At 71.5% G+C, this 57,671-nt stretch carries 36 protein-coding genes and 1 tRNA gene (1 of these 37 only partly in view); 20 read left to right on the plus strand and 17 right to left on the minus strand.

Going from position 1 to position 57,671, the window contains the following annotated elements; genetic code table 11:
• Window positions 1–34: 34 nt before the first annotated feature.
• Entirely contained in the window at window positions 35–2,374 is a 2,340-nt protein-coding gene (locus WME98_RS39800) for a biosynthetic peptidoglycan transglycosylase (protein ID WP_437946898.1), read from the plus strand.
• Window positions 2,375–2,533: 159 nt separating this feature from the next.
• Here WME98_RS39800 and WME98_RS39805 read toward each other — a convergent pair whose 3' ends face one another.
• From WME98_RS39805 to WME98_RS39815, 3 genes are all read right to left on the minus strand, one after another.
• On the minus strand, window positions 2,534–3,073 hold the full coding sequence (locus tag WME98_RS39805; RefSeq protein ID WP_437946899.1) for a nucleoside deaminase: 540 nt from the start codon (window positions 3,071–3,073) through the stop codon (window positions 2,534–2,536).
• A gap of 34 nt (window positions 3,074–3,107) precedes the next feature.
• Window positions 3,108–3,181 (minus strand) — tRNA-Arg (locus tag WME98_RS39810).
• A gap of 821 nt (window positions 3,182–4,002) precedes the next feature.
• On the minus strand, window positions 4,003–4,623 hold the full coding sequence (locus WME98_RS39815) for a hypothetical protein (protein WP_437946900.1): 621 nt from the start codon (window positions 4,621–4,623) through the stop codon (window positions 4,003–4,005).
• Window positions 4,624–4,731: 108 nt separating this feature from the next.
• Between WME98_RS39815 and WME98_RS39820 the strand changes: the two genes are divergently transcribed.
• The 5 genes from WME98_RS39820 (at window position 4,732) to WME98_RS39840 (ending at window position 12,426) form a co-directional block, all read left to right on the plus strand.
• Window positions 4,732–5,502, plus strand: coding sequence for a redoxin domain-containing protein (locus WME98_RS39820; RefSeq protein ID WP_437946901.1), 771 nt, complete (start codon window positions 4,732–4,734; stop codon window positions 5,500–5,502).
• A 33-nt stretch (window positions 5,503–5,535) separates the two neighbouring features.
• On the plus strand, window positions 5,536–6,939 hold the full coding sequence (locus WME98_RS39825) for a VWA domain-containing protein (protein WP_437946902.1): 1,404 nt from the start codon (window positions 5,536–5,538) through the stop codon (window positions 6,937–6,939).
• Between the two features lie 16 nt (window positions 6,940–6,955).
• The gene (locus WME98_RS39830) at window positions 6,956–8,488 is read left to right on the plus strand and encodes an acyl-CoA carboxylase subunit beta (protein ID WP_437946903.1); all 1,533 of its coding nucleotides are present in this window, start codon (window positions 6,956–6,958) and stop codon (window positions 8,486–8,488) included.
• A gap of 107 nt (window positions 8,489–8,595) precedes the next feature.
• Window positions 8,596–11,028 (plus strand): S8 family serine peptidase, encoded by a 2,433-nt coding sequence (locus WME98_RS39835; RefSeq protein ID WP_437946904.1) that lies wholly within the window; start codon window positions 8,596–8,598, stop codon window positions 11,026–11,028.
• 141 nt (window positions 11,029–11,169) lie between these two features.
• Window positions 11,170–12,426, plus strand: coding sequence for a pyridoxal phosphate-dependent aminotransferase (locus WME98_RS39840; RefSeq protein ID WP_437946905.1), 1,257 nt, complete (start codon window positions 11,170–11,172; stop codon window positions 12,424–12,426).
• On the opposite strand, the gene WME98_RS39845 is transcribed toward WME98_RS39840, so the two are convergent.
• The 4 genes from WME98_RS39845 to WME98_RS39860 all read right to left on the minus strand — a co-directional run bounded on the left by WME98_RS39845 (window position 12,413) and on the right by WME98_RS39860 (window position 16,147).
• Entirely contained in the window at window positions 12,413–14,077 is a 1,665-nt protein-coding gene (locus WME98_RS39845) for a L,D-transpeptidase family protein (protein WP_437946906.1), read from the minus strand. The genes WME98_RS39840 and WME98_RS39845 overlap by 14 nt on opposite strands.
• A 75-nt stretch (window positions 14,078–14,152) precedes the next feature.
• Window positions 14,153–14,311, minus strand: coding sequence for a hypothetical protein (locus WME98_RS39850; RefSeq protein ID WP_437946907.1), 159 nt, complete (start codon window positions 14,309–14,311; stop codon window positions 14,153–14,155).
• 177 nt (window positions 14,312–14,488) lie between these two features.
• On the minus strand, window positions 14,489–15,223 hold the full coding sequence (locus WME98_RS39855) for an AgmX/PglI C-terminal domain-containing protein (RefSeq protein ID WP_437946908.1): 735 nt from the start codon (window positions 15,221–15,223) through the stop codon (window positions 14,489–14,491).
• 87 nt (window positions 15,224–15,310) lie between these two features.
• The gene (locus WME98_RS39860; protein WP_437946909.1) at window positions 15,311–16,147 is read right to left on the minus strand and encodes a metallophosphoesterase family protein; all 837 of its coding nucleotides are present in this window, start codon (window positions 16,145–16,147) and stop codon (window positions 15,311–15,313) included.
• 229 nt (window positions 16,148–16,376) lie between these two features.
• Between WME98_RS39860 and WME98_RS39865 the strand changes: the two genes are divergently transcribed.
• Window positions 16,377–17,900: a cyclic nucleotide-binding domain-containing protein gene (locus tag WME98_RS39865; protein WP_437946910.1), complete on the plus strand. Its 1,524-nt coding sequence runs from the start codon at window positions 16,377–16,379 to the stop codon at window positions 17,898–17,900.
• Window positions 17,901–17,942: 42 nt separating this feature from the next.
• Here WME98_RS39865 and WME98_RS39870 read toward each other — a convergent pair whose 3' ends face one another.
• Complete coding sequence (locus tag WME98_RS39870) at window positions 17,943–19,943, minus strand: DUF1565 domain-containing protein (protein WP_437946911.1); 2,001 nt, start codon at window positions 19,941–19,943, stop codon at window positions 17,943–17,945.
• Window positions 19,944–20,199: 256 nt separating this feature from the next.
• Entirely contained in the window at window positions 20,200–21,906 is a 1,707-nt protein-coding gene (locus WME98_RS39875) for a hypothetical protein (RefSeq protein ID WP_437946912.1), read from the minus strand.
• 253 nt (window positions 21,907–22,159) lie between these two features.
• Between WME98_RS39875 and WME98_RS39880 the strand changes: the two genes are divergently transcribed.
• The gene (locus tag WME98_RS39880) at window positions 22,160–22,531 is read left to right on the plus strand and encodes a hypothetical protein (protein WP_437337779.1); all 372 of its coding nucleotides are present in this window, start codon (window positions 22,160–22,162) and stop codon (window positions 22,529–22,531) included.
• A 168-nt stretch (window positions 22,532–22,699) separates the two neighbouring features.
• Here the strand turns inward: WME98_RS39880 and WME98_RS39885 are convergent, their stop codons facing one another.
• Both WME98_RS39885 and WME98_RS39890 read right to left on the minus strand, forming a co-directional pair.
• Window positions 22,700–23,143, minus strand: a complete 444-nt coding sequence (locus tag WME98_RS39885) for a hypothetical protein (protein WP_437946913.1) — start codon at window positions 23,141–23,143, stop codon at window positions 22,700–22,702.
• Between the two features lie 227 nt (window positions 23,144–23,370).
• Window positions 23,371–24,102: a hypothetical protein gene (locus WME98_RS39890; RefSeq protein ID WP_437946914.1), complete on the minus strand. Its 732-nt coding sequence runs from the start codon at window positions 24,100–24,102 to the stop codon at window positions 23,371–23,373.
• 111 nt (window positions 24,103–24,213) lie between these two features.
• Between WME98_RS39890 and WME98_RS39895 the strand changes: the two genes are divergently transcribed.
• The 8 genes from WME98_RS39895 (at window position 24,214) to WME98_RS39930 (ending at window position 33,513) form a co-directional block, all read left to right on the plus strand.
• Window positions 24,214–25,218, plus strand: a complete 1,005-nt coding sequence (locus tag WME98_RS39895) for a beta-ketoacyl-ACP synthase 3 (RefSeq protein WP_437946915.1) — start codon at window positions 24,214–24,216, stop codon at window positions 25,216–25,218.
• Between the two features lie 131 nt (window positions 25,219–25,349).
• Entirely contained in the window at window positions 25,350–27,560 is a 2,211-nt protein-coding gene (locus tag WME98_RS39900; RefSeq protein ID WP_437946916.1) for a glycoside hydrolase family 3 N-terminal domain-containing protein, read from the plus strand.
• A 94-nt stretch (window positions 27,561–27,654) separates the two neighbouring features.
• The gene (locus WME98_RS39905) at window positions 27,655–28,506 is read left to right on the plus strand and encodes an SDR family NAD(P)-dependent oxidoreductase (RefSeq protein WP_437337783.1); all 852 of its coding nucleotides are present in this window, start codon (window positions 27,655–27,657) and stop codon (window positions 28,504–28,506) included.
• Window positions 28,507–28,531: 25 nt separating this feature from the next.
• A complete protein-coding gene (locus WME98_RS39910) occupies window positions 28,532–29,296 on the plus strand; it encodes a hypothetical protein (protein ID WP_437337784.1) in 765 nt (254 codons plus the stop codon).
• Between the two features lie 259 nt (window positions 29,297–29,555).
• Entirely contained in the window at window positions 29,556–30,314 is a 759-nt protein-coding gene (locus WME98_RS39915; RefSeq protein ID WP_437946917.1) for an SDR family NAD(P)-dependent oxidoreductase, read from the plus strand.
• A 251-nt stretch (window positions 30,315–30,565) separates the two neighbouring features.
• Complete coding sequence (locus tag WME98_RS39920; protein ID WP_437946918.1) at window positions 30,566–31,561, plus strand: aldo/keto reductase; 996 nt, start codon at window positions 30,566–30,568, stop codon at window positions 31,559–31,561.
• A gap of 267 nt (window positions 31,562–31,828) precedes the next feature.
• Window positions 31,829–33,148 carry a substrate-binding domain-containing protein gene (locus tag WME98_RS39925; protein ID WP_437946919.1) on the plus strand — a complete coding sequence of 440 codons (1,320 nt, stop codon included), beginning with the start codon at window positions 31,829–31,831 and terminating at the stop codon, window positions 33,146–33,148.
• Window positions 33,121–33,513 (plus strand): STAS domain-containing protein, encoded by a 393-nt coding sequence (locus tag WME98_RS39930; protein ID WP_437946920.1) that lies wholly within the window; start codon window positions 33,121–33,123, stop codon window positions 33,511–33,513. Before WME98_RS39925 ends, WME98_RS39930 begins: the two co-directional genes overlap by 28 nt.
• Before the next feature lie 48 nt (window positions 33,514–33,561).
• Here WME98_RS39930 and WME98_RS39935 read toward each other — a convergent pair whose 3' ends face one another.
• The 5 genes from WME98_RS39935 to WME98_RS39955 form a co-directional block, all read right to left on the minus strand.
• Window positions 33,562–34,578, minus strand: a complete 1,017-nt coding sequence (locus tag WME98_RS39935; RefSeq protein WP_437946921.1) for a sugar-binding protein — start codon at window positions 34,576–34,578, stop codon at window positions 33,562–33,564.
• 470 nt (window positions 34,579–35,048) lie between these two features.
• Window positions 35,049–37,112 (minus strand): ATP-binding protein, encoded by a 2,064-nt coding sequence (locus WME98_RS39940; RefSeq protein WP_437946922.1) that lies wholly within the window; start codon window positions 37,110–37,112, stop codon window positions 35,049–35,051.
• On the minus strand, window positions 37,109–43,261 hold the full coding sequence (locus tag WME98_RS39945) for an AAA family ATPase (protein WP_437946923.1): 6,153 nt from the start codon (window positions 43,259–43,261) through the stop codon (window positions 37,109–37,111). The genes WME98_RS39940 and WME98_RS39945 overlap by 4 nt, the downstream gene beginning before the upstream one ends.
• Before the next feature lie 518 nt (window positions 43,262–43,779).
• A complete protein-coding gene (locus tag WME98_RS39950) occupies window positions 43,780–45,138 on the minus strand; it encodes an RNA polymerase sigma factor RpoD/SigA (RefSeq protein ID WP_437946924.1) in 1,359 nt (452 codons plus the stop codon).
• A gap of 319 nt (window positions 45,139–45,457) precedes the next feature.
• A complete protein-coding gene (locus tag WME98_RS39955) occupies window positions 45,458–47,101 on the minus strand; it encodes a ribonuclease J (RefSeq protein ID WP_437946925.1) in 1,644 nt (547 codons plus the stop codon).
• Window positions 47,102–47,282: 181 nt separating this feature from the next.
• On the opposite strand from WME98_RS39955, the gene WME98_RS39960 reads away from it, so the two are divergent.
• Both WME98_RS39960 and WME98_RS39965 read left to right on the plus strand, forming a co-directional pair.
• Window positions 47,283–47,825, plus strand: coding sequence for an SPW repeat domain-containing protein (locus WME98_RS39960; protein ID WP_437946926.1), 543 nt, complete (start codon window positions 47,283–47,285; stop codon window positions 47,823–47,825).
• Between the two features lie 278 nt (window positions 47,826–48,103).
• Window positions 48,104–53,098, plus strand: coding sequence for an AAA family ATPase (locus WME98_RS39965; RefSeq protein ID WP_437946927.1), 4,995 nt, complete (start codon window positions 48,104–48,106; stop codon window positions 53,096–53,098).
• Window positions 53,099–53,184: 86 nt separating this feature from the next.
• Here the strand turns inward: WME98_RS39965 and WME98_RS39970 are convergent, their stop codons facing one another.
• Entirely contained in the window at window positions 53,185–55,980 is a 2,796-nt protein-coding gene (locus WME98_RS39970) for a beta-propeller fold lactonase family protein (protein ID WP_437946928.1), read from the minus strand.
• 623 nt (window positions 55,981–56,603) lie between these two features.
• On the opposite strand from WME98_RS39970, the gene WME98_RS39975 reads away from it, so the two are divergent.
• Window positions 56,604–56,981, plus strand: a complete 378-nt coding sequence (locus tag WME98_RS39975) for an STAS domain-containing protein (protein WP_061626502.1) — start codon at window positions 56,604–56,606, stop codon at window positions 56,979–56,981.
• Window positions 56,978–57,671, plus strand: the 5' portion of a protein-coding gene (locus WME98_RS39980) for a SpoIIE family protein phosphatase (RefSeq protein WP_437946929.1). Its footprint extends 1,790 nt past the window's final position; only the first 694 of its 2,484 coding nucleotides appear in the window; it begins with the start codon at window positions 56,978–56,980; its stop codon lies beyond the right edge, outside the window. The genes WME98_RS39975 and WME98_RS39980 overlap by 4 nt, the downstream gene beginning before the upstream one ends.

The following is a 57,671-nucleotide window of genomic DNA, read 5'->3' on the forward strand; positions in this document are numbered from 1 at the left end:
GGGAACCTTGGGACCCAGGCGCAAGAGAATCGCGTTGATCGCCGGTGGCGCCCTCGGCTGCGGGCTCCTCGCCGGGTTTGCGCCGTTCGTGCGCTACCAGGCGGAGAAGGCTGCCGCAGGATTCGGGGCGTCGCTGGCGATCGAGCAGGTTCGACCTACGTGGCACGGCGTCTCGCTGAGGGGCGTGGACATCCGGCTGCGAGGCGCGCCAAGCATCGCCATCCGACTGGATGAGGTCGCCGTCGCGCTCGGCTTCTCGGGACGCCGCGTGGCGATGCGCGGGGGCACGGTCTCCGCCGTCGGCCCGCGGGAAGTGATCCTCCACGAGCTGGAGACATGGCGGGCTGGGCAGACGCCAGGGCGCTCCGGCGCCGTCCCGAGCGAGGGGGGCGGGAGCACCGACCTGGAGGGTCTGAAGGTCGTCTGGTCCGATCGAACCGACGCGCCCAGAGAGAGCCTGTCCGCGGCCGGGGTACACCTGGCGCGCGCCGAGGGGCGGACCTCCATCTCCGCGCAGGAAGCGATGCTGTCCCTGGGACACGCCGCCTTCTCGGTCCGAGAGGGCCGGCTGGTGCTCGCCCGGGAGCAGGCTCGTTACCAGGTGAGCGAGCTCTCGGCCGCGGCCATCGACGCCGAGGTGACGCTCCCGGAGGTCGAACCCGAACCCCAGGTGGCGCCCGAGCGGGGTGGGAACACCCGGCCGGCGCAGATCAAGAGAGCGGCGGAACCGGGCGAGGGCGACGACTCGGGCCAGAACCGCGGGGTTGCGATCCGAGAAGCGCTCCTGCGGACGGCCCGGATGATCGATCTGGCGCTCGGGGAGGGGGCAAAAGTCGACGTCGCAGGGGTCACGGCGCGCCTCAAGCGCAGGGCCGATATGCTCAACCTGGGACCGGGCAGCCTCGCCGTACGGCGCGAGGTCGGCTCCCTCGTGGTAGAGCTCTCGCCCGGCGAGGCGGCGATCTCGACCGCCGGCTCCGACGCCCAGCAGGCGCTCACCTTCCGGCTTCGCGTGCCCATCAACGACGCGAAGGAGACCCCGCAAGAGATCGTCGCCGACGTGCAGGGGGGGCCCATCTGGCTCTCGACCCTCGGTGTCCATGAGGGCGACATGGGGCTGTTCGATGTGGCGCGGACCTCGATCGTGAGCCGCGCGCGGGTGGTCCTGTCGGCCGATGGTCAGACGCTGGGTGTCGACGGCGACGGGAGGCTGAAGAACCTCTCCCTGCGGAGCGCGGCCCTGGCAGACGAGTCCATCGCCGGGCTCGACCTGGCATGGCGGGCAAAGGCCAACGGCAAGCTCGACGGGTCCAGGATCGTCGCAGAGGACGCCGAGATCGACCTCGGCGCCCTGCGGCTGATCGCGCGCGGCGAGTACGAGCAAGTCGGGGCTTCGCACCGGGTCCGCGGCAGCTTCGAGGTGCCCCTGTCGGCGTGCCAGTCGATGCTGGACTCGGCGCCCAAGGGGGTGGTGGCGAAGCTCCACGGCATGAGGCTCGCCGGCTCGTTCGGGATCGAGGGGAAGCTTCGCTTCGATACCGCCAACCTGGATCGGACCTTCTCGCTGGACTGGGGCATCTCCAACACCTGCCGCGTGACCGAGATGCCGCCGGAGCTGAGCGTCGATCGTTTCAAGCGCGCGTTCCGGCGCCTGGTCTACGGACCAGGCGGCCAGCGCGTCGAGATCGAGTCCGGTCCGGGGACCGCCGAGTGGGTGCCCTATGAGGACATCTCCCGCTTCATGGAGGTCGCCGTGCTGACCACGGAGGACGGCGGCTTCCATCGGCACCACGGGTTCGACGAGGAAGCCATCAAGAACTCGATCCGCGAGAACCTCCGGAAAAGGCGGTTCGTGCGGGGGGCGAGCACCGTCAGCATGCAGCTCGCCAAGAACCTGTATCTGGAGCGGACCAAGAGCGTGGCGCGCAAGCTCCAGGAGACCCTGCTCACGATGTACCTCGAGCAGGAGCTCACCAAGGAGCAGATCATGGAGCTCTACCTGAACGTGGTGGAGTTCGGGCCGCTGGTCTACGGCATCGGCGCCGCCGCGCGGCACTACTTCAACGCGTCCGCGGCGCAGCTCTCGCTCGGGCAGGCGCTCTACATCGCGTCGATCCTGCCCAACCCGAGCGTGCAGCACTTCGATGCGAGCGGGGAGGTGACGCCCGCATGGAGCGAGTACCTGCGCAAGCTCATGCAGATCGCGCACAGGCGCAACCGGATCTCCGACGAGGAGCTCGAGAAGGGGCTGCAGGAGACGGTCGTGCGAGGCTCCCCCGCGCCCCATCTCGCGCCCCGGCAACCCGCCGGAGACGGCGACGAAGCCATCGAGGATCGACCCGAAGAGCAGGGGGGCGCCTGGACGGCGCCCTGACCCGCGCCCGCGCGGCCCTCACCCCGCGCCCTCGTGGTCTTCACCGTCAACCCCGCGCCACGACCGGCGCGCGCGGCGCTCTTGCGGGCCCCACCGCTGAGCCGCTGCATGCCGACCCGCGCCTGCGCGACGCGACCCGCGCCCCCGCGGGCCTCGCCGTCAGCGTCGCTGCGCGGCGGTCCGGAGCTTGGCGAAGAACGCGCGAAGCAGGGCAGCGCACTCGTCCGCGAGCACGCCCGACGTGACCGCGAAGCGATGGTTGAGCCGGGTGTCGCGCCCGATCGCGAAGAGCGTGTCGACCGCCCCTGCCTTCGGATCCGGACAACCGTAGACGAGCCGCGCGATCCGGGCGTTGACGAGCGCGCCCGCGCACATGGGACACGGCTCCAGCGTCGCGTAGACGGTCGCCCCTTCGAGCCGCCACCGGCCCAGCTGCCTCGCCGCCGCCCGCAGCGCGTCGACCTCGGCGTGTCCGGTCGGATCTTGATCGATCTCGCGCCGATTTCGACCGCGCGCCAGCACGACCCCCGCCGCATCGACGATAAGCGCCCCGACCGGCACATCACCAGCGGCTGCTGCGACCTCGGCCTCGATGAGCGCCTCGCGCATCCGCATCACGTCGATGCCAGCAGCATCCCCGACGTCGGGATCCTCCGCCCGCGGCACGGCGGAGAGGAGCACCTCGGCTCCGTCATCCATGTGGGTCTCTGGATCTGTCACACAACCGATCAGGCGCGCCCAGGAAGATTCGAACTTCCGACCCCCGGCTTCGTAGGCCGATGCTCTATCCAGCTGAGCTATGGGCGCTCTGTAAAGACAAGCAGCAAGACGTGGCTACGCCACCGCGTTCCTCGTGTCGCGCTCGTTTGCGCGAAGTGAGTGCCGGCGTTTATACGCCCCAGAGCGGCCTGTCAAAGGAAAAGTGATCGAGACCTGGGGACGCTCGCTCGAGGGCGTGGCTTTCACGGGCGAACGCTGCTCGATTCTCGTGGCCCCCTCCGGTCGATTGGCTCCCGCCAAGGGCTGAGCCCGCCTCATCGCTAGGCCGTCGCACCGCCGTACGAACGAGACGACCGAGCGAGCGAGCCTTGCAGCGGCACGGGCATCCATGCGCACGGAGCCGACCGCCGGGGCAGCCGGTCGCAGGACAAAAACATGGCGCGCGGCGATTCCGTCACGGAATGGCCGCGCGCTCTCACACGCTCTCGAAGGCAAGTGAAGCTCTGAAGCGCACCACGAGGCGAGCAGGCCAAGCAGACAGAACAGCAGAAGGCGTAAGCCAAGCAGCAGCTGAGCGACGGACGAGGCGAAGTCGCGCCAGCTGGACGACCAAGCGCAAGCTAATGAGGCCCGTCAGGAGGGAGGAGGACCGCGACACGCTGCAGCCCACAGCGAAGAACACGGTCAATTCCGCCTGGAGCAGCCTCCGTGCCATTGCGCGGCTTCGACGCCGGCACACCCTCGCCGCGGAACGCCCCGGCGGAATATTCACGTTTCGCGGCCGTTTCCTGCGTGGTCACGGAGCTCCGCACCACGACGGCTCGGGCAGCGGTGTCGCGTCGGGCGTCGTGGCCCGCAATCTTTGCGGAGTTGAGCCACGCGTCGATGGAGCGGGATGATGCGCCGCGCTATCGCGGGCCTCCGAAGAGGTGGTCGTGCGGGGCGTCCGCATGGCAACGTTTGCAGAGAGGCAAGGCGCCGCGGTGGGTGGACGTGCCCTGCGGCGTGAGGACGAGGTACTCCCAATCGCCGCCGTCAGGGTCGTAGCCGGCCGAGCGCTTCACCATGGCGAGCAACGTCACCGGTTCCGACGAGCCCGCCGGGTAGTGGAGCTCGACCAAGGCCGCGCCCGGCGGGAGCGCTCGCGCCGGTCCGAGCGCCGGGTAGGGAGCGGCGGCCGCGTTGATGCGCACCTCCGCCTCCATCTCGCCGGTGAAATGCTGGGAGCGAGCACGGTCCGTGGCCGGCGTGAAGCTCGCGAGCTGCCCGGCGAGCTCCCACGCCGACGGCTCCGCGGGCGCAGACGCAGCGGGCGCGACGGCCGTCGCGCGCGGCTCGGCGACTGGGATGGAGCCGCGCTCGATCCACGCGGTCGCCTCCTCGTGGGGCGTCCGGGAGCGCGACGGCGCGCAGCCGAGGGGCAAGGGCGCCCACCCGGGACGGGACTGCGCCTCCATCGAGAGGATCGGCGAGGCCAGGGTCGCCACAGCGACCGCGCACCACGCAGGGAGGCGGGTTCGGGACCGCACCGGTCGAGATGCTACACTGCCAGGATGCACCTGGCCTCTTCCAGGCGAGGCCGCGCGTGGCGCGCCCTCTTCGCTGCGACGCTGGTGGCGCTGTCAGGCGCTGCGCTGATGGGAGGGGCCTCACGGGCGGTCGCGCAGGAAGCGTCCCGCCGCGCCTGGCTGGGCGTGGAGCTGGCGCCCGGACCGGCCGGGGGGGTGGTCGCGAAGCACGTCGTCACCAGCTCGCCGGCCGCCAAGGCGGGCATCGTGGACGGGGACCACGTCGTCGCAGCGGACGGCGTGCCGCTCGAAGATCCGAAGCAGCTGGTCGCCCGCGTCGCGCTCGCGGGGCCTGGCAACGTGGTGAACCTCCGGATCCGACGCGGCGGGCAGGAGCGAGACGTCGCGCCGACGCTGGTGCCGTTCCCAGGGCACGATCAGATCCTTCGCCTCGACAAGATCGGCACCTTCGCGCCCGGCTGGAAGCCGCTCGCCACCGTGGCGGGGACGGTTCCGGCGAACGTCGGGGCGCTGCGCGGAAACGTGGTGCTGCTCGATTTCTGGGCCACCTGGTGCGGGCCGTGCCGCTTGATGGCCCCGCAGCTGTCGAAGTGGCACACGACGTACGCCGCGCAGGGGCTGCGGGTCATCGGCCTGACGACCGACAGCGTGGGCGTCGCGACGAAGACGGCGCAGGCCCTGTCCATGCGCTACGCGGTCGCCTCGGACGCCTCGGAGTCGACCTCCGCGGCCTACGGCGTCAAGGCGCTCCCCACGATGTTCGTGATCGACAAGAAAGGCGTCATCCGCGACGTGGTGGTCGGGTACGACCCGTCCCGGCACGCGCAGGTCGAGAAGCTCCTCCAGGCGCTGCTCGCGGAGCCTGCGCCGGCGCCGTAGCCGCCGCGGGTCGCGCGACCGGCGAGGCCCCCGATGCTTCTCTCCATCGACGAATTTCTGTGGGCGCTGCGGCGCGACGGCTTCGCGGTGTCGACGGCGCAGGCCATCGACGCCGCGCGCGCGTGCGCCCTCGTCGGGTTCGGCGACCGCGCGAGGCTGCGGGACGCGATCGGCGCGGTGGTCGTCGAGCGCGCCGCCGATCTCCGCCGGTACCGCGCCTGCTTCGACCGCTTCTTCTCCCCGGAGGGCGCGCACGTCGGCGACCTGTGGGCGCGCCTCCGGGAGCGAGGGTTCTCGGAGGGGGAGCTCTCCGCCCTCCGCGATCTGCTGACCGCGGCGGCCGAGCGGAGCGGGGCGTCGGGCGACGCGCTCGGGTTCCAGGCGCTCGCAGGGACCGCAGGGGAGCTCGACCAGGCGCTCCGGTCGGCGGGGATCGCGCGCGTGCTCGCGCCGATGACGAGCTCGCTCCAGGTCGGGTTCTTCGCGCAGCGGGTGATGGATCAGCTCGGGGTGCCCGCCGTCGCCAGCGCGCTGCGGAGGATCCGGAGCGCGCTCGAGGAAGCGCTCGGCGAGGACCGGGGGAAGGCCCTCGCCGACGCGCTCGCCGCCGAGATGGAGCGGATGCGGCACCGCGTGCGCGAGCACGTGACGCTGGCGCTCCGGCGCGTCGAGGGCGAGGAGCCCGCGGCGCCCGGCCGCATGGACGTGCCGTTCGCCTCGCTCGGCGAAGGCGAGATGGACGAGGTGCGTCGCGCCGTACGGGCGCTGTCCGAGCGGCTCCGCGGCGCGGAGAGGCTCCGGAGGCGCCGCGCGCGGCGCGGCAGGATCGATCCGCACCGGACGCTGCGGCGCAGCCTCCAGACCGGCGGCGTGCCCTTCCAGCCCGCCCGGCGGGCGCGCCGGCGCGACAAGCCGCGCCTCATGGTCCTGTGCGACGTGTCGGATTCGGTCCGCGTCGCCGCGCGGTTCATGCTCGAGTTCGTCTGCGCGGCGCAGGAGCTCTTCGACCGGACGCGCTCGTTCGTCTTCGTGAGCGAGCTCGCCGAGACGACCGAGCTCTTCGGGGCGATGCCGGTGGGCGCGGCGCTCGAGCGCATCCAGCGCGGCGAGGTGGTGAGCCGGGCGCACAACTCGAACTACGGGCGCGTCCTGAGCGCCTTCGAGGAGCGGTACGGGCGGGACGTGGACCGGCGGGTGACCCTCGTGATCCTCGGCGACGGGCGCACGAACTACTTCGCGGACGAGGCGGAGGTCGTGAGGAGGCTCCGCGACCGGGCGCGGGCGCTGCTCTGGCTCTGCCCCGAGGGGCCGGGCGCCTGGGGGACGGGGGACAGCGCGATGCTGCGCTACGCCGCGGCGTCGACCAAGGTGCTGGTCGCCCGGACCGCGCGGGAGCTCGAAACGGCGGCGCGGGAGGTGGTCGCCCGGCGCGCTTAGGGCTATGGGTCGCGCCATGTCGCTCGATCAGAAGCTGAGGGAGCTCACGGCGCGCATCGAGAAGGGGGGCGCGCAGAAGTACCACGACAAGAACGCGGAGCAGGGCAAGCTGTTCGCGCGGCAGCGCGTCGCGCTGCTCCTCGATGAAGGGAGCTTCATCGAGGACGCGGCGCTCGCCAACGCGCTGGATCCCGAGCTGCCGGCCGACGGCGTCATCACTGGCAGCGGGACCGTGGGCGGGCGCCCGGTGTGCGTGATGGCGAACGACTCGACGGTGAAGGCCGGCTCGTGGGGGCGCCGCACCGTCGAGAAGATCCTGCGCGTGCAGGAGACCGCGCGGCGCCTCCGGTGCCCGCTGCTCTACCTCGTCGACTCGGCGGGGGCGCGGATCACCGACCAGATCGAGATGTTCCCCGGGAGGCGCGGCGCGGGCCGGATCTTTTACAACCAGGTCGAGCTGAGCGGCCTGGTGCCGCAGATCTGCCTGCTGTTCGGCCCGTCGGCGGCGGGGGGCGCGTACATCCCGGCGTTCTGCGACGTCGTGTGCATGGTCGAGAGCAACGCGAGCATGTACCTGGGCTCGCCGCGGATGGCGGAGATGGTGATCGGCGAGAAGGTCACCCTCGAAGAGCTCGGCGGCGCGCGCATGCACTGCTCGGTCTCGGGGTGCGGGGACGTGCTCGTGAAGACCGAGGAGGAGGCGATCGCGTTCGCGAAGCGCTACCTCGCGCTGATGCCCCAGAGCTCCGCGGAGGCCCCGCCCCGCGTCGAGCCGAGGCCGGAGAAGCCAGGGCAGCGGCCGCTCGATGGCGTGATCCCCGCGGACGAGAACAAGCCGTTCGACATCATGGCCGTGATCGACGCGGTCATCGACGAGGGCAGCTTCGTCGAGATCAAGAAGCTCTACGCGAGGGAGATCGTCACGGGGCTCGCGCGCATCGAGGGGCGAGCGGTCGGGATCGTCGCGAACCAGCCGAAGTACAAGGGCGGCGTGCTGTTCGTGGACTCGGCCGACAAGGCGGCGCGGTTCATCTGGCTGTGCGACGCCTTCAACATCCCGCTCCTGTACCTCGCCGACGTGCCCGGCTTCATGATCGGGACCGTCGTCGAGCGGCAGGGGATCATCCGGGCCGGCGCGAAGATGATCGCCGCGGTGAGCGAGGCGACCGTGCCGAAGCTGTCCGTCGTCGTGCGCAAGGCGTACGGCGCCGGGCTCTACGCGATGTGCGGGCCGGCGTTCGCGCCGGACGAGTGCATCGCGCTGCCCTCGGCGTCCATCGCGGTGATGGGGCCGAGCGCCGCGGTGAACGCCGTTTACTTCAATAAGATCCAGGCGATACCGGCGGGGCCGGAGCGCGATGCGCTCGTCCAGAAGCTGCGCGACGAGTACCGCGCGGACGTCGATCTGGAGAAGCTCGCGAGCGAGCTCGTGATCGACGCGGTCGTGCCGGCGGCGAACCTCCGCCGCGAGGTGGCGCGCCGCTTCGAGCGGTACGCCGGCAAGGTCGAAGAGCGGCCGCGCAAGAAGCACCTCGTCCCGCCGGTGTGAGCGGCGCGCCGGCAGGCGCGCGGCTCGGCGCGGCGCCCTCGAGCGCGCGCCGCGAGGGCCGCGCTCCGCTGGGCCGGCCGCGCGCGAAGGTGGTGTAGACTCGCCGCGTGCTTGCCCGCAGGCTTCCGCTCTCCCTCGCGCTGCTCGGCCTCGCTCTCGCGCCAGGCGAAGCGCGCGCCGACGTCCCGGCCGCGGCGGTGGCGCGCCTGCTCAGCCCGCGCCTCGGGCGGCACCCGCTCGCCGATCCGGGCGGGCGCATCCCGGTGCTGGTGCCGCTGCCCGCCGGCGCCGACGCGCGGTCGCTCGGGCTGCTCCCGGTCGCGCCGGGCTTCGGGACCGTCCGGCTCGCGCCGGGCGAGATCGGCGCCTTCGCCGACGCGCACCCGGAGCTCTCGCTGTTCACAGGACCGCCGCGGCAGCCCCAGCTCGATCGATCCAAGGTGTGGATCCGCGTCGACCCGTACCGGAAGGCCACCGGGGCCGACGGCACCGGGGTGATCGTCGGCGTCGTCGATACCGGCATCGACGTGGCCCACCCGGATTTCCGGCGCAAGGACGGCAAGACGCGGATCCGATGGTTGCTTCAGGCGGGGAAGCCCAAAGGGGTGCACGCGCAGCTCGAGGAGGCCTACGGGTGCGATGACCCGAACCAGTCGCGGTGCGCGATCCTCTCCGACGCCGATATCGACGCCATGATCGAGAGCGGGGATCTGCGCGCTGTCCGCGACGTCGCGGGGCACGGCACGCACGTGGCTTCCATCGCGGCGGGCAACGGCGGGCCGATGGTCAACGCGCGGCCGCGGTACGTCGGGGTGGCGCCGGCGGCGACCCTGGTCGTCGCCGCGCCCTCGCTGCCGGGTGAGGGCTTCGAGGATCCGGACATCCTCAAGGCGGTGCGGTTCATCTTCGACCGCGCGGAGGAGCTCGGCATGCCGGCGGTCGTCAACCTGAGCGTCGGGAGCGATTTCGGGCCGCACGACGGGACGAGCCCGCTCGAGGCAGGACTCGCCGCGATGGTCGGCGACAATCACCCGGGACGCGCGATCGTCGTCGCCGCCGGCAACAGCGGCGCGCTGTACGAGATCGACGGCGAGGGGCCGATGGGGATCCACACCGAGGCGCACGTCTCGCCGTACGCCGACACGCGCGTGCCCATTCGAACGCCCAGGGCGTCGGACGGGGAGGCATACGTCTGGATCACCTTCCGACCCGGGGATGAGGTGTCGGTCGGCCTCGAGGGGCCGGGCGGCGAGACGTGGATCGGCCTCATCGAGCCCGGAGAGAGCGCCGGCTACACCGCCGACGACGGCGAGACGACGGGCGCCGTGATCAACCGCATCGCGAACGGAAAGCCCATCGACGCGAACACGAACAGCGCCGTCGTGGCCTTCAGCGGGGCGTGGGAGGCGGGCGAGTTCGCGATCCACCTGAAAGGCCGCGGGGACGCGCAGCTCTGGGTGACGGGGCTCGGCGACGTCTCGGCGTCGCACGACCTCGGGCTCCAGTTCACGCGCGGCATCAAGCAGGGGACGATCAACGTGCCCGCCAGCCACCCCGGCCTGCTCGCCGTGGGATGCACCATCAACCGCGTCCGCTGGCAGCCGCAGGGGAGCTCGACGAGCATTCGCCTCACGAGCCTCGACGGCGAGGCGATCCAGGAGGACAGCGCCTGCTACTTCAGCGCGGCCGGCCCCACGCCGTTCGGGGTGGCCAAGCCCGAGATCAGCGCGCCCGGCGGCCTGGTCGCGGCCGCGATGGGGAGCGGGGTCGACCCGCGCAATGGCCCCGGAGGGCTGTTCGACACGCCCGGGTGCCCCGACGACGAGCCCTGCTTCGTCGTCGACGACTACCACGCGATCGCGTCGGGCTCGTCGATGTCGGCCCCGCAGGTCGCAGGCGCCATCGCGCTGCTCTTCCAGGTCAACCCGAACCTGACCCAGGCAGAGGTCACCGACGCGCTCCAGGCGGGCGCGCGGTACCCGAGGGGCGCCGTGCCGCTCGAGGCGCAGCTCGGGCCCGGCGTGCTCGATCTCGAGGGCACGCGGCTCGCGCTGGAGGCCGCCGAGAGCGGGGACAACACGCCGGCGCTCGACAGGAGCTGGTACGTGCTGTCGAGCACCTACGCGAGGCCCGACCCGTCCTGGCCCGTCTGGGGGACGATCGAGCTGCGACGCGCGGACGGGGCCCCGGTGAGGGTCCCCGCCGACAAGCTCACGGTCGCGGTCCAAGGCGGGGCGATGCACGCGCCGCTCACGGAGGTGCGCCGCGGGCTGTGGCGGTTCGCGGTCGCGGCGCCGCACGGCTCCGGCGGCGCCACGCTGGCCGTGGACGTGCTCTACGACGGCGTCTCGCTCGGCGCGCGCGAGCTCCCGGTCGGGAGCGACGTGTGGATGGCGAACGGTGAGCTCGAGGTGACGAGCGGCGCGTGCACCTGCGCGGCCGCCGGCGCGGACCGGGACGGGCCGTCGCGCCGCGTCGCCGTCGGGCTCGCGGGCGCCCTTGCCGCGGCGCTCGCGGCGCGCCGCCGGCGCCGCGGCTGAGCGCTCGCCACCCGCGGCGCTCGGCGTCGCGCCCTGAGGCCCGCGCCCCGGCTGCCGTCCGGCGCGGCCCATGTCAGCGTGGCCGGGCGGCACGGCAGGGCAGACCACGACGAGGATGGAGCAGGGACCATGGAGAGACGGGTGAGCGCAGATCGACCTCCCACGGAAGAGGCAGACGCGGGGCGCGCGCCCGCGCCGAGACCGCTCCGGTTCGCGGCGCGCACGGGGTGGGATCTCTCGGAGAACCGGCTCGCGTCCGTCCTCGTCGAGGCCCGCCGCGCAGGGCGCGCGCTCGTCGACTTCACCGAGTCGAACCCGACGCGCTGCGGGATCGTCGAGACGGCGCCGCTGATCGCGCGCCTGGGCGAGCCGCGCGGCTCCACGTACGCGCCGCTGCCGCTCGGCGACCCTGCCGCGCGCGCCGCGGTGTCGCGGTACTACAGGGAGCGCGGGATCGACGTGGATCCGGCGGGCGTCGTGCTGACCGCGAGCACCAGCGAGGCGTACGGCTGGCTGCTCAAGCTGCTCGCCGAGCGCGGCGACGACGTGCTCGTCCCGGTGCCGTCGTACCCGCTCCTCGAGTACCTCGCCTGCCTCGAGGACGTCGCGCTCACGCCGTACCCGCTCGTCAAGGAGGAGGGGTGGCGCATCGACCTCGGCGCGCTGGAGCGCGCCGCCGGCGAGCGGACGCGCGCGGTGGTGCTCGTCCACCCGAACAACCCGACCGGCTCGTTCGTGCGCCGGGACGACGCCGCGGCGCTCGAGGCGTGCGCCCGGGAGCGCGGCCTCGCGCTGATCGTCGACGAGGTCTTCGGCGACTACGCGTACGGAGACCTCGCCCCGGACCGCCTGCCGAGCTTCGCCGGCCGGCGGCAGGCGCTGACCTTCGTGCTGAGCGGGCTGTCCAAGGTGATGGCGCTGCCGCAGCTCAAGCTCGGCTGGATCGCGGTCTCGGGGCCGCCGGAGCTCGTCGCCGCGGCGGTGGAGCGGCTCGAGATCATCGCGGATACCTACCTCTCGGTCGGCACCCCGGTGCAGCTCGCGCTGCCGGAGATCCTCGCCGCGCGGGCGCCCGTCCAGCGCGCGATCCTGTCGCGCGTGCAGGCCAACCTGGCGGCGCTCGACGCGGCGATCGCGGCGCGCGCCGGGGGCGCGGTCCGGCGGCTGCCGATCGACGGCGGGTGGTACGCGACGCTGGAGGTCCCGCGCGTGCACGACGAGGACGGCTGGGTCGAGCTGCTCGTGCGCGACGAGGGGATCATCGTCCACCCCGGCTACTTCTTCGACATGCCGCGCGACGGCTTCCTCGTGGTCGGGCTGCTGCTCGATCCGGAGGTGTTCGCGGAGGCCGCGCTGCGGCTCGTGGACCGGATGGCGCGCGCGATCAGCGGTGAATGAGGACGACGGTGGAGCGGCCGGCGTCGCGAGAGGCCCGCAGGCCGTGCCACCCCTCCGGGACCGGCGGGTCGGTCCAGGCGAACATCTGCTTCGCGTCGATGGGGGAGAGGTTCACGCAGCCGCCGCTCTTCAGCTCGCCCCAGGCGTCGTGCCAGTACGCGCCGTGCAGCGCGTGCGGGCCGTGGAAGTTCTGCACGAACTGCACCTCGGAGTGGACGATGTTGTCGTTCGAGCTCGACACCATCGTCGCCGTCACGAACTTCCCGTCGATGCGGAAGCGCCCCGTCGGCGTCGCCGCGGTCTCGATGGCGGGGATGCCCTTCTGCGGGACGCCGCCGCGCCCCGGCGAGATGAGCGTGGCGAAGACCGGGGTGAGCTCTTCGTAGGCGACGAACCAGCCGCCGAGGACGCTGATCTCGATCCACTTGCGCGGCGGCGACGAGGGATCGTTCTCGCCCTCGAGCGGCGCGCGCTTCGCCGCCTCGACCACCACGGCGTCGTCGGCGCGCACGTAGACCCCCGGCTCCTGCGTCTCGAGGAACCGCTCGCCGTCCTCGACCTCGGCGCGGCCCGTGAGCCCGACCGAGGCGAGCCGCGCGAACGACGCGCCCGTGGGCTCGAAGCGGCCGCCGGCGCCCCGCTGGTACTTCGGCCGATCGGTCTTGCGGAAGAACGCAAGCGGGAGCGAACGCCCGTCCTTCAGCCACACCCCCTGGAAGCTCGAGCGCGGGTAGGGCTTCAGCCGATCCTTCGGCATGTACGCCTGGTCCGAGGTCACCACCCAGGTCCGATCCTGCGCGTCGAACGCCCGGGTGAACGCCACCGTCGAGCCGTTCACGATCCGGTCGCGCGCCTCGCGCACGAGGTCGCCGAAGGGAAACAGCGCCGGGGCGGCGACGCCCGCGGGCTTCAGATCGACGCCCACGAGGGCCTCGTCGATCTCCCGGATCGCTTCGTCGCTCAACCCCTCGGCGGCGCGCACCTTGGAGACGCTCGCGAGGTGCGCCTCGAGGTCCCATTCGGAGCGCCGCTGCTCCTTCGCGCTCGGGAGCCGCGGGTAGCGCGGCGCGCCCGTCGACTCCGCGTAGTCGTACGGCCACGGCGAGTCGATCTTGGGCGCATGCGGCCGCAGCGCGGCCACCACCGGATCGTTCGGGTCGACCGTGGCGCTGGCGCCGGCGCAGATGTAACCCCGCGGCTCGACGGCGTACCACGCGTCGCAGCCCTCCCCCGGCGTCCGCGCGGCCTCGACGCTGCCGCCGCGGAGCGCGACCGACCCGCCAAGGCCCAGGTAGCCGCTCCAGCCCCGCGTCGGGTACGGACCAGGGTTGATCCAGGCAAACCGCGCCTTCGAATAGATGCGCGCGCCCTCCTTCGCCGCGCTCGCCGGGGGCGCCGCTCCGTCCTCCGCCTGGACCGGGGCCGGCGCGTTCGCGACGTGCGCCGCCTCGACGATCGCGGCGCGCGGCGCGTCGGCCTCGACGGTCGCGGCGCGGCGCGCATCGGCTTCGGCAGGGGCGCGCGGCACATCGGCCTCGAGCGAAGCCGGCGCCGCCGCGGCGGGGCTCTCTTCCGAGCAAGCGGCGGCGCCCCCCGACGCGATCGCGCACGTCAGGGCCGCGAGGAGCAAGGAGGACGGTGAGCTAGGCATGCAAGCCGGAGAGACTACTTGCCGGAAGCCGCCGCGGACAAGCCAGCGGCGCTCGCCCGTCCCGCGAGAACCGCCCTACAGCCTGCCGAGCACGGCCACCACGAGCAGGATCACCCCGACGGCCGCCGCGGCGATCATCATCAGCCTCATCAGCCGCGGCTTCAGCCACTTCCACAGGACGAGGCGAGCCACCTTCCACAAGAGCGCCAGGATCTGCCAGAGGACCTTGCCCACGATCAGAGCCTAGCGCAGTCCCGCGGGGCGCGCCCCCAGCAAGGGCGGGAGATTTCGCGCGCGGTGGACAGCGTCAACGGCCGTCCTCCACGCCCGACCGGGCCGGGACGCGGCGGCTTTCGGTGCGCCCGGCCGCCGGCGCCGGCACGGAGTGCGAGCAGCCGGCAGCGAGCGGCGTCAGTCGATGTCGACGCTCACCTTCGACGCGTAGCTGCCGGGGGAGGGGAAGGTGATGTCGCGGAGCGCGCCGGCGACACACTCGGCCGCCTCCTCGCCCCGTTCGTCGGCGCTGGAGACGCCCACGCTGAGCGGCTTGCCGTCGGTGTCGATGTAGAGCGTCGCCTTGAGCTGGGTGCCGCCGGCCTGGCTCCGGCACGACGCGAGCGCCGGCCGCGCCTTCTTGTACGGCGTCCCGAGCTGGTCGGGCGTCCACGGCACCGGCGGGCGCTCGTCGCTGCTCGGCTCGAAGGTGAAGCTGTTCTCCGCCAGGCCCTCTCCGCCGACGGGCTTCGGCCACTTCGTCGCCTTCAGGACGTTGAGCATGCACGCCTCGGTCTCGCGGTCGCCGAGGGTCGAGTCCTTCACGAACGCCCAGCGCGCCGTGCCCTCCTCGGTCACCCGGACCTTGAAGCGGATCTCGCCGCCGAGGTAGGGGATCCGCGCGACGCCCTTCTGGTAGCAGCGCGAGAGCCGCGGAGAGGCGCGCTCGAACGCCGCCTGCACCTTCTCCTCGTTCATGCCGCCGATCTCGGACCGCGAGCTCATCGTCGGGCGCGACGTCTCGACAGGCTCGGCGTCGCGCATCACCGGCGCCGCAGGCGTGGGCTCGGCGCCGCCACAGCCCGGGAGGGCCGCGAGCGCCGAGACAGCAACGAGGGTGACCGTGCCCCTGAGCAAGACATTGAATTTCATGATCCGGCGAGGACTCTATACGAGCCACGTCTCCGGCGAAAAGAGGGCGGTGAGGGGCGCCCGCGCCTCCAGTGCATGTGAGAGATTCTACGCCAACGCGAACGTCGACGCGCCGCTCCGGACCCGCGTGCGCTCCGAGAGAAGGCGCCCGTAACGCACACGGTAGAACCGCAGCGGAGAAGGTCCGTCCACGAGCGCCTGCGCGCAGAAGATGCGAGGGGGAGCGCCGGAGCGCACGGGCGCGTCGTATTCCCGGTGCGCGTGGCCGTGGATCACGTGGAGGTGATCGTGCTCGTGGAGCAGCGCCATGAGCTCGGAGCTGTTGATGAGGCCGTCCAGCCACTGCATCGCGCCGATCGGGTGCGGGAGCGGCGGGTGGTGCTGGGCGAGCACGAGCGCGTCGCCCGAGCGGCGCGTCTCGGCGGCGAGCGCGGCGACGCGCGCGAGCTCGCGGTCCGCGATCGAGCCCGCCGAGCGGGTCACCGGCTGCATCATGGCCGTCGATACCGCCGTCACGAAGGCCCCAGGGAGGGCGACCACCGCCCCCCGCCCGCTGGTGGCCGCGAAGGGGCGGAGGCAGCCTTCCAGGGCGCGCTCCCACGCGTCGCCCCCGCCATACGCGTCGTGGTTGCCAGGCACCAGCGTGACGCGGGCCGGGTCCCAGCCGCTCTCCGAAAGCACCGCGGCGAGCACCTCGAACTGGGCAGGCGTCCCGTCTTCGGTGAGGTCGCCGGTGAGCACCAGGTGATCCGCCCCGCTCCGCCACGCCTCGACGAGCGCGGCGAGCGCGCGGCGGCGGCGCTGCGCGGCGTCGATGGGGCGGCCGAAGCTCAGATAACGAAGCCGCCACCGCTCGGCGCCGCGGCGGCGGTCGTGATCCGCCTCGAGGAGATGAAAGTCCGTGAGGTGAGCGATCGTCGTCATCGACGCGATCGTGAGACCGGACCGACGTCGTTCCGGCGACATCGACGCAAGCTCTCGGCGACTCCATCCGCCGCTGCGCGAGGCGCCCCGGCGATCGCGGCGCGCCCGCGGCGGCCCCTGCAGGCGACGCGCGCCGCAGGCGCAGCCGATGACGGGCGCTGTGACGGTCACGAAGCCCGATCGCGACGCGGTTGTGACAGGGGCAGGCGGAGCTCTACCATCGGCCGCCATGCGCGGCGCCGCAACCATCTCGGACGTGCTCGTGCGGATAGCGTCGTCGGGCGCAATCGGCATCGGGATCGCCGCCGCGCTGCTCCTCGCGCTGCGGCTGCTGATGCCGAAAGCCCAGCGCGGGAAGCTGCGGCTGCCGGCCGCGCTGCTCGGCCTCCACGTGGCGGCGCTGCTCGCCCGGCTCCCGCTCGATCCGGCATCGTCGCTTCACGTGGCGCTCTCGGTCGTCGCGCTCTTCCTGCTGCTGACCGCGCTCGGTCGCGCCGCCTTCCTCCTCGTCGTCGACCTGATCCTCGGCGTGCGCCTCGGGCGGCCGCTCTCCAGGATCATCCACGACATCATCCAGGGGCTCGTCTACGCGAGCGTCGCGCTCATCACGCTCCGCGCGGCCGGGGTCGAGCCGGGATCGCTGCTCACCACCTCGGCGCTGCTCACCGCGGTGATCGGCCTCTCGCTCCAGGAGACGCTCGGGAACCTGTTCGCCGGGCTCGCGATCCAGGCGCAGCGGCCGTTCGAGGTGGGGGACTGGATCCAGATCGACCCGGATCCGAGGCTCATCGGGCAGGTCATCGAGATCAACTGGCGCGCGACCACGGTCCTCACGAACGATCAGATCGAGCTCACGGTGCCGAACGGCACGCTCGCGAAGAGCACGATCCGGAACTTCACGAAGCCCACCGCCCTCGCGCGGCGGATGATCGAGGTGCGGGGCCCCTACGAGGTGTCGCCGCGGATCGTCGAGCAGGCGCTGCTCGGCGCCGTGGCCTCGGCGCCCGGGGTGCTGCTCGCGCCGCCGCCGTTCGTGCTCGCCGCGAGGTTCGACGAGAGCAGCATCGGCTATCAGGTCAACTTCTTCATCGAGGACTTCGCCCGCCGCGATCGCATCGACTCGGAGGTCCGTCAGCGGATCTGGTACGCGTTCCACCGCGAGGGCATTGCGGTCCCGTTCCCCACCCGCATCGTCCGGATGGCCGAGGCGCCGTCCGAGTCGCAGGCGCGCAGCGAGGCCGACGAGCGGCAGCGCCGCCTGCAGTCGCTCCGCGTCGTCGACTTCATCGCCGCGCTCCCCCCGCCGCTCCTCGACCGGCTCGCGACGCTGTCGAAGACGTGCAGCTACATGACCGGAGAGGTCGTGATCCGGCAGGGGGCCGCGGGGCACGAGCTCTTCATCGTGCAGTCGGGCGAGGTCTCGGTCGTCGTGGGGCGCGAGGGCGGCAGCACGGCCGAGGTGGCGCGCCTCGGCCCGGGCAAGTTCTTCGGCGAGATGTCGCTGATGACCGGGGAGCCGCGCAGCGCGACGATCCAGGCGGTGAGCGATTGCGAGCTCGTGAGGGTCGACAAGGAGGCCTTCCACGAGATCCTCGCGGCGGCGCCCGGCATCGCCGAGAAGATCACGGAGGTGCTGGTCGCTCGGCAGTCGGCGCTCGACGAGAACGTGTCGGTGCGCCGCGCCCGCGCCGGCGCCGAGGAGGCCAAGACGACCGCGCTCCTCGAGAAAATCAGGCAGTTCTTCTCGGTCTAGCTCCACGGCGGGGACACGGGCGCGCCGCGTCCAGCGGGCGCGTCACGGGGCGGGCGCGGCGCTGCTCGGGACGGGGAGAGCGCCCTCGGTGACGTGATCGCTCTCCTGGTTGTCCTCGATGGTGTTGTCCTGCGATAGCTCCGGCGCCCGCGTGCCCTGCACGACAAGGCCGAATCGGTTGCCCGTGGAGCGAGCGTGCGCGAGCGCGCCGTCGCTGTCGCCGAAGAGCAGCCCCGCGCGCGCGCAGCCCTCCGCCTGCACCGAGCTCACCTGCGCCGTCGAGCGGAGGACGAGGAGCCCGTCGCCCAGGTCCGAAACCGACTCCATCTGCCCGCCGGCGCTCAGCGTGGAGAACGTCCCGCTCTCCACCCCCTGGATGAGCGTCTCTTCGACCGTGCTCGGCGAGGCGAGCAGCAGCAGCCCCGCCACGCGGCTCTCCAGCACCGCCGACCTCTGGACGACGATCCGCGCCGACCCGGCGCTCAGCAGGCCGACGCCGCCGGTGCTGTCGCGCTCCTCCGGCCGCGTCCCCTCGATGAGGCTCTCCGTGAGATCGAGCTCCGCGCCCTGGGACGCGGCGACGCCCGCGACATGCGCGCCCAGGACAACCGTCGACGCCAGCGTGGCGCGCGCGCCGCGCACCAGCACGCCAGCAGCGCGATCCCGATGGATCGGGCGCGCGCGCGTGCCAGCGACGACCACACCGCTGGCGGAGAACGTCCCGCCCGACACGACAAGGCCCGCGTCGCCGGCCTGGCGCACGGCGCTCGACGACAGCGAGAGCGCGCCGCCCCGCTGCTCGACGGCGTACCCGAGGCGGCCCGCCTCCGCGGCGGCCGCGCCCTGGAAGAGGGTCCCGGACACATCGACCGCCGTGCCGGCGCCCGCGACGGCGAGCTGCGCGTCGCACGCGCCGGACAGCACGCTGCCCTCGAGCGTCGCGCGAGCGCCCTGCTCCACGACCACGTCGCCGGCCTCCTGCACCCCCTCGGGCGGAGCGGCGAAGAGGGAGCGCGTCGCGGTGAGCGCCGCGGAGGCGCCCGTCACCAGCGCGCCCAGGCGGTGGTGGACGAGGGCGCTCGCGTCGAGCTGCAGCGCGCCCGCTTCCAGGATCACGCCGACCGGGGCGGTCGTATCCGCCTGCTGGGGCGTGATCTCCAGGAGGTTGCCCTCGGCGACCACCCCCTCCGCCCCGGAGGTGATGCGCAGGTGGACCGTGCCGTCGACAAGCGCGCTCTCGGTGAGCCGCGCCCGCGCCCCGGACAGGACCAGCACGCTCGTCCACTGATCGCCCGTGCCTTCGCCCGCCCACGACGCCTGGACCAGGCTGCGCGACAGCTCGAGGCTCGCGCCGGGGAGCGCGACCACGACGCCGCTGCCGCTCCCGCCCGTCACGCGGACGTCGCGCGCCGAGACCTCCGCCGCCTGGACGAGCAGCCCGATGGACGGGCTGATCACGCTCACGCCGCGCACGCCGGCGCCCTCGACGTCATGAATCCAGACCGCGCTGACGTTGCCGCTCGGGTCGCTCTGCTCGCCCCGGAGCACGACCCGGGAGGCGCACCGCCCGACCAGCTCGATGGGCTTCGAGATCTCGACCGGCTCGTCGTACTCGCCCTCGGCCAGGACGACGCGGCCGTCCGCCTGCACCGCCGAGAGCGCCTCCGCCAGCGTCGCGAACGGCCTGTCCCGCGACCCGTCGCCGCCCCCACCCGCGTAGCTCGGATCGACGTGGATGTCGCCGGGCGCCTCGGCGACTTGGCCCCACGGCCCCGAGCCGCAGCCGTCTGGGCCGTCGATGGAGATACACCCCTTCTGCGGGACCGCGAACGTCCCTTCCGGGCACTTGGCCATCGTGGGATGACAGCCGCCGCCCTCCACGAACTCCGCTGCACACCCGGGGATCCCGGCTTCGAGGCAGCCCCCGTCGAACGTCGGGACGGTCCCGGGCGAGCACCGCTCGAGCGCGGGACGGCAGAGCCCGTCCTCACCGACGGAATCGTCGGTACAGCCCTGGACGCCCACGGAGACACACCCGCTCATGCCGCGGAGTTGCCCCGGCGCACACGGGGGCTCGCCCGCGTCGTTCCGCGGGACGTACGTATTCGGCGGGAACTCGGAGCCCTCGCAACCGAGGAGCGACGCGGCGCACAGGCTGACAGTGAAAGAGAAGAGACACAGGAGCGCTGAGAGTCCAAGCTTCGCGCACAACACCCCATCAACGTAGCAGATCGAATCGACGCGCATGCCGGCGAAGCGCGCTTTTCCTCGTCGTCCGCGGCCGCTCGAGGCCGGACATTCACGGGCGCGACCCGGACAGCCGCACGTCGGCTCGCGCGAAGGCGCGCTCGAAGCGCTCGTGTGCGGCGGCCGACTCCTCTTCCCTGCCCTGTGCGCGCAGGCTCTGCTCGAGGCCCGAGAGGGACCAGCCGTTGTCGGGATTACGGGCCAGATCCTCCCGATAAGCCGCCTCGGCGTCGCGCGGTCGACCCGCTTTGAGGAGCGCCGCCCCGAGCGTGTGGCGGACCGGCTCGGGCCAGTCCGGCGGCTCGAAATAACGCAGTGTGTCCTCGACGCGTACGGCCGCCTGGAGCAGGCGGACGGCTTCGCCGGCCTGGCCGCGCTCCGAGGCGATCTGGCTCTCCAGCACGAGCGAGGCGATCTCGAGCAGGTCCTCCGCGCGGTTCATGCCGATCGTGACCCCGGCGATCTCGGACGACACCGCCCGGAGCGCCGCCGCCTCGCGCGCGGCGTCGCCGGGGCGCTCCGTCGACGCGAGCGACGCGAGCGCGCGGCCGCGCGCATAGTGCCATATCCCCGTCGCGTAACGCTGCTCGGACGGCGGCGCCGGCTGCGCGAGGACGTCCTGCCACCGGCCGAACCGGACCAGGGCGAACAGCAGCGCTGGCCGGAACATCTCGAGCATCGGCATGTGCCGGACGTGGCGGTCGGGCACCGCGGCGCCGAGCTCGCGGGCCGCGCGCACGGCGACGGCGCTGCGCCCCTCCATGCTCGCGGAGACCGAGAGGAAATAGAGGTTGTGAGGGAAGTACATCATCGGATAGATGCCCCCCGGCCGCTGCTCGCGGATGTACCGGCGATCGACCAGGACCGCGCGCTCGTTGGCGTCGGACGCGTCCGCGTACCGGCCGACCCGCATGAAGATGTGCGACGGCATGTGCACGAGGTGCCCAGCCCCTGGGGCCAGACCGCCGAGCCGCTCGGCGCTCGGCAGCGCGCGCTCCGGCGCGCGCGACGCCTCCACGGCGTGGATGTAATAGTGATTCGCGCCGAGGTGCTCGGGATCGCGCCGGAGGACGCCCTCCAAGGTGGAGACGATCTCCTCGGTCCCCGGCTGCGGCCGGCCGTACAGCGTCCAGAGATCCCACGGGCGCAGGTCCATGAGCGCCTCGGCGAAGAGGACGCTGGCGTCGAGATCGTCGGGGAAGCGACGGGCGAGCTCGCGCATCGCGCTCGCGTAGGCGCGGCCCCGCGCCGCCCGGTCGCGGTCGCGGCCCGGCGCCGCGGCGTGGCGCTCGGCCAACGCCTCGATGTACGCGCGCTCGCGCGCGGTCGCGGACGCGGCGAGCGCGCGCGCCTGCTCGACGGCCGCGAAGGCGGCCCGCTCCCGCGCTGGCTCGGCCGGCAGGTTGATGTTGGGGCCGAGCGTGAGCGCGACGCCCCAGCGGGCCATGGCGAGGCCGGGATCGAGGCGGGCGGCCTCCTCGAACGCCCGCCGCGCCTCATCGTGGTTGAACGCATAGACGAGCCGCAGGCCCTGATCGAAATAGCGCTGCGCGAGCTCCGATGACGTCGTCACGGGGTGATGGAGTGAGCCGATGTCCTCGAACAGCGGGACGCGCCCGGCGAAGGGCGCCCCCGCGGCATCGTGGCCGGGCCGCGGATCCGCTCGGGGCGAGGCGGGACGTGGCGCCGCGCCGCACGCCGCGAGGGCGGCGCAGGCGCAGAGGAAGGGCAGGCGGAAGGGCGCGCGTCGCGCTGTCATGGTCACCTCGCTGGAGCCCGGGTGGCCGGGGCTCCGACGGATCGACATCCCCTCGCGGGGTCGCGTGGCCTCGGCGCCGACCTCCGGCGCGAGCACGGAGGTCGAGCCGAGCGACGGTCATGCATGCGCGATTCCCGCCGGCCGGGAAGGCAGCGCACACACGACATGCCGTGCGCCCCGGCCGATCGTCGCGCCCGCGGCGTCAGCGCGGTGCGCGATGGACGGACGGCGCGACTTGCGGCAACCTCGAGGCATGACGACGTGCAGGGATGAAGCTCTTCGCTGGGTTCACCGCTACGCGATCGGCGGCGCCGCCTTCGCCGCGCTCCCGCTCCCGATCTCGACGTCCGCCGGGCTCGTCGCGATCGAGACCCACATGATGTCGATGATCGGCGCGATCTACGGCGAGAGCGTCGGATCCGTGGCGACGACCGCCGCCGGCGGGAGCTTCGCCATCCTCGGGCGAGGCTTGAAATTCCTCGCCACCCGGGCGGTCGGCTTCGTCCCCTTGGTCGGACCCGCCATCAAGATGGGGATCGCCGGGCTCACGATCGAGGCGATCGGCCATGGCGTCGTGGGGCACTTCGAGCGGAAGTACCCGGGCAAGGCCTTCGAGAAGGCGTGAGCCGTCCGCGCGCGCGGACGATGCGCGCGCTCGGCAGGGCGGCGCGGGCCGCACGCGCGGCGCGCAGCAGGCCGGCGCGTCGCGCGTCGCTCACGGGAGCCGCGCGATGCGCCGACGCGCGGCGCTCCCGGATCGCCCGGCCGCACCGCGCGCCGCTGTCGATGTCCGTCAGCTCCCGCAGCCGGTGCAGGCGAGCGGGCAGGTCCCGTTCTCCGGCTGCTGGCAGTGCAGGTCGGGCGCCTCGGCGCTGGTCCCGTAGTCGCAGCAGATCGTGCCGCCAAGGCAGCACTCCACCCCGCAGCAGATGCCCTCTTCGCACCCGAAGTTCGGATCGCAGGGATCCTTGCACTCGCCCTGGATGCATGCCTGCTCGTCGGGGCAGCGCGTGCCGCACGTTCCGCAGTTGTGCGGATCGTTGGCCAGGTTGACGCAGGCCGGTCCACAGCACGAGAGCCCGGCGTCGCACGTGCACGCGACGCCCCCGGCGCCGCCCTCGCCGCCAGCGCTCGTCGTCGAGACGGTGGTGGTGGTGGTCGTCGTCGTCCCGGCCTCTCCGCCCGCGCCGCCGCCAGAGGAGCTCGATACGGTGACGTAGATCGGCAGGACGTTCACGGTGCCCGGGTCAGCTTCACATCCAGCAACGGCGAACAATGCGGCCAACGACACCAATGCGGTCACCCGATGACTGGGCATGAGCACCTCCAAGCCGATCATGACACTACCACGGGGGGTCGCGGTCACACGAGAGCGATGGCGCAGCACGCTCGGCGCGCCGCCTGCGCTGCGTCGCGCGGCGCGGGCCACGCGCGACGCAGGCGAACGCGGCAGCGCCTGCGACATCAGGGGTTGATGAGCTTGCAATCCGACAAGAGCCCCGTGTACCAGTCATCGGTCCTGTCGAGCCATGCGCCCTCGCTGGACCAGCGGATGCCGGGCTTCTTCATCTTGCCTTCGACGGTGTAGGTGCACTTCACCGCGAACCGTGCGGACGGCAGCTTGCTCGTGAGGGCGGGCTCACTCCAGAGGCCGGCGGCGAGGAACTGCACGCGGTCGGTCGTCGTGTAAGGACGGAGCAGCTTCTTGTCGTCCGCGTCCCCCTTGGACCAGCCCTTGGTGGGCGACTCGAACGCGCAGTGCCGGCCGCTGATCTCCTCGGCCGACCAGCAGGCGAGGTCCTTGATGTCGCTGGCCACGAGGGTGACCTCGACCTGCGCCTTGTCGCCCGGCTTCCACTTCGGACCGGCCGCGCCGGGCGCGGGCTCGCGCCCGAAATAGGCGAACGCCGCGGCCAGGCCGCCGATGATGATCAGGAACAGGATCATGCTCTTGCCGAGCGAGCCGCCCTGCGGCTGGGCGGCCGCGCGAGGCCGCGCCCCGGGCTTCTTGCCGGCCGGGCGGCGCGCGGCGCCCGCCGGCTTCGCAGGGCGAGAGGCCCTCGCGGGGGCCGCTGCGTCGGCGCGGGCAGCGGCGCGGTCCTCGCCGTCCTCCCTGCTGGTGTCCTGCGCGTCGGCCTCGCCGGAAGGAGCGTCGTCCGTGTCGGGGCGGTCTTTGTCTTCGGAGCTCGTAGCCATCGCGGCGCTTTATGTACCGGAGCGCGTCCGCGACTCAAGCATTCCGTGTACCGGGCCTGGCGCGCGATCGCCCGTCCCAACCCGCAGCCCATGATGTAGGCTGCGCTTCCAATGACGTCCGATGCCAGAAATCCCCGCGCGCGCATCCTCGGCACAGGCCGCTCCCTGCCGCTCGCCGCCCCGGAGGGCGAGGCGCACGCAGGCGCGCCGCCAGCGGACGGCGCCGCGGGCGACGCGAGCGCGGCCGACGAGCGGCGCCGCGGCGCGGCCGGCGAGACGACGAGCGACCTGGCGACGAGGGCGGCGAAGGCGGCCCTCGACGCGGCCGGCCTCGGGCCGCGCGACCTCGAGATGATCATCCTCGCGACGTCGAGCGGCGACGCGCCGATGCCGGCGACCGCGGTGTACGTGCAGCAGAAGCTCGGCGCCGAGCTCATCCCGTCGTTCGACCTCTCCGCCTCGCTGACGGGCTTCCTCTACGGGCTGTCCGTGGCGAGCCAGTTCGTCGCGGCGGGGACCATGAAGCACGTGCTCGTGATCGGCGCGGACCTGCTCTCGCGCCGCGTCGATCCGCGCGACCGGGCCGCGGCCCAGCTCTTCGGCGACGGGGCCGGCGCAGTCGTCGTCGGGCCGGCGGCCGGCGACGGGCGCGGGATCCTCAGCGTCAGCCTCCGGGCCGACGGGAAGAGGGCCGACGTGCTCCAGGTCCCCGGCGGCGGATCCGCGGAGCCGCTCACGGTCGAGCGGCTCGCCGACCGGCGGCAGTACCTGCGCGTGAAGCAGCCCGAGCTGCGGCAGGCCGTGGAGGAGCACCTCGGCGCGCAGGCGCTCGCGGCGCTCGCCTCGGCCGGGCTCGCGCCCGCGGACGTCGACTGGGTGATCCCGCACCACGCCGACGCCCAGCTCGCGGCGCACCTCGCCGATCGCCTCGGGTGCCCGCGGCAGCGCGTCCTCGGCGCGCGCGACGGCGAGAGCGCGGCCGGCGCGAGCGCCGGCTCGGTCGCGAGCGCGCTCGACGAGGCGCTCCGCGACGGGCGGATCTTGCCCGGGCATCACGTGCTGCTGTGCGCGCTCGGCGGCGGGCTCACGTGGGGCAGCGCGGTGGTCCGCATGTGATTTGACCGCGGCGAGGCCGACATGGGATTGGACCGCGGCGCGGCCGACGGTGGCCCGGAAGGCGCGCCCGTCGAACGAGCGCGCGCCGCGCTTCGCTGGACGGCGGCTCGAGGAGTCGCTCAGGAGGACTCATGAACGACGCTCCCCTTTACAAAGACGCCAAGCAGCCCGTGGGCAAGCGGGTGGAAGATCTCCTGAGCCGGATGACCCTGGATGAGAAGGTCGGCCAGCTCATGCAGCTGGACGCGCAGGGGGACCTCGAGGACGCGATCGGGCGGATGCAGGTCGGCAGCCTCCTGCACTGCAACGGGAAGGACGCGGACGCGGCGATCAAGCGCGCGCTGGGCACCCGGCTCGGCATTCCGGTGCTGATGGCCGACGACGGGATTCATGGTCATTCCTTCTGGGCGGGCGCCACGATCTTCCCGACGCAGCTCGGCATGGCGTGCAGCTGGGACACGGGGCTCCTGGAGAAGGTCGCCCGGGTCACCGCCGCCGAGATGCGGGCCACGGGGCTCAAGTGGACGTTCTCTCCGGTCCTGTGCCTCACGCGCGATCTCCGCTGGGGCAGGGTGGGGGAGACGTTCGGCGAGGATCCCTACCTCATCGGGGAGCTCGCGTGCGCGATGGTCAAGGGCTATCAGGGCAAGGGCCTCGACGATCCGGACGCGGTGCTGGCCACGGCCAAGCACTACGCGGGCTACTCGGAGACGCTGGGCGGCCGTGACGCCTCGGAGGCGAACATCTCGCGGCGCTACCTGCGCTCGTATTTCTTGCCGCCCTTCGAGAGGGCCGCGCAGAGCGGCTGCATGGCGTTCATGACCGGATATCAGTCCATGGACGGGATACCGGCGACGGCCAACCGCTGGCTGCTGACCGAGGTCCTCAAGGAGGAGTGGGGCTTCGAGGGCATCGTCGTGACCGACTGGAACAACGTGGCCAACCTCGTGCTCGATCAGAAGGTCTGCAAGGACATGGCCGAGGCGGCCACGGTGGCGATCCGGAGCGGCAACGACCTGATGATGGCGACCCCGCAGTTCTACGAGGGGGCGCAGGAGGCGGTGCGCCGCGGGCTCCTGGCCGAAGCGGAGATCGACGCGGTGGTGCGGCGCGTCCTCGCGCTCAAGTTCTCCCTCGGGCTCTTCGAGGACCCCGGGTACAGCAGCGAGCGGCGGATCAAGGAGGTCATCGGGTGCGAGGCCCACCGGGCGCTCAACCTGGAGGCGGCGCGGGCCTCGCTGGTCTTGCTGAAGAACGACGGCCTGTTGCCGCTCGCGCACGGCGCGAGCGCCGCCGCCGGGGCGGGCGCGGGGCCGAGGGCCCTCCGGCGGATCGCCGTGATCGGCCCCAACGCGGACGACCCGATCGCCCAGCTGGGCGACTGGTCGCTCGGATCGGGCCAGATGAGCGGCGGCAACGGCCCCGAGCACCCCCGCTCGAGCATCGTCACGATCGTGGACGGGCTCCGGGAGCTCGCGTGGCCGGGGTGCGAGGTGGTGCACGCGGCAGGCTGTTCGGTGGTCAGCGAGGACGAGTCGGGCATCGCTGCGGCGGTGGATCTCGCCCGGGGCGCCGACGTGGTGGTCCTGGTCCTCGGGGATCGGATCGAGTTCATCGGCGAGACGAAGAGCACGGCGACCCTGGAGCTCATGGGCGGGCAAAAGGCCCTGGCGGACGCGATCGCCAGGACGGGCGTCCCCACGGTCGCGGTCCTCGTCAACAGCAAGCCGCTCGTCCTGCCGCGCTCGGTGCTCGGCGCGTCGGCCATCGTCGAGGCGTTCAATCCGGGGATGATGGGCGGGCGGGCCGTGGCTGAGGCGCTCTTCGGGCGGATCAACCCCTCGGGCAAGCTGACGATCTCGTTTCCCTACCACGTGGGCCAGCAGCCGGTGTTCTACAACCAGGCCCGCGGCCAGCACGGGAGCCGTTACGCCGACCTCACGCAGGAGCCGGCGTTCGCCTTCGGCTTCGGCCTGAGCTACACGCGCTTCGCCTATGCCGACCTGAAGGTCCTGACGCCCAGCGTGGGGCGAGATGGCGTGGCCTCGTTCGAGGTGACGATCACCAACGCTGGAGAGCGCGAGGGGGTCGAGATCGCCCAGCTGTACATCGAGGATCTGGTGACGTCGTCCACGTGGGCGGTGAAGGAGCTCAAGGCGTTCCGCCGCCTGAGCCTGGCCGCGGGCGAGGCGCGCGCGGTGCGGTTCGAGCTCCCCGCCTCGGCGCTGTCGATCATCGACGCGGAGGGGCGCCGCGTGGTGGAGCCGGGGGAGTTCCGCGTCCACATCGGAGCCTCGTCCCGGCCGCAAGACCTGCTGAGCGCCGGTTTCGCCGTCGCGTAGCCGCGCGCCGACCTCGAACCAGAAGTCCGCGTGTTAGCATCGCTCGCGCGGGCAGCGCCGGGTAGGGCCCCGGCGCTCGAGGAGGCGAGGGGCGATGACGGCGAAGCGGGTGGCGCTGGTGACGGGCGCGAGCACGGGGATCGGCCGGAGCGTGGCGGAGGCGCTCGCGCGAAACGGCTATGTGGCCTTCGCGGGGATGCGCGATCCCGAGGGCAAGAACCGGGCGGCACGCGACGAGGTGGCCGGCCTCTCGGCCGCCGGCGTCCCCATCGAGGCGGTCGCGCTCGACGTGACGGACGACGCGTCCGTCGCCGCGGCGGTCGCGACGGTGGTGGAGAAGACGGGGCAGATCGATGTGGTCCTGAACAACGCGGGCAACAGCCTGATCGGCCTGACCGAGTGCAGCAGCGTCGATCAGCTGCGACGGTTCTTCGAGACGCACGTCTTCGGGGCGCAGCGCGTCTGTCGCGCCGTGTTGCCGCACATGCGCCGGCGCAAGGCGGGGGTGCTCGCCTTCACGTCCAGCATGGGAGGGCGCATCCTCATGCCGAGGTCGGCGCACTACTGCGCGGCCAAGGCCGCGATGGAGATGATGGCCGAGGGCTACAAGACCGACCTCGCGTCGTTCGGGATCGACGTCGTGATCCTGGAGCCGGGGCTGGTCCAGACGAAGATCTTCCACAACGCCTGGGCGCACGACGACGAGGCGCGCGCCGCCGAGTACGGCGAGCTCGACGGCGTGATACGCGCCACGCTCGAGGCGGTCAAGACGCTGACGGGGCCCGACCCGGCGGAGCTCGCGAGCGTGCTGCTGAAGCTCCTTGAGATGCCGCACGGCCAGCGGCCGCTGCGCACGACGTTCGGCATGGACGCGGCGCTGGTCGGCCCCGTGAACGCCGCCGCGGACGAGGCCGGGCGGACGCTGTTCGCCATGTACGGGGCGTAGACGACCTCCGCGGGCCGGCGCCATCATGCTGAACCTCCTCCTCCAGCTCTCCCCGCTGCGCCCCGCGGTCCGCGTCGAGACCATCGAGCGGCGCGACTTCGACGACCAGCGCCTGCGCGAGCTCCACGCCCTCTCGAACGCGCTCATGGCCGAGCGCTTCGAGCACTTCTGCGTCCACGCCAGGACCAACGACGTCGTCCACGTCTTCCGCCGCGTCGACACGGGCGCGATCGTCGGATTCCAGTTCTGGAAGACCGCGCCCATCGCCTTGCCTCGCAGCCGGGCCATCGTCGGTGGGAAGCTGCGGATCGCGCCCGACTTCCGGACCCGCGGGCTGCACCTCGCCTCCGGCCTCCTGTTCCTGCTGGAGACGAAGCGCCGCGCGCCGCGGACGCGTCTTTACCGGCTCTCGATCGCCAGCCTCTTCGGCTTCGTCTCCATCACCGAAGCGCTCGCGCGTTACGAGATCTTCGATCCGAAGCGCCGGAGCACCGCGGAGGACGAGGCCGTGCGCGAGGCGTTCCTCCGGCTCGCAGGGGAGAGCAACTACCACGTCGATGACGAGACCGGGCTCTTCCTGGTCAACATCTTCATGACCGAAGAGACGCTGAGCCGCTATCCGCCGCGCTACTTCGACCGCCCGGCCGCGAGGCGCTACGCCGCGGTCAACCCGGGCTTCCGCACGAACGGCTGCTACGCCGGCTTCTGGTTCCGCTTCACCAGCGACAACCTCCTCGCCATGACCCGCGCCGTCGCGAGGAGGCTCTTCCGGAAGGCCGCCCCCCGCTGATCCGAGCCGCGCGGCGCGCGGGCTGCTCCGCCGGCAACACAGCGGAAGCAGCCTGCTGCTCGCGAAGCAGGCGGGCGCCGGGCCCGCCTTCGCCGCGGGCGCCGCCCGGAGGGCGCGCCGGAACCAGGACCGGGCGAGCCGCGCGCTCGCTCCCCGGATCGAACATGGCGAGACGAGCATGGAATGAGACGTGCCCTGCGCGGCTCCCGCCACGTACGAGGCCGCAGGCGTCGTGTCTGCGAAGGAAAGGGAGCTGATCGTGGATCTCGAACTCACCGGCAAGCGGGCCATCGTCACCGGCGGCAGCCGCGGCATCGGCAAGGCCATCGCGCGCGAGCTCGCGCGCGAGGGCGCCGACGTCGTGATCGCCGCGCGCGGCAAGGACAAGCTGGAGGCGACCGCCGCGGAGCTCTCGGCGGAGACCGGCCGCCGCGTCGTCCCGCTGGTGGTCGATACCGGCAACGAGACCTCGGTCAACGCGCTCGTCGAGCGCGCCGTCGCCGCGCTGGGCGGCGTGGACATCCTGGTCAACAACGCCGCCTTGCCGGGCGGGATCTCGCCCGCCACGCGTCTCGATCAGATCGTCGATGCGCAGGTGATCGAGGACATCAACATCAAGGTCGTTGGCTACCTGCGGACCGCGCGCGCCGTCGCGCCGCACCTCATCGCGAACGGCTGGGGTCGCATCATCAACATCGGCGGGCTGGCCGTGCGCAAGACCGGCCGCCCCGTCGCCACCCTGCGCAACGTCGGCGTGGCGGCGATCACGAAGAACCTCGCGGACGAGCTGGGCCCGAAGGGGATCAACGTCACGGTCGTGCACCCCGGCGCGACGCGCACCGAGCGCGTCCGGCCCGAGCCGGAGAAGGACCTCGCCGCCTCGGTGAGCATCGGCCGCATCGTCGACGCGCGCGAGGTCGCGTGGGTCGTCACGTTCCTCGCCTCGCCGAGGAGCGTCGCGATCAACGGCGACGCCGTGGTCGCCGGCGGCGGCAGCGTCGGGCCGATCTATTACTGATCTGCCCCGCTCGGCCGGCCCTCGGCTCGCGCGCCGAGCGGCGCGGGCCACCGACGGATCGGCCACAGGGCCACGGAGAGCACGGGGATCCCTCTCTCCCTCTCCGTCTCTCCCTCTGTGCTCTCTGTGCCTCTGCGGTCGCTCTCTCTCGTTTTCACACCGCTTCACCCCGCTCGGCGTACCCGATTGACGCCCCGCGCCGCCCTGTCTGAAACTGTACGGGCCAGCCCCCGAAGAACCCACGGAAGACCATGAGCATCCCGACCACCCGCCTCGGCCGTACCGGCCTCACCGTTTCTCGCCTGTGCCTGGGCACGATGACGTTCGGCTTCCAGACGGACGAGGAGACCTCCCGCGCCATCCTCGACAAGGCCGCGTCCGCCGGCGTCAACTTCCTCGACACCGCCGATGTGTATCCGCTGGGCGGCGGCCTGCCGACCGCGGGGCGCACCGAGGAGATCGTCGGCCGCTGGCTCAAGGGCAAGCGCGACCGCTTCATTCTCGCCACGAAGTGCGTCGGCCGCGTCGGCCCGAACGACTGGGATCAGGGCGCCTCGCGCAAGCACATCCTGGACGCCATCGACGCCTCGCTGCGCCGCCTCGGCACCGATTACGTGGATCTCTATCAGCTCCACTCCGACGATCGCGACACGCCGATCGACGAGACGCTGGAGGCGCTCGACACGGTGGTGCGCTCCGGGAAGGCGCGGTACATCGGCGTCTCCAACTACCTGGCCTATCGCCTGGCGCGCGCGCTCGGCCGCGCCGACGTGCGCGGGCTCGCGCGGTTCGTGTCCGTGCAGCCGCGCTATGCGCTGCTGTTCCGCGAGATCGAGCGCGAGCTGCTCCCGCTCGCGCAGGAGGAGGGCCTCGGCGTGATCCCGTACAACCCGCTCGCCGGCGGGCTCCTGACGGGCAAGCACCGCCGCGGCGAGCCCACGCCGGGCACGCGCTTCACGCTGGGCACGGCGGCGAGCAACTACCAGCAGCGCTACTGGAACGAGCGTGCGTTCGCGACCGTCGAGAACCTGCAGGGCATCGTCGCCGAAGCCGGCCAGTCGCTCACGACCGTCGCCGTCGCGTGGGTGCTCGCCAACCCGGCGATCACCTCGGCCATCATCGGCGCCAGCCGGCCCGACCAGCTGGACGCCACGCTCGCCGCGGCCGAGCTCACGCTCGATCCGCAGCTGAAGGCCCGGCTCGACGAGGTGACCGCGGAGTACCGCCGCGGCGACTCGCCGCGCTGAGCCGCGCCTCGTTCGATATCCAGCCGCGGCTCACGTTCGAGGCCATCCCGCCGAGCGCGCCGATCGTCCTTTGCATCGGCGCTCTCCTTTCTGGGTCCCTGTCCGCCTACCCCAAAGTTTCCCTCGACCCTGCGCGGAGGACGCCGCGCGGAGGAGGCGAACGGCGCCCGGAGGCGGCTCGGTCACCCTTGACAAGATGCCGTCCAATCACGCCCACTGGCGCGAAGCCGCGCCTTCGTCGGGGTGGGGTGCATGGACGCAAGGCGCATGGTCACCGGTCTCGATCTTCATGCAACGCTGCATCATATCGTGATCGACGCCGTGGGCACCGTGCCCTCCGCGCAGCGCGGGAGCCTCCTGGTCCGGGACGGGGAGCAGCTGGTCTACAAGGCCTCTGTGGGCCTCGCTGGCGTGCTGGCGAGCGCGCAGGAGGTCGTCGGCGGCGCGGGGCCGGCCACCGTGATCGCGGCGCTCTCGAGGCATGACTCCGCGGACGGCGGTCGGGTCATGGCGGCCGCCGACTGGTACCGCGAGCACCTGCCGGGGGCGTCGGCGCTGCACCTCGTCCCGGCGGGCGCGGTCGTGGTCCTCACCCCGGTGCGCGTGCAGGAGCAGACGATCGGCGTGCTCGCCGTCGAGCAGCCGGACGGGCAGGCGCCTTCCGGCGAACGCTGGGCGCGGCTCCTCGCGCTGGCCGCGAGCGCCGGCGCGGCGCTGGAGCGGCGAGAGCTCTACAACGACAAGGCGCGGTCGGCCCAGGAGGTGCGCGTGCTCGAGGCGGTGCTGAACGCGGTGGCCACGCGGACCAGCACGCATGAGCTCGTCGGGATGATCTCGAAAGGCATCAAGAGCGTGCAGCTCACGCCGCAATGGCGCTCGGTACACCTCGTCCTGCTGAGCGACGCCCCCTCCGGGGGCGCGCGCGGCGACGCCGCGGCCCGCGAGCTCCGCATCTACCACGTCCCGCACCGGTCGCCGTTGTCGTTCTGGAACAACGTCCGCGATGGCGCCCTCGCCGCGGGGCGCAGCGTCGGCATCCACGTGGACGTCCGCAATGCCCCCGCCCACAGCGCCGTCGAGCAGCGCGGGATCCTCGAGGACGCCATCGACCGGGGCGTGCACGGTATCGCCGTGGCGCCGATCACCCCGGAGGTCCTCGAGCCGGCGATCCGTCGGGCGGCGCAGGCCGGGGTCCCGGTGGTCACGATCGACACGCCGCCCGCCGAGGGCAGCTGCGCTCGAGCCTACATCGGCACCGACAACGTGGCGGCGGGGCGGCTCGCCGCGGAGATGATGGCCCGGCTGCTCCCGGGCGGAGGCAAGATCGGCGCGCTGACGTTCTGGCTCAGCGCCATCAACAGCCGCGAGCGCATCGACGCGTTCCGTGCGGCGGCCTCCGGCACGCCCTTCGACCTGCAGCCGCCGGCCGAGGACCGGTTCGATATCGAGCTCGGGATGCGGATCGCCCGGGAGGCCGTGCAGAGCGGAGGGATCGCCGGCGCCCTCGGCGTCTGCGCCGAGAACGGCCTGTCACGATCCGCGAGCTCTCGAGCCCGGTCGTGCCCATCGCGCGGAACATCCTCGTGATGCCGATCGTCGGGACGATGGACGCGCAGCGCTCCGGCCGCTTCATCGAGTCGATGCTGCAGGACATCACCGAGCACCACGCGCGCGTGGCGCTGGTCGACGTCACGGGGATGGCGGTCGTCGACGCCGCGTCGGTGGAGCACCTCCTGCGGGCGGCGCGGGCGGCGCGGCTGCTCGGCGCCGAGGTCGTGCTCGTCGGCGTCACGCCGGCGGCGGCGCGGCTGATGGCGGAGCAGGGCGTGGAGCTCGGGAGCCTGATCACCCGCTCGACCCTGGAGCTCGGGTTCGCTTACGCGCTGTCGAAGACCGGCGGCCAGATCGTCTATCGCCGCTCGCCCGCGTCCAGCTCTTCTGAGCCGAGCTGAACCGGGGCGGCCAGGAGCGGCCCTCGCCCGAGCCGCCGGGGGGACGGGCTACTTCTTCATCTCGGCGAGCGTGGCCTTGAACTGAGCGACGTTCTCCTTGTTGATCACGTCGACGCCGGTGTCGATCACCTTGCTCGGGGGGATGGCGGCGATGGCCGCGTCGCCCTTGGTCGCGAGGTCGTGGAGCCACTTGCTCCCCAGGTAACCGAACTGGAACGGCTTCTGCATGACGGTGCAGGCGACGGTGCCGTTCTCGATGCCGGCGAGCGTCGCGTCCTCCTCATCGAACACGGCCGGGAGGACCTTGCCCTTCTTCCCGAGCGCCTCGACGGCGGCGGCGATGGCCGGCCCGTTGTACGACCAGAGGCCGATCGCGACGTTGAGGTCCGAGTGGGCGTTGATGATGTCCTCAACGTTCGAGCGCGCCTTGGCGAGATCGGTGTTGTCCTCGCGCTTGTCGACGAGCTGGATGTCGTGCTGAGCGACAACGTCCTGGATGCCCTTGAGGCGCTGGGCCGCGTTGTCGACCGCGAACATGCCGACGAAGGCGGCCATCTTCCCGCCGTTCGGCAAGAGCTTCACGATCTCGTTGCCGAGCACCTTGCCGGCCTCGTAGTTGTTCGTGCCGATGTAGAGCAGCCGGTTCGACTTCGGGGCGTCGGAGTCGAACGTGATCAGCTTGACCTTCTCCGCGACCTTGTTGAGCACGGTCACCTGATCGTCCGGCGCCAGGACGCTCACGCCGATGGCGTCGTAGCCCTGGCTGGCGAGGCTCTCGAGGAGCTGGTTCTGCTCCGTGGGCGTGCTGACCTGCGGCACCTTGATGTCAACTTGGATCTTGGCCTCTCGCTCGTATTTGTGGACGCCGGCGAACGCGATTTTCCAGAAGTCGCTGGACCCGTTCGTCACGAACGCGAGCTTGACGACGTCGGTCGTCGCCTCTTTGCCGTTGCCTTTGCTGCCGACCTCCTCCCCACCTCCCTGATCGCAGCCCGCGATCAACGCCATCGACAGCGTGGCGAACGCTGCACACGCGAGCTTCCAGAGATCCTTCGGATGATTCATGGCAGTTCTCCTCGGTTCGTCCGCGCCAAGCGTGCGTCGAGATGACGTCGCTGATCCGCGACATCAATGATGCCCCGGAGCGATCCTAGCGACTCACCGCGCCGATGTCGCGACTCGTAGGAACGACCGAGGCCGATCCTCGAGGGGACGCGCCGGGCCACCTGCTCCGGTATGACGCGGGGGTGTGCGTGCCCACCAGCTCTAGAAAACGAGTGAGGCGAGGCACATGGGATGTGCGGTGTGAATCTCCTGATTGTGGGGTTGCTGCTGAGGATGTGTCCCCGAGGCGGCGACGTGGTGCGCGCGAGGCGCACAGAGGGCCAGCGCCGGAGGACGGAGAGGTGGTGAATTGGACCGTGTTGCGCTGCCGGCCCTAAGCCGCGAGCGACGTGTCGAGCGCCTGCCTGCGCGACAGCGTCCGGAGCTTGCTCAGGGCGCCATGTTGGGGTGACCGGCTCCGGCTGCCTTGGCTAGGCGTACTGGCACCCCGCGCCCTCGGTCGACAGCGGCAGCTCGACGTAGAAGGTCGAGCCCTGGCCGACCTCGCTCGACAGGCGAATTTGACCGCCGTGCGCCTCGACGATGGTGCGCGTGATATACAGGCCGAGCCCGAGCCCCCCATAATTGCGAGACGAGACACCGCGGCGAAATCGCTCGAAGAGCTGCGTCCGCACCTCGGCCGGGATCCCGAGCCCGTGGTCCGTCACCGAGAGCCGTGCGACCCCACCTTCCGCGGTGATGGTGATCTCGATCGGCGCGCGTTCCCCGAATTTCATCGCATTGGTCAAGAGGTTGGTTACGACCTGTTCCAGGCGGTACCGGTCCCACCAACCGACGACCGGCTGCTCAGCGCGCACAGCGAGCGTGCTGCCCGACTGCGCGAGCTGGTCGCCGAGGTGGGTGACGACCTCGGCGACCAGCTCGCGCAGATCGACGGGCGCCCGGTTCAGCTCGAGCCTCTCCGCCTCGATCCGGGAGACGTCGAGGAGCATGTCGACGAGGTTGGCGAGGCGTTTGATCTGGCGGCCGGAGAGGGCGACCGCGGATCGCACGCGCTCGACGTCCATGCCTCGCGAGAGCTTTTGCCCCAGCGATTGAATAGAGAGCTGCAGGGTGGTGACCGGGGTGCGGAGCTCGTGCGAGGCGATGAGGAGGAACTCGTCCCGCAGGCGGATGGCCTCCTCCGCCGCCGCGCGCGCGCGGCGCTCGTCTAGGAGCAGCCGATCGCGTTGCTGTTCGGCTTGCACGCGCGCGGTGATGTCGCGGAAGCTCCAGACCCGCCCGGCCACGCGCCCTCCGAGGCGCTGGGGCTGAGTATAACACTCGAAGACCCGTTCGTTCCGAAGCGGGAACGTATTGAAGTCGCTCGCCTCGGGATCGGCATAGAGGTCACGGACGCTTTGCAGGAATAGCTCGGGCTCGCGGAGCTGGCCGCCGACGAACGCGAGGAGCACATCGGCGGATCCGCCGGCGAGGACATCGGTGGGAATGCGCCACATCTGCGCGAGCCTGTGGTTATGGCGCACGACGCGCCTCGCGCCGTCGACGACCAGGATGCCGTCCTCCGTCGATTCGAGCGTAGCCTCGAGGAGCGAGTAGGAATGGCGCAGCACGTCTTCGGCGTGCTTGCGGGAGGTGATGTCGGTCGCGATACCGCAAATACCGTCAGGTGTTCCGGCGGGGCCGCGGAGCGGGAACCTGAGGGAAATGTACGTGCGTACGCCGTCGCTCTGGGGGGCCGGCTCGTCGAGCTCCATGGCCCGATTCTGCTGCAGGACGAGCAGATCGTTGGCGCGATACTCATCGGCCTGCTCGCGTGGGAAGACGTCGTGGTCGGTTTTGCCGATGACCTGCTCGCGGCGCATGTGGAAGAGCTCTTCGAACCCGCGGTTGACGAGCATGTAGCGACCCTCGATGTCCTTGGCGGAGATTACGGCGGCCGTGTTGTCGACGATGGCCTGGAGCAGATGTTGGCTTTCGCGGAGAGCGGCGTTCGAGCTGGCCAGCTCGGCCGTGCGTTCTCGCACCCGCTGTTCCAACTCTTGATGAGCACGCTGCAGCGCCGCCTCTTTTTGCTGGCGTATCGCCATCTCGCGCTGCAACTGCGCGTTCTTCGCTTCGAGCTCCTTTTGCGCCTCGCGCAGGCTCACGTGCGTCTTGACCCGCGCTATCACCTCTCCAATCTCGAATGGTTTGGTGATGTAATCGACGCCCCCCGCCTCGAACCCCACGAGCTTGTCAGCCGCATCGGTAAGACAGGTCATGAAGATCACCGGGATGTCTCGGGTGCTTTCAGTCGCTTTCAGGCGCCGGCACGTCTCGAAACCGTCGATGACCGGCATCACCACGTCCAGCAGGATCAGGTCGGGTTGCATGAGGCGGGCCCGCTCCAAAGCCTCCTCGCTGTCCTCAGCGATGAGCACCTGATGATCCATGCATTCCAGATGATCCACCAGCACGGTGAGATTGGCTGGCACGTCATCCACGATCAGGATGGTGTAGGTGCGAGCACCGGACGCCGTGGCTCTGCTCATGGTCGCTGGTCGCCTCCGATGCGCCGCGGCTCCGGCGCCAGCCTCGCCTTCGGCTCCATCCCCTGCAGGTGCTCCTCGACCAGGCTGCGGATCGCCTTGCACTGGCAGCCCTGCGCCAGGCGATGCAGGCGGTCGGCCAAGGGGCGGTAGCGTTCGTCGAGGGTGGTGAGGTAGGCCGCCCGCTCTCGGATGTCGCGCATGCTGCCCTTCAGAGCCAGGACATGCAGGACTTCCATTTCCTCTCGGGACGGCGTCAGGAGCTCCGCGTCCTCCCGGTCCCCGGGACGCTCCTCGGCCGGTGCGCGATAGACCCAGGTGAGCCCGAGCTGGGCGCCGATGATCCGCAACAGGCTCTCATGGTCGATCGGCTTGGCGAGGAAGGCGTCGGCGCCGGCTGCAACGCTCTCAGTCTGGTCTTCGTCGTTGGTGCTCGCCGAGACCACGATGAACGGCAGCCGCGCGAGCCCCCGAGCCTGGCGATTGCGACGAATGCACTGCATGGCTTCCAGGCCGCCCATCCCCGGCATGACCAGATCCATCACCACCAGATCCGGCGACGCCGCCATCTCCTGCTCGACCGCCTCCTGGCCAGTGGCCGCCTCGCACGCCTCGAAGCCCAGGCCGCTCAGCAGGTCCAAGAGCACCGCCCGATTGCCCACCACATCGTCAATAACCAGCACCTTCCGGCGCGGCCCCTCGTAGCCGATGGGGGCCCGCGCGGAGGGCCGGAGGGGTGCTGCGAGCTCGGCCACCGGTAAGGTCGCATGGAACCAGAACCGGCTGCCTTCATTGGGCCGGCTTTCCACGTGGATCTCGCTGCCCATGAGGTGCACCAGCTGGTGGCTTATCATCAGCCCGAGGCCGGTGCCCGCGCGGCGGCGCACATCCCCCACCCGCCCGAAAGGCTGGAAGAGCTTGGCCAGCTGCTCCGGCGTCATTCCGACGCCGGTATCTTCCACCTCGAAGCGCAGGCGCGGCCCGGTCCCGTCCTGGGAAAGGGCCTGCACCCCGAAGCGCACCCGCCCCCGATCGGTGAATTTCACCGCATTGCCCAGGAGGTTGAGCAGCACCTGGCGCAGGCGCTTCTCGTCGGCCAGCACCGCCTGGGGCAGGTGGGGCGTGACCTCGTAGACGAAGTGAAGGCTCTTCTGCTCCGCCCTGACGCGGATGATGTCGGCGACGACCGTCAGGAAGGTCGAGAGAGGGATCGGTTCGGGGTAGAGCTCGAGCTTGCCCGCCTCGATCTTGGCCAGGTCCAAGAGGTCGTTGATGAGGGTCAAGAGGTGCTGGCCGCTCTGCTGGATGGTATTCAGCCCCGTCACCTCGCGGCCTTCGAGCCCCGGGGAGCGCTTGAGGATCTGGGCGTAGCCGAGGATGGCGTTGAGCGGTGTGCGCAGCTCGTGGCTCATGTTCCTCAGGAACTCGGTCTTCGCACGGCTCTCGGCTTCGGCCGTCTTGCGGGCTTGGCGCTCTGCCTCGGCCTGCTTGCGCTCGGTGATGTCGGTGGAAATGCCGCAAACGGCATAAGGCTGCCCCGCCGCGTTGCACAGGGGGTACTTGAGAGAGATGTAGGTGTGCAGCCCATCGTCCTGGGGGACCTCGTCCTCGGCTTGCAGCGCCGCTCCGGTGGCCACCACCTCGTGGTCGACGGCGCGGAAGGCATCGGCCCGCTCGCTGGGAAATACATCGTAGTCGGTTCGGCCGACGATCGCTTGCTCACTGACGTGGAACAGCTCGGCGTAGCGCCGGTTGATCATCAGGTAGCGACCCTCGAGGTCCTTGAGGTAGATGACCGCTGTCGAGTTGTCGACGATCGACTGCAGCAGCTCTTTGCTGTCCCGCACGGCCTGCTTCTCCTGCAGCAGGTCGGCGTAAAGCGTGGCATTGGCGATGGAGATGGCGGCCTGGGACGAAAGCAGCTCCAGCACCGAAAGCCGGTCCGGGGTGAAGGCGCCGGCGACGAGGTCGTTTTCCAGGTAGAGCAGCCCCACGAGCTCCGCTTGCCGCAGGATGGGCAGGCAGAGGGCGGATTTGGGGTACCGATAGAGGTCGTCGCTGGCGACGATGGGATTCCGCGCCGTCCCGTCGTCCAGGATCACCTTCTCCCGGCTGCGCCGAACGTAGTTGAGCAGGGACGCCGGCAGGTCCGAGAGGGAGGCTTCGGGCTCGTGGGGAATCCGCACCTCGATCTGGGGCCCCTCCGCCCTCGCCTCGGCAGCCAAGTGCAGGGTTTCGCCGCGGGCGAGGAGCAGGCAGCCCCGCTGCGCGCCGGCGTTCTTGACCAGGATGCGCATGAGCGCGTCGAGCAGGCGGTCGAGGACGATCTCGCCCGAGATGGCCTGGGAGGCGTTGAGCACCGAGCCGAGGTCGAGCGCGGCGCCGGCGGGCGCGGCGGCGTCCGGGCCCGTCGCGCCGCGGAGGATCTCGCTGGGGACGAGGTCGGGGTACGCGCGCTCGAGGCGCCGCATCGCCTCGGTCGCGCCCCATCGGCCGTAGGCCCTGTGCGCCTCGGTCAGGTAGGTGCGGGCGATGGTGGTCTTGCCGAGCGCGCGGAAGGAAAGGCCCGCGAGCTCGTTGGCGAGCGCCTCGTCGTGGAGGTAGCCGCCGCGGTGCGCGAGGGCGATCGCCTCGTCGTAGCGCTCCCACGCCGCGCGCGCGTCGCCGCGGATGCGCTCGAACTCGGCGCCGAGCAGGGCGCTGCGGTGCGCCAGGTTCTCCGGGCAGAACTTCGCCCAGCGCGAGAGTTTTTCAGCAAAGAGCTCCGCGCGGGCGAGGAAGAGCGCGCGCTCGTCCGGGGAGACCACGTCCGCCGCCCGCGTGAGCGCGACCCCGGCGTAGAAATGGCACGCGGGGATGCCGAGCCAGCCCGCCACGCTCTGGATCTCGACGTCCATCGAGAGCGCGATGCGCGCCGCTTCCTCGAACGCGCCCTGGAAGACGCCGAGGAACACGATGTACGTCTGGGCGGAGGGAGGCGAGACCACGTTGCCCATCCGGCGGGCCTTCTCGATCACCTCGTCGATGTCGATCCACGCGCCCTTGAGCTTGGCCGGGTGCGCGGTCTCGACCGAGAGCTGGTGCGCGATCTGTACGACCGCATCGACCATCCAGGAGATGGCGTTGCCCCTGTCGAGTTTGCATATCGGCTGGTAGCTCTGCGCCTCGGCGAGGAGGTCGGAGAGCGGGAGGCCGCGCAGGAGGCTGTTCATCACGGCGTTGACCGCGGTGTAGAACGCCCAGATGTACTGGCCCGTCTCGAGCCCGGTGTGCATCCCCGCGAGCAGCGACTTCTGGCAGGCGGGGTAACCCTCCATCCAGTGCTGCACGTAGGAGCCCCACATGTTGCGGAGTATCGCTTCGGACTTCTTGTCCGGGTAGCGCTCCGAAAGGTCGATGGCGGCGCGGCCGAAGCGGTAGCCGAGCTCGATGTCGCCGCGGCCGCAGAGGAACGTTGCGAAGTTGATGCAGCCGAAGATCGCGTGCTTCGATAGCCCGTGGCGGAGCGTGTTCTCGACGAGCTTCGCGACCGTGATGCCGCGGTTGTTGGGGCTCAAGAACCCGCAGGGGAGGAAGAGCGCCTCGAGCACATCCTGCATGGCGCGGATCTCCGGGTCCGCGAGCGGCGGCAGGTCTGGCAGCGCTTCGAGCGTCTTTTCCTGGACGAGATCCACCGTCGCCCGGATCTGGGCGTCGACCATGGCTTCGTCGGGGAACAGGGGCAGGTCGAGCCCGAACGGGCGCAGGGCCGCGAGTCCCTCCGCGAGCGCAGCGGGCAGATCATTCTTGAGCACCTGCACGTTCATCTTGAGCCGCAACACCTCGGTGCGATCGAGCCGGCTCGCGGCCCGCTCCAGGCAGTCGGAGAGGACCGCGAGGGCATCGTCGTGCTGGCCCGAGAGCGAGAGCATGAGGCCCGTCTTCATCCCGTACTCGAGGCGAAGCGGGTACTGCGACGTCCAGGCGTCCTCCGGAAGGCGCAGGAGGCCGAGCTTCAGGTAGCGCAGGGCCGCGCCGAAGGCGGACGAGTCCTCGGCGCGGCAGGCGGCCTCGTGGCTCATGCGGGCGAGGGAAAGGCGCTCCGCGGGGTCCGACACGAGGTCGCCTGCGCTGTTCAGGTGGCTGACGACGTCGAAGAGGTTCTGGCTCTCAGAGAGATCCAGCTTGACCGCGAGCAGCCGGCCGATCCGGAGGTGGAAGGCGGGCCGATCCACTTCCGGGATCAGCGCGTACGCGGCCTCCTGGACCTTGTCATGGGCGAAGCGGTAGCCCTCGCGCCCGGCGAGCACGAGCCCCTCGCCGACGGCGGGATCGAGGCGGCCGTACACCTCTTCCGGCGAGCATTCGTTCACCGTGGCGAGCATGTCGAGGTCGAACCGGTTGCCGATCGCCGCGGCGAGCTTGAGCGCCTCCACCGTCGAAGGGGGCAGGCGCGCGATGGTGCGCACCATGAGGTCGACGACATTGTCCGTGTACGTCAGCGCGTCGATCCTGGCGAGGTCCCAGCGCCAGCCTGACCCGGCTGCGAACGTGAGCACGCCGTGGTCGTGCAGCGACCGGACGAACTCCTTGACGAAGAACGGGTTGCCGCCCGTCTTTTTCAGCACCGCGTCGGCGAGCGGCCCGCAGTCGTCGCGCCTGAGGCTGTCCGAGAGCATCTCGAGCACGTGCGGGCGCGCGAGCGGGGCGAGGACGATGTCGCGCACGACGAGCCCAGCGCGCTTGAGCTCCTCGATGGCCCGGACGAACGGGTGCCCGGGCGACACCTCGTTGTCGCGGTAGGCGCCGCAGAAGAAGAGCGCCTCGAGCGAGTCGTCGGCGAGGAGCGCGCGGAGCAGCCCGAGGCTCGCGGGGTCGATCCACTGGAGATCGTCAAGGAATAGGACGAGCGGGTGCGCACCGCGCGCGAACACCGAGACGAACAGCAAGAAGCAGCGGTTCAGGCGGTTCTGCGCCTCGAGCGGGCCGAGCGCCGGCACGGGCGGCTGCGCGCCGACCACATGGCAGAGCGAGGGGATGACGTCGCAGACGACCTGCGCGTTCGGCCCGAGCGCCTCGAGGATCGCGCTCCGCCAGCGCTCGATGCGCGCCTCGCTCTCGGTGAGGAGCTGCCGCACCAGGCCGTCGGACGCCTGGATCACCGCGCTGTAGGGCGCGTCGCGGTTGTACTGGTCGTACTTGCCGCTCGTGAAATAGCCCTTCTGCCGCGCGAGCGGCTTCAAGATCTCGTGCACGAGCGAGGACTTGCCGATGCCGGAGTAGCCGGAGACGAGGACGCTCTGGCGGCTGCCGTCGAGCGCGCGCTCGAACGCGGCGGTGAGCGCCTCGATGTCCTGCTCGCGGCCGTAGAGCTTCTGGTGGATCCGAAACAGGTCCTGGCGATCGTGCTGGCCCGCGACGAAGGGCTCGATCGTCCCCGTGCCGCGCAGGGCTTCGCGACAGCGTTCGAGGTCGGCGAGCAGGCCCTCGGCGCTCTGGTAACGGTCCTCGGCGTTCTTCGCGAGCAGCTTGAGCACGACACCGGAGATGGCCTCGGGGATCGCCGGGTCGACGCGGGACGGCGGCGCGGGAGCGAGGGCGAGGTGCGCGTGGATGAGCTCCACCGGATCCAGGGCCTCGAAGGGGCGCTGACCCGTGAGCATCTGGTAAAGGATGACGCCGAGCGCGTAGAGGTCCGTCCGGTAGTCGACGCCGCGGTTCATACGGCCTGTCTGCTCCGGGGAGACGTAGGGCAGCACGTCGGCGATCACCACCGGCGCGTAGAGCCGCTCGTGCGCGCGGGTGATCTCGGCGTCGACGCCGAAGCTCGTGATCTTGACCGCGCCGCACGCGTCGGCGAGCACGTTGTGCGGGCGCAGCTCGCGGTGGATGAGCCCCGCCGCGTGCACCGCGGCGAGGCCTTCGGCGAGCGCGGCCGCGAGATCGAGCGCCTCGCAGATCGGCAGTCTGCGCGACGGGCGCGCGGCGAGGATCCGCGCGAGATCGCGGCCCGGGAAGTCCTCGAGAACGACAATCAGAGAGCCGGCGAGCTCCTCGACGCCACGCAGCGCGACGAGGCGGGGTGAGGCGAGCTGCGCGATGCGCTCGCACTGGTGCTTGAAGCGCGCGACCTCGGCGCGAGTCGCTCTTTCCGCGCGCAGGACTTTCAGCAAGACCGGGACGTCCTCGCCCTCGCGGCATGCGCGGATTAGCCTGAACTCGGCGGTTTCCTCGATCTTCTCGCGAAACGTATAGCCTGTCCCAACGAGCATCGACACCCCCGCTCGCTCGCCATGGCAATGCGGCTTACGCGACTAAGTATATGCGCGAGGGGAGACTTGGCACAGGGATCGGGCCGCACCACCGGGGCTTGGCGTTGCCCACGCCCCCCGCCCGCTCGCGCGCCGCGACAGGAGTTTTCACCGAGCTCAAGCCCTCACTGGGTTCCCTGGTGAACTGTTCAATAAGTTTTTTACCGTAATCACGAGGGATGCCGCTCAACCCAGCGGTGCATCCGATGTCGTCAAGAGCGCGCGGGCGTGCGGATAAAGCACGTGATTCCAGGCGAGCAGAGAGGATGTCCTTCATGAGCGTCCTTCGGGTGAGCGAGCGCTAACATCACCCGCAGGAGAGCTCCTGTTCAATGGTCGTGCAGCGGAGCACCACCGCGGCACGCCACTCGACCCGATCGTCAACCCCCGAGCGGCGTGTCGAGCGCCTGCCGGCGCGACAGCGTCCGCAGCTTGCTCAGGGCGTTCTCCTCGATCTGCCGCACCCGCTCCCGGCTCACCGAGAACATGCCGCCGATCTCGGCGAGCGTGTGCGTCTGCTCGCCGTCGAGGCCGAACCGGAGCCGCAGCACCTCGCGCTCGCGCGGGGTCAGCGACTGGAGCAGCGAGCGCACCTGCGTGTGCAGCCGCCGGTGGACCAGGAGCTCGTCCGGCGCCGCGTCGTCGCTCGCGAAGAGGTCGCCCGCGCGCGCGCCGTCGTCGTCCCCGGCCGGAGCATCCAGGTACACGAGCGGCATCGCCAGCTCGCGCAGCGTCTGGATCTTCTCCATCGGCAGCCCGCTCCGCTCGGCCACCTCCTCCGGCGCCGCCTCGCGCGCGTGCTCCTGCTCGAGCTCCTTGCGCGCTTGCAGCGCCCGACGCCGGGTCTCGGCGAAGTGGACCGGCACCTTGATGACCTGGCCCTGGTAGATCAGCGCGCGCGAGAGCGCCTGCTTGATCCACCAGGTGGCGTACGTGCTGAACCGGTACCCGCGCCGGTAGTCGAACTTCTCCGCCGCGCGCATCAGCCCGAGGTTGCCCTCCTGGATCAGATCGAGCAGCGGCACGCCGCGGTGCTTCAGCTGCCGCGCGGCCGACGCCACCAGGCGCAGGTTCGCGCGGACGATCTCGGCCCGCGCTCCCGCCGCCGCGCGGCGGGCGTCGCGCATCGCCGAGAGCGTCCCCTCGATCGCCGCTAGCTCGGGCCCGCCGGCCGCGGCCGCGGCCTCGCGCAGCGCGCGTTCGATCCGCTCCTCCACCGCGGGGCCCAGGCGCGCGTCGGTGAGCCCGGCCGAGAGCTCGGCCCGGGCTCCGCGTGACGCGGCCTCGCCGGCCTCGCCGGCCTCGGACGCGGACCGCGCGAGCCCGAGAAGCCGCGCGAGCCGCGCCGACGCCGCGTCGCGCACCTCCTCGTCCGCGTCCGCGTTCAGCAGCACCTCGCCCGCGGCGACCCGCCCCGCCCGGAGGTCGTCCGCGAGCGCCGCGAGCTCGCGCAGCGCGACGGGCGACGCCACCCAGGCCTCGATCCCCGCGCGCTCCGCCGACTCGATCCGCCGGCCGAGCTCCACCTCGAGATCCCGGCTGAGCGGCGCGTTGCGCGAGATCTCCTGGAGGTAGATCTCGGTCACGTCCTCGCCCGGCGGCGCGGCTCGCTCGCCCGAAGGCGCGTTCCACGAAGACGGCAGGGCCGCGCCGAGCCCGACGTCGAGCTGCACCTCGTCGCGAGCGTCCCTCTCTTCCCTCATCGTCGTTCCGGTCTCGCCCGCCAGGAGCGAGCTCATGGGCTTCTCCTTCATCTCGATCGCTCCACCATGGGGCCGTGCCGCGGTGGTCCACCCGGCTGCGCACCGGAGCGCGAAGCCCTGGAGGCAATCCCCAGGAGGAACCACGAGCCGCCGTCGGCCGTGCCACGGCAGAGCAAAGGGGCTCCGCCGGTCCCTGCACCGTAATCACTCGTTGCGCTCAGGAAAGGGCCCAGCGTGAGGAGGCGGGAAATGGGCGCATCAGCGCGGGGCGCGGCGCCCGAGGCCCCCGGGCCGCCGCGGGCGCGCGGTCGCCGCCGCGCGCCGCGCGCGGCGGCGACCGCGCGCCCGCGGCGCCTCACAGGAGCACGGCCAGAGGGAGCACGGCGGGGCGGCGCGACGCTTCGCGCCGGAACACCCGCCGCACGCCGCGGCTGAGCGCGTCCTCCAGCGCCGGCGCCAGCGTGCGCGCCGCCGGCGACAGCGCCGCGAGCGCATCGCGCGCGCTCTCGAGCGCGGCCGCGAACAGCGGGCCGCCCTCCTCGAAGTGCGCCACCCCGCGCCCCAGGAGCTCGGGGCCGCGCAGGACCTCGCCCGTCTTGCGGTCGGCCACGACCAGCACCATCACGAGGCCCTGATCCGAGATCTGCTCGCGCTCGCGCAGCACCAGCTCGGAGACGTCGAGCCCGCCGCGCGCGTCGAGCCACACGCGCCCGCTCTTCACCGCGTCCCCGAGCCGCATCCGGCCGTCCTCGATGACCAGCGACTCGCCGTCCTCGACCACGAAGACCCCCGAAGCCGGCACGCCCATCCGGAGCGCCGTGCGCGCGTGGGCGAGCAGCATCCGGTACTCGCCGTGGATCGGGACGAAGTGCTCCGGCCGGACCGCGTCGAGGAGCACCTTCTGCTCCTCCGCCTGGGCGTGGCCGCTCGCGTGGATCGGATCGAGGCCGCGATCGAGCACCACGGCGCCGCGCCTCGCCAGGCGGTTGGCGAGCTGGCTGACGGCGATCTCGTTGCCGGGGATGGCGCGGGACGAGAAGATCACCGTGTCGCCCAGGTCGACCCGCAGCCGGTGGTGATCGCCGACGGCCATGCGCGCGAGCGCGCTGTTCGGCTCGCCCTGCGCGCCCGAGGCGAGCACGACGAGGCGCTCGCGCGGGAGCGTGGCCGCCGTGGCGTCGTCGACGAGCACGCCGGGGGGGACGGTGAGGATGCCGATCTCCTCGGCGATCCGCGTGTTGGTCGCGAGGCTGCGCCCGGCGAGCACGACCTTGCGGCCGAGCTGGGCGGCGAGGTCGAGGACGCTCTGGACCCGGTGGACATTGGAGGCGAACAGCGCGACAAGGATGCGGCCCTTCGCCTCGCGAAACGGCCGGAGGAACCCCTCGGCCACCGCCGTCTCGCTCACCGACCAGCCGTCGCGCTCGGAGTTGGTGGAGTCGGACAGGAGGGCCGCCACGCCGGCGCGGCCGTACTCGGCGAAGCGGCCGAGATCGAGCCGCTCGCCGCCCACGGGGGTGAGATCGATCTTGTAATCGCCGGTGTGGATGAGGATGCCCTCGCCCGTCTCGATCGCGAAGCCGACCGCGTCGGGGATGGAGTGGGTCACGCGCAGGGGCTCGGCGCGGAACGGGCCCGCCGTGAAGTGCTGCTGGGGCTCGACCTCGCGGAGCGGCACGTCGATGCCGTGCTCGACGAGGCGCTCGCGCACGAGCCGGAGCGTGAAGCGCGTCCCGTACACGGGGACCGGGAACTCGCGCAGCAGCGACGGCAGCCCGCCGATGTGATCCTCGTGGCCGTGCGTCACGATCACCGCGTCGACCCCGCCCGCCTCGCGCACGTAGCTGAGGTCGGGGATCGCCACCTCGACGCCGAGCACCTGGTCGTTGGGGAACATGACGCCGCAGTCGACGAGCACGCGGCGGCCATCCTCCTCGATCAGCATCGCATTCATCCCGACCTCGCCGAGGCCGCCGAGAGGAATGATCCGGACTCCCATGGGCGCGCAGCCTAGCATCGCCCATCCCCGGAGAGCCGGCTCGTCCGCTGAGCCGGCTCGCCCGCTGAGCCGGCTCGCCCGCTGAGCCGGCTCGCCCGCTGAGCCGGCTCGCCCGCTGAATAGGTGTGTGCGCTTGTGCTCCGGTCTGCGGATTGCCTCTCCCGCGTCACGGGAGGTATCCATGGCACAATCCAACGTTTCTCTGGGCGCGGACGACCTGCCGGCGACCCGCCTGCCGCCGGACGACCGGCCCACCGCAGAGCTCGAACGACCGGGCCTCTTCGCGCGGGAGACGCAGCGGAGGGCGACGATCCCCTCGAGGCCGCTCCTCGGCGTCCTGCCCCTCGCGCGCGTCGTCCCCCAGGACGTCCACTCCGTCATCGATTACTCGAATGGCGTCATCGTCGCCCTCGCCGGCCTGTCGGCGCGCAAGCCGTCGGCGAGGATCGCCGGCGTGATCCTCGGCGCATCGGTCGTGTCCGTCTCCCTGCTCACCGACTATCGCCTGAGCCTGGCGAAGCTGATTCCCATCGAGGTGCACGAGGCCATCGACCACGCGTGGGGCGCGTCGGCGATCGCGGCGCCGTTCGTGCTCGGCTACGCGAAGCGCTCGCCGCTCGCCGCGCTCATCCACGCCGCGACGGGCGCGGCCACCATCCTCGGATCGCTGCTCACCGACTACCGCGCGGTGAGGGGCGTCGGCCGCCGGGCGCGCATCGCCTAGCCGCGCGCGCGGCTAGGCGATGCGCGCGGCTAGGCGATGCGCGCGGCTAGGCGATGCGCGCGGCTAGGCGATGCGCGCCCGGCCGGCGACGAGCCTCCCGAGGTGCGCACTCGCCCCGCGCCGAAACCCCCGTTCTCCGGCTCACCCACGCTCCGTGAACTGCGGTATCGCGCCGATCGGACTCGCGATCACCGCACCACAGCGCACATCGCCCGCCCTGCCGAAGCGAGCTTAAGCGCTTGCCACGGGCGTTCGGCCCATGCAACCATCGACAAACCATGCGCAAGACCAGGATCGAAGATCTGCCCTTCACACTGGTTGAGCAGATGTACGACACCGCGGATACCGTCATCTACCGCGCGAAGCGCGACGCCGATGGTACTCCGGTGACGATCAAGGTGCTGAAGGGTGAGCACCCCGGCCAGCGGCATGTCGCGCAGCTCCGGCACGAGCTCGAGATCTCGCGTCACCTCAACATCGATAGCGTCGTTCGCGCCCATCGGCTGGAGAGCATCCCGGGCGGGGCGGCGCTCGTGATGGAGTACTTCCCGGGGGCGCCGCTCGACAAGCTCGCCCGCTCGGCGCCGCTCGACCTCAAGGCCAAGCTGCGTATCGCCTCGTCGCTGGCCGGCACGCTGGCGGCGGTGCACGGAAAGCACGTCATCCACAAGGACGTCAAGCCGCAGAACATCCTGGTCAACCCGGAGACGTGGCAGGTCAAGCTGACGGACCTCGGCAGCTCGACGCGGCTCTCGGAGGAGACGCTGGCCGCGGAGCGCCCGGACCTGCTCGAGGGGACGCTGGCCTACATGTCGCCGGAGCAGACCGGCCGAATGAACCGCGTCATCGATTACCGGACTGACCTCTACTCGCTGGGAGTGACGCTGTACGAGCTTTTCGCCGGGGTGCTCCCCTTTCAGGCGGCCGATCCGGTCGACCTCATGCACAGCCACATCGCGCGGGTCGCGACGCCGCTGTGCGAGCGCTCGCCGGAGATCCCGAGGGCCGTGTCCGACATCGTGCAAAAGCTGATGTCCAAGGTCGCCGAGGAGCGGTACCAGAGCGGGACCGGGCTCAAGGCCGATCTGGACGCGTGCCTCTCGGCGCTCGAGGCGACCGGCCGTATCGAGCCGTTCGAGCTCGGGTCGCGCGATGTCTCGAGCGAGCTCAGGCTGCCGCAGAAGCTCTACGGGCGCGACGCGCAGATGGCGGAGCTGCTCGCGGCCTTCGAGCGGGCGCGCGGGGGCCGGTGCGAGCTGCTGCTCATCGCGGGCGGCGCCGGGATCGGGAAATCGGCGCTCGTGAACGAGCTCCAGAAGGAGGTCGCGCAGCGGCGCGGGCACTTCATCGAGGGGAAGTTCGATCAGCTGAGCCGGAACATGCCGCACGCGCCCGTGGCGGGCGCGCTGCGCCAGCGCGTCCGGCAGCTCCTGACCGAGCCGGCCGAGTCGCTCGAGCAATGGAAGGACAAGCTCCTCGCGGCCGCGGGGAAGAACGCGCAGATCCTCGTGGAGCTCATCCCGGAGCTCGAGCTCGTCATCGGGCCGCAGCCCGCGGTGGCCGAGCTCGGGCCCAACGAGGCGCAGAACCGCTTCAACCTGGTGTTCCAGGACTTCTTGCGCGTCATCACGTCGGCGGAGCACCCGGTCGTGCTCTTCCTCGACGACCTCCAGTGGGCCGACTCGGCCTCGCTGAAGCTCTTGCACGTCGTCCTGACCGATCCGGGCGGGGCCTACCTGCTGATCATCGGCGCCTACCGCGACCAGGAGGCGATCGCGGGACAGCCGCTCATGACCTGGCTCGGCGAGCTCAAGGCGGCGGGCGTCCCGCGGCGCGAGCTCCTGCTCCCGCCGCTCTCGCTCGCGGACGTGCAAAGGCTCGTCGCGGACGCGCTGGGCGCGCGCCCGGAGCAGGTGCAGGCGCTCGCGGAGGTGCTGTATGCGACGAGCAAGGGCAATCCGTTCTTCCTGAGCCAGCTGCTCAAGGAGCTCTATGCGGCGGGGCTCGTGTCCTTCGACCCGGGCGCCGGGCGGTGGACGTGGGACCTCGAGCCGATCCGGCAGCGCTGGGGCGCCGTGAACGTGCACGATCTGCTCATCGACAAGATGCAGCGCCTCTCGCCGGGGACGCAGCTCGTGCTCCAGCTCGCCGCGTGCATCGGTCACCAGTTCGATCTGAAGACGCTGGCGACCGTGCGCGAGCTGCCGCCGGCCGATGTCGCGGCCGATCTCTGGGAGGCGCTGCGCGAGGGGCTCGTGCTGCCGCTCGACTCCGATTACCGGCTGCTGCACGCGCCGGGCGGCGCGCCGGCGGAGCTGCCGCTCTCGGTGCGGTACCGGTTCCTGCACGACCGGGGGCAGCAGGCGGCCTACAGCCTGATCGAGGACGCGCGCAAGCAGGAGGTGCACCTCCGGATCGGCCGCCTCACGCGGGCGCAGCTGAGCGGGGAGTCGCGCGACGAGGATCTGTTCAAGGTCGTGAGCCACTGCAACCTCGGCGCGGCGCTGATCGACGACCGGGCGGAGCAGCTCGAGCTCGCGCGGCTCAACCTCACCGTGGGCAAGCGCGCCAAGGCGTCCATGGCGCACGCGGCGGCGTCCGAGCACTTCAGGACGGGGCTGTCGCTGCTCGGGCCGCGGGGGTGGGAGGAGGACTACGCGCTCTGCTTCGCGCTGCACCGGGAGCGGGCGGAGTCCGAGTGGCTGAGCGGCAACGAGAAGCACGCGGAGGCCTCGATCCGCGAGCTCCTCGGGCACGCGCGCTCGCGCCTCGAGCGCGCGGAGGTCTATAACCTCCGGATCCTCGTGCACACGATGCGCGGGGAGTTCGAGGACGTGCTGCGGGTCGGCCGCGAGGGCGTGGCGCTCTTCGGGATCGAGCTGCCGGAGCCGCTCGAGGCGATCCAGGCGGCGTTCGGGGCCGCGCTCGCGGAGGTGCCGGTCCACCTGGCCGGCCGCCGCGTCGAGGAGCTCGCGGACGCGCCGTGGGGCGGCGACGAGGAGCAGCTGGCCGCGCTGCGGCTCCTGGCGGCGATGATCCCGGGGGCGTACACGCTGAGCCCGGCGCTGCTCGCGCTCATCGCGGCGACCCAGGTCAACCTCTCGCTGAGGTACGGCAACTCGCCCGCGGCGGCGTGCGCGTACGGCCTCTACTGCCTGCTGCTCGCGGGGGGGATGGGGCGGCCGGAGGAGGCGCGGCAGTTCCAGGGCGTTTCGCTGGCGCTCTGCGAGCGGCCCGCGGGGGTGGAGCTCCAGTGCAAGGCGTACGTCGTGTGCGGCGCGCCGTCCCACCTCTTCGAGCCGGTCCGCGCCTCGGTCGCGTGCCTCGCCAGGGCGTACGAGGCCGGGCTGAGCTCGGGCGACTTCAGCTTCGGGGCGTACGCCTGCCTGAACATCGTGACGATCCTGCTCTGCTCGGGCCACGAGCTCGGCGCGCTCCGCGAGGATCTGACCGGGTATTTGCGCTTCCTGCAGCGGACGCAGGATCCGCTCGGCACGCCGGTGCTCGTCGTCGCGCAGCAGATGATCGCCTGCCTGGAGGGCAGGACGAACGGGCGGAGGAGCCTGAGCGACGGCGCGTTCGACGAGGGCGCGTTCCTCGCGGGGCTCGCGCCCGCGCAGGAGCTGCCGCGGTGCTGGTACTTCGTGAACATGCTCGTGCTCGCGGTGCTGTACGGCGACGCCGAGGGTGCGCTCCTGATGGCGGCGCGCGCCGAGAAGCACAGCGGGAGCGCGATGGGCCTGTTCCTCGCGAACGACATCCCCTTCTACGTGAGCCTCGCGCTGCTCGCGCTGTGCGCGACGGCGACGGCGGAGGAGCGGGAGCGGCACCTCGCGGCCGTCGCGGAGCACCGGGCGAAGATCGCGGGCTGGGCGCGGCACGCGCCGGAGAACTACGCGCACAAGGAGCGGCTGATCGGGGCGGAGGTGGCGCGCGTCCTCGGCGACGACGCGGAGGCGGCGGAGCTCTACGATCAGGCGATCCAGGGCGCGCGGCAGGGCCAGTTCACGCACCAGGAGGCGCTCGCGCACGAGCTGTGCGCGCGGTTCTACCTGCAGCGGGGCCGGGAGCGGATCGCGCGATGGCACATGGCCGACGCGTACCGGGCGTACCTCCGGTGGGGGGCGATCGCGAAGGCGGAGCACCTCGCGAAGGAGCACGAGCAGCTGCTCGACCTCTCGTCCCTCGGCGAGGCGCAGCCGGCCCGGGTCGTCGGCACGACGGTGACGCGCCGGGGGAGCACCGAGTCGTTCGACGTCGCGACGGTCGTGAAGGCCATGCAGGCGGTCGCGGGCGAGAACGTGCTCGATCGGCTGCTCGACCGGCTGATGCGGAGCGTGGTGGCGAACGCGGGGGCGCAGCGGGGCGCGCTGATCCTGGAGCGCGACGGGAAGCTCGCGATCGTGGCGTCGATGCGCGTCGATCCCGACGTGGTGGAGACGGGGCTGTCGATCCCGGCGCTCGACGGCAGGGAGGTCGCGGCGAGCGTCGTCCAGCTCGTCGCGAGGACGCGGGAGCCGGTCGTGGTGAACGACGCGCGCCACGACAGCCGCTTCGCGGCGGATCCGTACGTCGCGGAGCGGAGGCCGCGCTCGATCCTGTGCCTGTCGATGACGCACCAGGGGCGCTCGGCGGGGCTCCTGTACCTGGAGAACAACGTGGTGCAGCGGGCGTTCACGCCCGGCAGGGTCGAGGTCTGCGGGCTCCTCGCCTCGCAGGCGGCCATCGCGCTGGAGAACGCGCTGCTCATCGCGAGCATCCGCGCGGGCACCGAGGCGCTGCAGCGCTCGAACGAGCAGCTGCAGCGGGAGCTCGAGCTGCGCGCCGCGTCCGAGGCGGAGCGGGCGCTCTTGCAGCAGGAGATGATGCGCCGGCAGACGCCGATCATCCCCATCACGGACGACGTGCTGGTCATGCCGATCGTCGGGGCGATGGATGGGGAGCGCGCGCAGCAGGTGCTCGAGACGGCGCTGACCGGGTTCCACTCGAGGCAGGCCAAGGTGGTGATCCTGGACATCACCGGCGTGGCGCAGGTCGACGCCACGGTGGCGGACGCGCTGATCAAGACGGCCAAGGCGCTGCAGCTCCTCGGGGCGAAGACGGTGCTGTCCGGGGTGCGGCCCGAGGTGGCGCGCGCGCTCATCGAGCAGAACGTCTTCCTGGGGTCGATCGTGACGATGGGGACGCTGCAGAGCAGCATCGCGTATGCGCTGGGCCCGAACGGGCTGTCCGGCTCGCCCGGGCGTCGGCCGGGGGCGTCGCGGCAGGCGTGATCGCGCGGCGCCGCTGCGCGCGCTCCGCCTAGGCGGTGCGTGCGGCGCCGCCGCGCGCGCGGCGCGCGCAGCGGCGTCGGGGAGGGTCAGGGCGTGCTGTTCGGATCGGCGGGGTCGCTGCCGGCGTCGCGCTCGTCCCCGTCGAGGAAGCCGTCGCTGTCGCGATCGATGCCGGCGCGCGCGCCCGAGCCGGGCGGCATGCACGTGTACGTCAGATCATGGTGCGTCTGGGTGGACAGCAGGCGGAGCACCGTGTCGCTGATGGGCGGGAGGAGCTGCCGGTCGGTGAGGAAGTGGCCATTGCCGACGTAGAGGAACCCGACCTCGTGGAGGAATCCCTGGGTCTTCGCCACGAGATCGCACTCCCCGACGTCGGCGCGATCCATGAGCAGATCGATGCGCGGCCCGGCCACCGCGCTGTTGTTATGCTTGAGCGTCACCTGCTGGCCGACGATCGGCGCCATATTGCTCTCGATGGCGAGCACGTAGGCCTCGAGCTGCCGGCGCAGCACGTCGCCCGCGGGGGTGAAGGGGATGGCGTCGGGGTTGTTCGGGAACTGGTCGGAGAACCCGATCGCGGAGAAGAACCGGTACATCGTGTCGACGGTGCCGTTGTTCAGGATGCCGAACCCGCGGATCTGGTCCCCCATGTGCTGGTTGTCACGCGGCAGGAAGACGAAGGGGATATCCGCGAGGCCGAACGCGCCGACCTTGGTGTACACGTTGCGGAGCTGCGGTATCTTGAAGAGCTGCGTCTGGAAGTCGAAGACGGAGGCGCCGCTCGTCCCGAAGAAGCCGGGGAAGTCGTCGCCCGGGTTGGCGTCCGGGTCGACGACGTGGCAGCCGCCGCAGCTCGCGATCGAGTTGACAACGGGGCCGTTGTAGAAGTCCTTCCCTGCCTGCTGATCGGGCGTGAGCGAGTTGTCCAGGTTCCTGATCGGGTTCGGCGGGTAGGTGACCTGGAGCATGAAGTCGGTGAACGCCTCCATGTCCTCAGGCGGGAGGGGCCCGCTGCGCCCGAGCAGGTCGGCGAACGCCACCTGGAACTGCCGGAAGGCTTCCCGCTCGTCGAACGCCCCGTCGTCCGGCTGCGCGGACGGCTCGAGGTTGCCCCCGGTGCGGTCGCCGCGCCAGTGCATCGGCCCGTGGTTGGCGAGGCCGCGCAGGCTCTGCGTCATCATCGGCCCCTTCATCGGGTGGAAGATCGGGTCCGTGATCTCCTGGTTGAAGATGACGTCGTAGAGGCCGAACGGGAACGGGCCCGGGTCCGGCACGACGGGGGCGTCGGGGTTGCCGAGGTTCCAGGCCAGGTCGTCGAGATCGCCGAAGACGTGGCAGCTCGCGCAGGCCGAGTCGCCGTGGCTCGACGTGAGCGAGGCGTCATAGAGGAAGCGGCGGCCGTTCACGATGCTGGCCGGCTCGGGGTTGTGCATCGGGACGTGTCCCACCTCGGTCTTCGATGTGGTGTTGATGATCGAGATGGAGTTGTCGAAGCGGGTCAGCACGTAGAGGCGATTCCTGCTCTCGTCGAGCACGAGGCCGGTCGGCCCGCCGCCGCTCACCGGGATCTGGTTCGCGGTGCTCGGCACGAACGTGTCGTTCTCGAGCGCGGCGGTGCTGAAGACGCCGATCTTGCTCGACCCGAGCGCGGCGACGTACAGCGTCGCGCCGTTGCTGGTCACGGCCATCTCCTGCGGGAAGGCGAGGCTCTTCGCGTTCTCGGCGTTGGGGACCGGGGCGCAGCAGGTGCTGTAGTCGATGTGCTTGTTGAGGTGCCGCGGCGCGACGCTCCCCGGGCTGAGGACGGTGATCCGGCTCTCGTGCAGGTGGCCGCGCGTGGTCTCGCCGGCGAAGAGGCCGGGGCCCTCGAAGTTCTGCTGGCTGAAGGCCTCGGTGTTGGCGACGTAGACCTTCCCGTTCACCGGGTTGACGGCCATGTTGAAGAGGATCGTCCCGACCCCGGAGAAGAAGCCCTGCGCTCCGCTGATCCACGCCGGGGGGTTCGCCGTGGCGTCGATGACGAAGACGTCCTTGTCGGGCAGCGAGAACCTCATCTGGTCGTCCCAGAGCTTGCCCCGCTCGTCGTACCAGTGTCCGCCGTCGTATTTCACGATGACGGCGACCTCCGGCGCCGGCGCGCCCTCGAAGTTGGTGCTGGGCCCGGGCGCGCCGTTCGGCCCGAAGCCGTCGGGGACCAGCGCCTCGTTGACGGTGGCGGTGCGGTTGCCGGAGTGGAACGCCGCCGCGTACACGCGGGTGCCGTCCGGGGTCACGGCGAGGGCGCGCGGCGTGTCGCTGAAGAGGGTGATGATGTTGAGCGGATTACCCCCGAGCGACTGGCCGAGCTGGTTTGCGTCGAAGACCCACACGTCGGCGCGACCGACGCCAGGCGTCGTGAACTGAGGGTCGTAGGGGACGTTCTGGCCGCGGTGCGCCGTCGTGATGAAGGCGCGGTTTCGCCCCGGACCGGCGAACACGATGTCGCGCGGCTCGTCGCCGACGAGGAGCGTGCGCACGACGCGCCCGGTCTGCCCGCCGAGGCCCAGCTGGACGACGCTCACGCTGTCCGACAGGTGGTTGACGACCCAGACCTCGTTATTGCTGCGGACGGCCACGGCCACCGGCTCCAGGCCGACCGATATCGACGTGCGGTGCTCCAGGCCGCCGCTGCCGATGCGGAACACCTCGAGGCGGTTGTCCGGCGTGTTGACGGCGAAGAGCAGCTTCCCGTCGGGCGAGATGGCCAGCGGGCGGACCTGGCCGCTCTCGAACGCGGTGAACGACGGCGCGGCGAGCGCCGGGGCCCCGGAGAGCGATACTGCAGTCAGGGATGCGACGAGAGCGCCTAGCGTCGCCCACCGTGAACCGGGCAATCGAGTCATGGATGCCTCCGTGGTGTCGAGTGGCTCCCCAGCCACACAACGACAATCCAAGACTGTAAGACAAAATCGAATGATTGTTCAAGCATGCAAAGAAGCTCGGCGCGATTTTTTGCAAAGGGGCGATCTCTCGTTCTCTCGTCCTCGTCCTCGTCCTCGTCCTCGTCCTCTCGTCATCTCGTCCTCGCGCCCTATCGCCGATCTCGCGTCTCTGTCGCTGATGTAGGCGTCGATAGCGGCGGCGCGCCGGACGACGCGTCACCGTGGCTGGGCGCGCGTGCGACGCTGGAGGCGACGCGGCGTGAGCGCTCGTCTACCTGGGTTACGTGAGTCACGCGAGTCACCTGAGTCGCGCTCAGCGTCGGTGGACCGCGTCGCCGGTGCCGGTGGGGGCCGGCGGGGATCGGAGCATCGGCGGAGCGGGGGGCGGGCTCGGCTGTGATGGGGAGCACGAATGACGCGCGCGGGTCGCGCTCCGAACGGCTGTGCGCGCAGGAGGGGATTGGATCCAGCGCGAGGACGCTGTAGGATGGAGGGCTCGTATCGACCACCGGACCAGCTCTGGCTGTAGTACCGAGGGAGGCGATCTGGCGGGCACGGCGCGCCGGTCGAGGGATGGAGAAGCTATGAGGAGCTTGCGCGTGGACCCTCTCGTTACCGACGGCTTCGGGATCGAGCCGGCCCTGAGGGACGACACCCTCAGCGTCAAGCTCACCGGCAGGGGGGACATGGCGGCTGCCGCGCCGCTCAGCAGGTACGTCAAGGCCCTGGAGGGCGAGGTGGCGCGCCTGTCGGTGAGCACGCTCGAGCTCGACGTGCGCGGGCTGTGCTTCATGAGCTCGAGCTGCCTCAAGGCGTTCGTCAGCCTCATCTGCAGCCTCGTCGGCCACGGCATGAAATGCAGGATACGGTTCGTGACGGACCCGCAGCTCGCGTGGCAGCGCCGGAGCCTCAGGCCCCTGGATCGCATGTGCCCGGAGCTCGTCTCGATCGCCGACGCATGAGCCGAGGGCCCGAGGCCATGACGAGGAAGCGCCGGACGATCGCGTTTCTGATCGACAATGTCGTCGGCGACTACCAGTCGGAGCTGCGCGCGGGGGTCGAGCGCGCGGCCGAGGCGCACGACGTCAACCTGCTGACGGCGTTCGGCGACCTGTCGAGCGCCCTCCGGCCGGACGAGACGGACCGGAGCACCTTCTATCACCTCATCGGTCCGGACACGGCCGATGGCGTCATCGTCGCCTCGTCGACGCTCTCCCGCTACGGCGGCGTCGACGTCATGCGGGCGTTCTGCCGGTCCTTCGCGCCGCTGCCGGTGTGCAGCATCGGGACGGCGATCGATGGAGTCCCGAGCCTCATGGTCGACAACGCCCTCGGGAGCGAGATCTCGGTCGCGCACCTGGCCGACGAGCACGGGCGCCGGCGCATCGCGTATATCGGCGGGCCGCTGAGCAGCGAGGAGGCGCAGCTGCGCGCCGGCGGGTACCGGAGGGCGCTCGCGGCGCGGGCGCTCCCTTGCGACGAGCGCCTCGTGGCGGTCGGCGCGTTCACGATACCGACCGGGCGCGAGGCGATGCGCGAGATCCTGGCGCGCGGGGCCGAGTTCGACGCCGTGGTGGCCGCCAACGACAGGATGGCGCTCGCGGCGATCGAGGTGCTCAAGGCGGAGGGGCTCCGCATCCCCGAGGACGTCC

It is taken from the genome of Sorangium sp. So ce296 (assembly GCF_051529605.1).
GTDB lineage: Bacteria > Myxococcota_A > Polyangia > Polyangiales > Polyangiaceae > Sorangium > Sorangium cellulosum_D.

What these genes read in the sequence shown, in the direction of transcription:
- WME98_RS39825 (WP_437946902.1), top strand. Translation starts at nt 5,536, where the DNA reads ATGCTTCTCTCCATCGACGAATTTCTGTGGGCGCTGCGGCGCGACGGC.
- WME98_RS39940 (WP_437946922.1), bottom strand. Translation starts at nt 37,112, where the DNA reads ATGAGCAGAGCCACGGCGTCCGGTGCTCGCACCTACACCATCCTGATC.
- WME98_RS39805 (WP_437946899.1), bottom strand. Translation starts at nt 3,073, where the DNA reads ATGGATGACGGAGCCGAGGTGCTCCTCTCCGCCGTGCCGCGGGCGGAG.
- WME98_RS39965 (WP_437946927.1), top strand. Translation starts at nt 48,104, where the DNA reads ATGCGCAAGACCAGGATCGAAGATCTGCCCTTCACACTGGTTGAGCAG.
- WME98_RS39975 (WP_061626502.1), top strand. Translation starts at nt 56,604, where the DNA reads ATGAGGAGCTTGCGCGTGGACCCTCTCGTTACCGACGGCTTCGGGATC.
- WME98_RS39970 (WP_437946928.1), bottom strand. Translation starts at nt 55,980, where the DNA reads ATGACTCGATTGCCCGGTTCACGGTGGGCGACGCTAGGCGCTCTCGTC.
- WME98_RS39890 (WP_437946914.1), bottom strand. Translation starts at nt 24,102, where the DNA reads ATGGCTACGAGCTCCGAAGACAAAGACCGCCCCGACACGGACGACGCT.
- WME98_RS39870 (WP_437946911.1), bottom strand. Translation starts at nt 19,943, where the DNA reads ATGAGCGGGTGTGTCTCCGTGGGCGTCCAGGGCTGTACCGACGATTCC.
- WME98_RS39920 (WP_437946918.1), top strand. Translation starts at nt 30,566, where the DNA reads ATGAGCATCCCGACCACCCGCCTCGGCCGTACCGGCCTCACCGTTTCT.
- WME98_RS39900 (WP_437946916.1), top strand. Translation starts at nt 25,350, where the DNA reads ATGAACGACGCTCCCCTTTACAAAGACGCCAAGCAGCCCGTGGGCAAG.
- WME98_RS39935 (WP_437946921.1), bottom strand. Translation starts at nt 34,578, where the DNA reads ATGAATCATCCGAAGGATCTCTGGAAGCTCGCGTGTGCAGCGTTCGCC.
- WME98_RS39875 (WP_437946912.1), bottom strand. Translation starts at nt 21,906, where the DNA reads ATGACAGCGCGACGCGCGCCCTTCCGCCTGCCCTTCCTCTGCGCCTGC.
- WME98_RS39910 (WP_437337784.1), top strand. Translation starts at nt 28,532, where the DNA reads ATGCTGAACCTCCTCCTCCAGCTCTCCCCGCTGCGCCCCGCGGTCCGC.
- WME98_RS39895 (WP_437946915.1), top strand. Translation starts at nt 24,214, where the DNA reads ATGACGTCCGATGCCAGAAATCCCCGCGCGCGCATCCTCGGCACAGGC.
- WME98_RS39845 (WP_437946906.1), bottom strand. Translation starts at nt 14,077, where the DNA reads ATGCCTAGCTCACCGTCCTCCTTGCTCCTCGCGGCCCTGACGTGCGCG.
- WME98_RS39855 (WP_437946908.1), bottom strand. Translation starts at nt 15,223, where the DNA reads ATGAAATTCAATGTCTTGCTCAGGGGCACGGTCACCCTCGTTGCTGTC.
- WME98_RS39865 (WP_437946910.1), top strand. Translation starts at nt 16,377, where the DNA reads ATGCGCGGCGCCGCAACCATCTCGGACGTGCTCGTGCGGATAGCGTCG.
- WME98_RS39925 (WP_437946919.1), top strand. Translation starts at nt 31,829, where the DNA reads ATGGTCACCGGTCTCGATCTTCATGCAACGCTGCATCATATCGTGATC.
- WME98_RS39905 (WP_437337783.1), top strand. Translation starts at nt 27,655, where the DNA reads ATGACGGCGAAGCGGGTGGCGCTGGTGACGGGCGCGAGCACGGGGATC.
- WME98_RS39950 (WP_437946924.1), bottom strand. Translation starts at nt 45,138, where the DNA reads ATGAGCTCGCTCCTGGCGGGCGAGACCGGAACGACGATGAGGGAAGAG.
- WME98_RS39830 (WP_437946903.1), top strand. Translation starts at nt 6,956, where the DNA reads ATGTCGCTCGATCAGAAGCTGAGGGAGCTCACGGCGCGCATCGAGAAG.
- WME98_RS39860 (WP_437946909.1), bottom strand. Translation starts at nt 16,147, where the DNA reads ATGACGACGATCGCTCACCTCACGGACTTTCATCTCCTCGAGGCGGAT.
- WME98_RS39880 (WP_437337779.1), top strand. Translation starts at nt 22,160, where the DNA reads ATGACGACGTGCAGGGATGAAGCTCTTCGCTGGGTTCACCGCTACGCG.
- WME98_RS39960 (WP_437946926.1), top strand. Translation starts at nt 47,283, where the DNA reads ATGGCACAATCCAACGTTTCTCTGGGCGCGGACGACCTGCCGGCGACC.
- WME98_RS39955 (WP_437946925.1), bottom strand. Translation starts at nt 47,101, where the DNA reads ATGGGAGTCCGGATCATTCCTCTCGGCGGCCTCGGCGAGGTCGGGATG.
- WME98_RS39820 (WP_437946901.1), top strand. Translation starts at nt 4,732, where the DNA reads ATGGGAGGGGCCTCACGGGCGGTCGCGCAGGAAGCGTCCCGCCGCGCC.